Origin of the sequence: Rhodococcoides fascians NBRC 12155 = LMG 3623, assembly GCF_001894785.1 — a bacterium.
Taxonomy (GTDB): Bacteria; Actinomycetota; Actinomycetes; order Mycobacteriales; family Mycobacteriaceae; genus Rhodococcoides; species Rhodococcoides fascians.
On sequence record NZ_BCWW01000011.1, the window covers coordinates 1 to 57,671 of the forward strand.

General features: G+C 64.0%; 50 protein-coding genes and 1 pseudogene (1 of these 51 running past the window's edge). 33 read left to right on the forward strand and 18 right to left on the reverse strand.

The window, feature by feature from the left end; translation table 11 throughout:
- Window positions 1-43: 43 nt before the first annotated feature.
- Complete coding sequence (locus RFA01S_RS21195; RefSeq protein WP_032406892.1) at window positions 44-1,084, reverse strand: SMP-30/gluconolactonase/LRE family protein; 1,041 nt, start codon at window positions 1,082-1,084, stop codon at window positions 44-46.
- An 87-nt stretch (window positions 1,085-1,171) separates the two neighbouring features.
- On the opposite strand from RFA01S_RS21195, the gene RFA01S_RS21200 reads away from it, so the two are divergent.
- Complete coding sequence (locus RFA01S_RS21200) at window positions 1,172-1,825, forward strand: DedA family protein (protein ID WP_032406893.1); 654 nt, start codon at window positions 1,172-1,174, stop codon at window positions 1,823-1,825.
- Window positions 1,826-1,828: 3 nt separating this feature from the next.
- Here the strand turns inward: RFA01S_RS21200 and RFA01S_RS21205 are convergent, their stop codons facing one another.
- Window positions 1,829-2,089, reverse strand: coding sequence for a LuxR C-terminal-related transcriptional regulator (locus RFA01S_RS21205; protein WP_027497717.1), 261 nt, complete (start codon window positions 2,087-2,089; stop codon window positions 1,829-1,831).
- Between the two features lie 173 nt (window positions 2,090-2,262).
- Between RFA01S_RS21205 and RFA01S_RS21210 the strand changes: the two genes are divergently transcribed.
- Window positions 2,263-3,507: a TetR/AcrR family transcriptional regulator gene (locus RFA01S_RS21210; RefSeq protein ID WP_032406980.1), complete on the forward strand. Its 1,245-nt coding sequence runs from the start codon at window positions 2,263-2,265 to the stop codon at window positions 3,505-3,507.
- An 18-nt stretch (window positions 3,508-3,525) separates the two neighbouring features.
- On the opposite strand, the gene RFA01S_RS21215 is transcribed toward RFA01S_RS21210, so the two are convergent.
- Together RFA01S_RS21215 and RFA01S_RS21220 are read right to left on the reverse strand one after the other, a co-directional pair.
- The gene (locus RFA01S_RS21215) at window positions 3,526-4,737 is read right to left on the reverse strand and encodes a Fic family protein (RefSeq protein ID WP_032406894.1); all 1,212 of its coding nucleotides are present in this window, start codon (window positions 4,735-4,737) and stop codon (window positions 3,526-3,528) included.
- Window positions 4,738-4,900: 163 nt separating this feature from the next.
- The gene (locus RFA01S_RS21220) at window positions 4,901-5,404 is read right to left on the reverse strand and encodes a hypothetical protein (protein ID WP_052060609.1); all 504 of its coding nucleotides are present in this window, start codon (window positions 5,402-5,404) and stop codon (window positions 4,901-4,903) included.
- A 115-nt stretch (window positions 5,405-5,519) separates the two neighbouring features.
- On the opposite strand from RFA01S_RS21220, the gene RFA01S_RS21225 reads away from it, so the two are divergent.
- The gene (locus RFA01S_RS21225) at window positions 5,520-7,022 is read left to right on the forward strand and encodes a class I SAM-dependent methyltransferase (RefSeq protein ID WP_032406896.1); all 1,503 of its coding nucleotides are present in this window, start codon (window positions 5,520-5,522) and stop codon (window positions 7,020-7,022) included.
- A gap of 254 nt (window positions 7,023-7,276) precedes the next feature.
- On the opposite strand, the gene RFA01S_RS21230 is transcribed toward RFA01S_RS21225, so the two are convergent.
- Entirely contained in the window at window positions 7,277-7,519 is a 243-nt protein-coding gene (locus RFA01S_RS21230) for an ArsR/SmtB family transcription factor (protein ID WP_241258210.1), read from the reverse strand.
- A 167-nt stretch (window positions 7,520-7,686) separates the two neighbouring features.
- Between RFA01S_RS21230 and RFA01S_RS21235 the strand changes: the two genes are divergently transcribed.
- The 3 genes from RFA01S_RS21235 (at window position 7,687) to RFA01S_RS21245 (ending at window position 10,952) form a co-directional block, all read left to right on the forward strand.
- Window positions 7,687-8,733, forward strand: a complete 1,047-nt coding sequence (locus RFA01S_RS21235) for an SDR family oxidoreductase (RefSeq protein WP_032406897.1) — start codon at window positions 7,687-7,689, stop codon at window positions 8,731-8,733.
- Window positions 8,734-8,816: 83 nt separating this feature from the next.
- Entirely contained in the window at window positions 8,817-10,106 is a 1,290-nt protein-coding gene (locus RFA01S_RS21240) for an MFS transporter (protein ID WP_032406898.1), read from the forward strand.
- Between the two features lie 54 nt (window positions 10,107-10,160).
- The gene (locus tag RFA01S_RS21245; RefSeq protein WP_032375211.1) at window positions 10,161-10,952 is read left to right on the forward strand and encodes an acyl-CoA thioesterase; all 792 of its coding nucleotides are present in this window, start codon (window positions 10,161-10,163) and stop codon (window positions 10,950-10,952) included.
- Here RFA01S_RS21245 and RFA01S_RS21250 read toward each other — a convergent pair.
- From RFA01S_RS21250 to RFA01S_RS21265, 4 genes are all read right to left on the reverse strand, one after another.
- Window positions 10,940-12,418 (reverse strand): mannitol dehydrogenase family protein, encoded by a 1,479-nt coding sequence (locus RFA01S_RS21250; RefSeq protein WP_052060611.1) that lies wholly within the window; start codon window positions 12,416-12,418, stop codon window positions 10,940-10,942. The two genes, RFA01S_RS21245 and RFA01S_RS21250, sit on opposite strands and share 13 nt — an antisense overlap.
- 103 nt (window positions 12,419-12,521) lie before the next feature.
- Window positions 12,522-13,493 carry an ABC transporter substrate-binding protein gene (locus RFA01S_RS21255; RefSeq protein ID WP_032406899.1) on the reverse strand — a complete coding sequence of 324 codons (972 nt, stop codon included), beginning with the start codon at window positions 13,491-13,493 and terminating at the stop codon, window positions 12,522-12,524.
- Between the two features lie 54 nt (window positions 13,494-13,547).
- Window positions 13,548-14,645, reverse strand: a complete 1,098-nt coding sequence (locus RFA01S_RS21260) for an ABC transporter permease (RefSeq protein WP_032364378.1) — start codon at window positions 14,643-14,645, stop codon at window positions 13,548-13,550.
- Entirely contained in the window at window positions 14,642-15,421 is a 780-nt protein-coding gene (locus RFA01S_RS21265; protein WP_032364377.1) for an ATP-binding cassette domain-containing protein, read from the reverse strand. Before RFA01S_RS21265 ends, RFA01S_RS21260 begins: the two co-directional genes overlap by 4 nt.
- A gap of 406 nt (window positions 15,422-15,827) precedes the next feature.
- On the opposite strand from RFA01S_RS21265, the gene RFA01S_RS21270 reads away from it, so the two are divergent.
- Together RFA01S_RS21270 and RFA01S_RS21275 are read left to right on the forward strand one after the other, a co-directional pair.
- Window positions 15,828-16,553 (forward strand): SDR family oxidoreductase, encoded by a 726-nt coding sequence (locus tag RFA01S_RS21270; RefSeq protein WP_027497731.1) that lies wholly within the window; start codon window positions 15,828-15,830, stop codon window positions 16,551-16,553.
- Window positions 16,554-16,583: 30 nt separating this feature from the next.
- On the forward strand, window positions 16,584-17,591 hold the full coding sequence (locus tag RFA01S_RS21275) for a LacI family DNA-binding transcriptional regulator (RefSeq protein WP_032406900.1): 1,008 nt from the start codon (window positions 16,584-16,586) through the stop codon (window positions 17,589-17,591).
- On the opposite strand, the gene RFA01S_RS21280 is transcribed toward RFA01S_RS21275, so the two are convergent.
- On the reverse strand, window positions 17,584-18,156 hold the full coding sequence (locus RFA01S_RS21280; RefSeq protein WP_072692177.1) for a P-loop nucleotide/nucleoside kinase family protein: 573 nt from the start codon (window positions 18,154-18,156) through the stop codon (window positions 17,584-17,586). The two genes, RFA01S_RS21275 and RFA01S_RS21280, sit on opposite strands and share 8 nt — an antisense overlap.
- A 74-nt stretch (window positions 18,157-18,230) precedes the next feature.
- Between RFA01S_RS21280 and RFA01S_RS21285 the strand changes: the two genes are divergently transcribed.
- The 4 genes from RFA01S_RS21285 (at window position 18,231) to RFA01S_RS21300 (ending at window position 22,681) form a co-directional block, all read left to right on the forward strand.
- Window positions 18,231-19,235, forward strand: a complete 1,005-nt coding sequence (locus RFA01S_RS21285) for a LacI family DNA-binding transcriptional regulator (protein WP_032406901.1) — start codon at window positions 18,231-18,233, stop codon at window positions 19,233-19,235.
- A 10-nt stretch (window positions 19,236-19,245) separates the two neighbouring features.
- Window positions 19,246-20,601, forward strand: a complete 1,356-nt coding sequence (locus RFA01S_RS21290) for an FGGY-family carbohydrate kinase (RefSeq protein ID WP_032406983.1) — start codon at window positions 19,246-19,248, stop codon at window positions 20,599-20,601.
- 70 nt (window positions 20,602-20,671) lie between these two features.
- Complete coding sequence (locus tag RFA01S_RS21295; protein ID WP_032406902.1) at window positions 20,672-21,556, forward strand: tagatose-bisphosphate aldolase; 885 nt, start codon at window positions 20,672-20,674, stop codon at window positions 21,554-21,556.
- A 69-nt stretch (window positions 21,557-21,625) separates the two neighbouring features.
- Window positions 21,626-22,681 carry an alpha/beta hydrolase gene (locus RFA01S_RS21300; RefSeq protein WP_052060613.1) on the forward strand — a complete coding sequence of 352 codons (1,056 nt, stop codon included), beginning with the start codon at window positions 21,626-21,628 and terminating at the stop codon, window positions 22,679-22,681.
- Window positions 22,682-22,688: 7 nt separating this feature from the next.
- On the opposite strand, the gene RFA01S_RS21305 is transcribed toward RFA01S_RS21300, so the two are convergent.
- A complete protein-coding gene (locus RFA01S_RS21305) occupies window positions 22,689-23,087 on the reverse strand; it encodes a PPOX class F420-dependent oxidoreductase (RefSeq protein ID WP_032406903.1) in 399 nt (132 codons plus the stop codon).
- 106 nt (window positions 23,088-23,193) lie between these two features.
- Here RFA01S_RS21305 and RFA01S_RS21310 point away from each other — a divergent pair, with 106 nt between their 5' ends.
- The gene (locus RFA01S_RS21310) at window positions 23,194-24,819 is read left to right on the forward strand and encodes a long-chain fatty acid--CoA ligase (protein WP_032406985.1); all 1,626 of its coding nucleotides are present in this window, start codon (window positions 23,194-23,196) and stop codon (window positions 24,817-24,819) included.
- Window positions 24,820-24,852: 33 nt separating this feature from the next.
- Here RFA01S_RS21310 and RFA01S_RS21315 read toward each other — a convergent pair whose 3' ends face one another.
- Window positions 24,853-25,467, reverse strand: a complete 615-nt coding sequence (locus RFA01S_RS21315; RefSeq protein ID WP_032364370.1) for a TetR/AcrR family transcriptional regulator — start codon at window positions 25,465-25,467, stop codon at window positions 24,853-24,855.
- 120 nt (window positions 25,468-25,587) lie between these two features.
- Between RFA01S_RS21315 and RFA01S_RS21320 the strand changes: the two genes are divergently transcribed.
- Window positions 25,588-26,487, forward strand: coding sequence for an NADP-dependent oxidoreductase (locus RFA01S_RS21320; protein WP_032406904.1), 900 nt, complete (start codon window positions 25,588-25,590; stop codon window positions 26,485-26,487).
- Window positions 26,488-26,518: 31 nt separating this feature from the next.
- Entirely contained in the window at window positions 26,519-27,388 is an 870-nt protein-coding gene (locus RFA01S_RS21325; protein ID WP_032406905.1) for a TIGR03619 family F420-dependent LLM class oxidoreductase, read from the forward strand.
- 22 nt (window positions 27,389-27,410) lie between these two features.
- On the opposite strand, the gene RFA01S_RS21330 is transcribed toward RFA01S_RS21325, so the two are convergent.
- From RFA01S_RS21330 to upp, 3 genes are all read right to left on the reverse strand, one after another.
- Window positions 27,411-27,698: a hypothetical protein gene (locus tag RFA01S_RS21330; protein ID WP_032406906.1), complete on the reverse strand. Its 288-nt coding sequence runs from the start codon at window positions 27,696-27,698 to the stop codon at window positions 27,411-27,413.
- Window positions 27,699-28,722: 1,024 nt separating this feature from the next.
- Entirely contained in the window at window positions 28,723-29,100 is a 378-nt protein-coding gene (locus RFA01S_RS21340) for a PH domain-containing protein (protein ID WP_032384880.1), read from the reverse strand.
- 395 nt (window positions 29,101-29,495) lie between these two features.
- A complete protein-coding gene (gene upp, locus RFA01S_RS21350; protein WP_032393066.1) occupies window positions 29,496-30,119 on the reverse strand; it encodes a uracil phosphoribosyltransferase in 624 nt (207 codons plus the stop codon).
- Between the two features lie 203 nt (window positions 30,120-30,322).
- On the opposite strand from upp, the gene RFA01S_RS21355 reads away from it, so the two are divergent.
- The 16 genes from RFA01S_RS21355 (at window position 30,323) to RFA01S_RS21430 (ending at window position 53,400) form a co-directional block, all read left to right on the forward strand.
- Window positions 30,323-31,495 (forward strand): CaiB/BaiF CoA transferase family protein, encoded by a 1,173-nt coding sequence (locus RFA01S_RS21355; RefSeq protein WP_032364454.1) that lies wholly within the window; start codon window positions 30,323-30,325, stop codon window positions 31,493-31,495.
- On the forward strand, window positions 31,492-33,072 hold the full coding sequence (locus RFA01S_RS21360; RefSeq protein WP_032406907.1) for a carboxyl transferase domain-containing protein: 1,581 nt from the start codon (window positions 31,492-31,494) through the stop codon (window positions 33,070-33,072). Before RFA01S_RS21355 ends, RFA01S_RS21360 begins: the two co-directional genes overlap by 4 nt.
- A 78-nt stretch (window positions 33,073-33,150) precedes the next feature.
- A complete protein-coding gene (gene bar, locus RFA01S_RS21365) occupies window positions 33,151-34,257 on the forward strand; it encodes a barbiturase (protein WP_032375321.1) in 1,107 nt (368 codons plus the stop codon).
- A gap of 105 nt (window positions 34,258-34,362) precedes the next feature.
- On the forward strand, window positions 34,363-35,811 hold the full coding sequence (locus RFA01S_RS21370; RefSeq protein ID WP_032393067.1) for an amidase: 1,449 nt from the start codon (window positions 34,363-34,365) through the stop codon (window positions 35,809-35,811).
- 42 nt (window positions 35,812-35,853) lie between these two features.
- Window positions 35,854-37,572: a PucR family transcriptional regulator gene (locus RFA01S_RS21375; protein ID WP_032364364.1), complete on the forward strand. Its 1,719-nt coding sequence runs from the start codon at window positions 35,854-35,856 to the stop codon at window positions 37,570-37,572.
- Between the two features lie 21 nt (window positions 37,573-37,593).
- A complete protein-coding gene (locus tag RFA01S_RS21380) occupies window positions 37,594-38,970 on the forward strand; it encodes an amidase (RefSeq protein WP_032406908.1) in 1,377 nt (458 codons plus the stop codon).
- A gap of 141 nt (window positions 38,971-39,111) precedes the next feature.
- A complete protein-coding gene (locus RFA01S_RS21385; RefSeq protein ID WP_032406909.1) occupies window positions 39,112-40,254 on the forward strand; it encodes an XdhC family protein in 1,143 nt (380 codons plus the stop codon).
- Window positions 40,255-40,310: 56 nt separating this feature from the next.
- Window positions 40,311-41,915 carry a helix-turn-helix domain-containing protein gene (locus RFA01S_RS21390; RefSeq protein WP_238325075.1) on the forward strand — a complete coding sequence of 535 codons (1,605 nt, stop codon included), beginning with the start codon at window positions 40,311-40,313 and terminating at the stop codon, window positions 41,913-41,915.
- 129 nt (window positions 41,916-42,044) lie between these two features.
- The gene (locus RFA01S_RS21395) at window positions 42,045-43,505 is read left to right on the forward strand and encodes a uracil-xanthine permease family protein (protein ID WP_052060614.1); all 1,461 of its coding nucleotides are present in this window, start codon (window positions 42,045-42,047) and stop codon (window positions 43,503-43,505) included.
- An 80-nt stretch (window positions 43,506-43,585) separates the two neighbouring features.
- Window positions 43,586-44,500: an FAD binding domain-containing protein gene (locus RFA01S_RS21400; protein WP_032406910.1), complete on the forward strand. Its 915-nt coding sequence runs from the start codon at window positions 43,586-43,588 to the stop codon at window positions 44,498-44,500.
- The gene (locus RFA01S_RS21405; RefSeq protein ID WP_027497753.1) at window positions 44,500-45,138 is read left to right on the forward strand and encodes a (2Fe-2S)-binding protein; all 639 of its coding nucleotides are present in this window, start codon (window positions 44,500-44,502) and stop codon (window positions 45,136-45,138) included. Before RFA01S_RS21400 ends, RFA01S_RS21405 begins: the two co-directional genes overlap by 1 nt.
- Window positions 45,135-47,615 (forward strand): aerobic carbon-monoxide dehydrogenase large subunit, encoded by a 2,481-nt coding sequence (gene cutA / locus RFA01S_RS21410; RefSeq protein WP_052060615.1) that lies wholly within the window; start codon window positions 45,135-45,137, stop codon window positions 47,613-47,615. Before RFA01S_RS21405 ends, cutA begins: the two co-directional genes overlap by 4 nt.
- Window positions 47,612-48,274, forward strand: coding sequence for an SRPBCC family protein (locus RFA01S_RS21415; protein WP_032384873.1), 663 nt, complete (start codon window positions 47,612-47,614; stop codon window positions 48,272-48,274). The genes cutA and RFA01S_RS21415 overlap by 4 nt, the downstream gene beginning before the upstream one ends.
- A 249-nt stretch (window positions 48,275-48,523) precedes the next feature.
- Complete coding sequence (locus tag RFA01S_RS21420) at window positions 48,524-50,623, forward strand: hydantoinase/oxoprolinase family protein (protein ID WP_032406989.1); 2,100 nt, start codon at window positions 48,524-48,526, stop codon at window positions 50,621-50,623.
- Entirely contained in the window at window positions 50,623-52,554 is a 1,932-nt protein-coding gene (locus RFA01S_RS21425; RefSeq protein ID WP_032406911.1) for a hydantoinase B/oxoprolinase family protein, read from the forward strand. Before RFA01S_RS21420 ends, RFA01S_RS21425 begins: the two co-directional genes overlap by 1 nt.
- A 9-nt stretch (window positions 52,555-52,563) precedes the next feature.
- Window positions 52,564-53,400 carry an SDR family oxidoreductase gene (locus RFA01S_RS21430; protein ID WP_032406912.1) on the forward strand — a complete coding sequence of 279 codons (837 nt, stop codon included), beginning with the start codon at window positions 52,564-52,566 and terminating at the stop codon, window positions 53,398-53,400.
- Between the two features lie 33 nt (window positions 53,401-53,433).
- Here RFA01S_RS21430 and RFA01S_RS21435 read toward each other — a convergent pair whose 3' ends face one another.
- The 3 genes and pseudogenes from RFA01S_RS21435 to RFA01S_RS21445 all read right to left on the reverse strand — a co-directional run bounded on the left by RFA01S_RS21435 (window position 53,434) and on the right by RFA01S_RS21445 (window position 56,220).
- A complete protein-coding gene (locus tag RFA01S_RS21435) occupies window positions 53,434-53,904 on the reverse strand; it encodes a GreA/GreB family elongation factor (protein WP_072692188.1) in 471 nt (156 codons plus the stop codon).
- A gap of 364 nt (window positions 53,905-54,268) precedes the next feature.
- Window positions 54,269-54,607, reverse strand: a pseudogene (locus tag RFA01S_RS21440) (NADP-specific glutamate dehydrogenase); the annotation flags it as partial.
- A gap of 59 nt (window positions 54,608-54,666) precedes the next feature.
- Entirely contained in the window at window positions 54,667-56,220 is a 1,554-nt protein-coding gene (locus tag RFA01S_RS21445) for a helix-turn-helix domain-containing protein (RefSeq protein WP_032406991.1), read from the reverse strand.
- A gap of 144 nt (window positions 56,221-56,364) precedes the next feature.
- On the opposite strand from RFA01S_RS21445, the gene RFA01S_RS21450 reads away from it, so the two are divergent.
- Together RFA01S_RS21450 and codB are read left to right on the forward strand one after the other, a co-directional pair.
- Window positions 56,365-56,829 (forward strand): nucleoside deaminase, encoded by a 465-nt coding sequence (locus tag RFA01S_RS21450; protein WP_032368971.1) that lies wholly within the window; start codon window positions 56,365-56,367, stop codon window positions 56,827-56,829.
- On the forward strand, window positions 56,826-57,671 hold the 5' portion of the coding sequence (gene codB / locus RFA01S_RS21455; RefSeq protein ID WP_032406914.1) for a cytosine permease. It continues 465 nt past the right edge of the window; only the first 846 of its 1,311 coding nucleotides appear in the window; the start codon lies at window positions 56,826-56,828; its stop codon lies off the right edge, out of view. The genes RFA01S_RS21450 and codB overlap by 4 nt, the downstream gene beginning before the upstream one ends.

Genomic DNA, 57,671 nt, shown 5'->3' on the forward strand with positions numbered 1-57,671 from the left:
CGGTCTCTGCTACGAGTTTCCGCGCACATGCGGCGAAGCCGCTCTACTCGGGAACAGAGCTGACGGTGAACGGCTCGACGGGTTCTCCCCCACGCTTGTCGAACTGACTGTTGACCACCAGTAGTCGATCATCCACTGCTGCAACGGTTGTGGGGTAGGCAAACGATGGGTCCGTGATTTCGCCGGTGACCGATCCGCGCCGGCCATCATCGTTGAGGTCGACCTTCGAGATCAGACCGTCGCGATTGCGGACGACATACAACGTGTCGTCGTCCATCTCCATGCCATCGCCGTTCATGAGCGTCGCCCCACCGAGGTCGACCTGGGTGACCTCTTTCGAGGTCTTGTCGATCCGGTACAGATTTCCGGTGCTGGACTGCACAACGATCAGCGCCGATTCGTCGTCGTTCTCGACGATGCCGTTGGCATTGAAGCCCTCCCCGTAGACGAACGGGCTGCCGTCGAAGTTCACGAACGTCTCCATCGGAGCGTCCTGCGTCCCAGCCACGATTTGGTCGAACGGAATGCGGTACAGCGCCGGGCTGCGTGAATCCGTCACAAAGGTATCGCCGTTGTCGGCAATCGCAACGTCGTTGAGGAACGTCGCGTCGGTGCCGAGACCGTTGGTGAACGTGGCTACCAAATCACCGGAGTTGGCGTCGTACACCCACACCTTGCCTGTCGCTCCTCCGGCGATCACCAAGTAGTCGGGCCGATCGTCGTCATCGAGCACGTCGAGTCCGGCAGCACCCGTGCGTCCATCCGCGCCTCCGGGCAGAAACACCGACACGTCCGGCGATCCGACGGTTCCGCGGAACACGGCACCGTCGGAAGTGGAGGTGACGTAGAACGTGTCGTCGGCGGCGGTGATGCCTTCGGGGAAGACTCCTGTGCCCGGCAGGTTGTAGACGCCGGCGTTCGATGGGCCGGACGAAGCCGATACAGACGACGGAGCGGACGACGCCGGAGCTGACGATTCAGTGGGAGCGGAAGCGGGGGTCGGCTCCGGATCGGAGGACCCGCAGGCACCCAGCAGGAGTGTGGCGGCGGCAACAACGGGCAGTACCTGGAGGGCTCGTTTCACCCTCGCGAGTGTTCCATATGTCTCAATTTCTTGGCATTTCTCCTGGTGAGCAGATTTTCGGTCGAGACGTTTCGTACAGTCGTAGTCATGAGTGAGCTCTCCACCCTTGGCGCGACCAGCACTGAACTCGGCGGAATCGCCGGGTGGGCGGTGAGTTTGATGGAGGCGATCGGCGGTCCCGGTGCCGGTATTGCCGTCGCTGCCGAGAACTTCTTCCCGCCGCTACCCAGCGAGATCATCCTGCCGTTGGCCGGCTTCACCGCATCTCAGGGCGGGATGACGCTCTTCGGTGCATTGTTCTGGACGACGGCCGGATCGGTGCTCGGCGCTCTGGTTCTCTACTGGCTGGGCATCAAACTCGGACGTGACCGGATGTACGCCATTGTCGAGAAGATGCCGTTCGACGGAACCGAGGATCTGACGAAGGCCGAGGACTGGTTCACCAGACACGGTCGGTCGGCGGTGTTCTTCGGCCGCATGATCCCGGTGGTTCGCTCGGGCATCTCGATTCCGGCCGGTGTGTCACGGATGCCGGTACTGCAATTCACGTTGTACACCACGCTCGGCAGCCTGATCTGGAACTCCATATTCGTGCTGGCCGGTTACTTCCTCGGCGAGAATTGGCATTACGTGGAGAACTACGCCTCGGTGTTCCAGTACATCGTCATCGGCATCGTTGTGGCGCTGATCGCGTGGTTCGTGGTGAAGAAAATGAAGTCGAGGCGCGTCGAGGTTGAGTGAACCTCACAGATCGTCGATATCGATGAAGCCGTCCTGCAGAGCCCTCGCCAACAATGCCGCTTTGGTGGGTGCCGTGCGCCCCACCGCGGAGTACTTGGCTCGGATCCGGGACAAGTGGGTGTTCACAGTTCCCATCGACAGATAGAGCGCCCGCGACGCCTCCGACTTGGAGTCGGACACCAGCCACGTGGTGAGCACTTCGATTTCACGAGCGCTGAGCCGCGGATCGGAGCCTTCGTGGATGCGGATGTCGAGAATTGTCATGAAAATCCTTGATATCGGGCACCACCGCTGTCCCGGCGGCGCGAACACAGCACATCACACCGCACTCTTTCCGTTGGGTCACTCCGGATGATGACCGAGGTCGCTCTCACCCGAGAGTGAGTACTGTCACCGGCACCGTCACGGTCGGTCTCACCTCGGTAAAGTCCGTCCCCATGAACGAGCTCGACGCGACTGCCACCCATTTCGTCGAGGCGGCCGTCACATTGTTGGTCGCGGATCCTCGACGAATTCTCGACCGCGGTATGCGCATCGAGGACGTCGTCCACGCATCCGACTCGTCGACAGCGACGTTCTTCCGCAAGTTCAGCACCAAGGCCGACTTTCTCGACAAGGTGGTCGAGCAGCTGGCCCGGACCTCGCTGCCCACCGACGTCCACGAAACAGTTCGCAGCCAGGTGACGAACGGCGGTGCATCGATTCGCTCGACGGTGACGGCGCTCGTTGCGCAGTACTTCCCGGCAATCGTCGACCGGCAAAGCATCACCGAGTCTCTTCTGGACCACGTTTTCGGCGGACCGTCGTCCCCGACCCTGTTGAGTGAGTACCGCGTCCGAGACGAAGCCGTACTGGGCGCGTTCGAGGCACTGTTCGACCCCGACGGCGGGGCCTTTCGCCGTCCCTTCACAGCCCGAACGTTCGCAGTGACGGTCAACGCAATCATCGATGGATTTCGCCTCCGCAGTCAGGCGGACGCCGCGTCCGTATCGGCCGAGGTGATGTCCGACGCGGTGCTTGCCTTTCTCGGGGCCGTCGTCGACACGTCCGGACGTCATCAGCACCTCGATGATGTGGGAGAAGTCGATTCACCGGTCGAGGAACGCCTGCTTCCTCGCGATCCTCGCGCTGCGATCGTCACAGCTGCGCGCGACGAGTTCGGAAAGCGTGGCTACTTCATGACGCGAATGGACGACGTCGCCGACATCGCAGGAGTGCCGAGGACGGCCTGCAAGACACTGTTTCCGACCAAGCCGTCCGTCATCGTTGCAGCCCTGCAGAATCGGGTCGATCATCTTCGCGAGTCGGTAGCCGACGACCAGTTGCTGGGCCTCGATGAACTCACGATTCTACGAAATCACATGCTGCGGTGCGCGCAGCTCGCCGCCGACGAAGTCGAATTCATGGACGCGCTCCTCGTCGCCGTCGCACACGACACGTACGGCGAGCCGGAGGGGTTGATCTCGATCAAGGAGAAACTCAACCTGCCGGCAATCATCGGGCCGGTCATCGCGCGGGGCCAGGACAGCGGGGTGTTCCGAAAGAGCTCGAGCCCAGTCGATCTCGCAGCAGGCATCACCAATACGCTGCTGATGCGATGCTTCACACGAAGACAGAACAGCCCGCAGGACAACGCGAACTTCGTCGCTGAACTCCTCCTCGACGGTCTCGGTGTGCACTGAGCATCGACCGAGTGCGTGTTATCGGACCCGCCGGATGCCGTCCGCGAAATCGTCGAGAGCGGCAAGTATCTCCTCGGCCTGCCACACCCTGTTTCGTCGCCCCTTCGACGTCTGGTGCAAAATTCCCACCTCGGTCAGCTTGTCGATTGCCCGCTGAGCCGCAATCTCGCTGACGGCGAAAGTGTTTCGTACGTAGGCGTTGTCGACGACCGGTTGCGCCACCAGCGCGTCGAGTAGTTTCCACACAACCGAGTCGCTGCGTGCGACGACGCGATCGGTGTACTCGGTTCTGACGTCGGACAGCTCGTCTACCAATCGCCGCCCACCTTCGACGGCGTGGAACGTGGCAGCGGTGAGGCTTCGCACGATCGCCTCGACATCCCCGGCGCGGTAGGCATCCAGACTTCGGAAGTAGCCTGCGGTGTCCGTGAGGAGCCCAGCAGACAATGGAACCGTCACTCGCTCCGTCACTTCTGCCCTCCGCAGCATCGCGTGGACTATGGCTCGGCCCGTTCGCCCGTTTCCGTCCGTGAACGGGTGAAGCGTTTCGAATTGCGCATGCGTGACGGCGATATGCGGGATGACGGGCAAGTCCGAACGAGCTGCGAACTCGAACAGGTCGGCAAGTGCACCCGGAAGCCGGTCGTGGTGCGGTGGAACGAAAGCGGCACGGTGCGGGCCTATGTCCGATCCCCCGATCCAGACTTGCTGAGTTCGCCATTGCCCCGGGAACGGATCGCCGTTGGACTCCATCAGCGATCGGTGCATCTGAAGCACGCTTGCTTCTCCGATCGATGATCCGACCTCGAGTGCTGCTTCCATCGCACGGACGTTTGCCGACACGATCGAGGCGTTCCGCGTTGTGGGCGCACCCAATTCGGCGAGTGCAAGTGCCCTGGCTCCCACGGTCAGATTCTCGATCTGCGAGGACGCCGAGCTTTCCGTCCGCAACAGAATCGAACTCATGGGTGCAAGTTCCACTGACGAACCGAGCCGCTCAGAGGCATAGTGGTCGAATCGAACGATCTCACGGAGGGCGTCCTCCGACTCCGCGATCAGCTGCGCAGGCAGGTTCAGCTCTACCTCTGCAATACGCGGCGGTACAGCTGCTCGATAGTCACCCTGATGCAGCCGCCTCTGGGCGCGCGACGTGTACGAATCGGCGACACGCCACGGCCGGCTCTCGAACTCCACCGCAGGCCAGGATGCACCGGCCTCACCGTCTGCCATTATGTGACCATACCAAACCTTATTTGTATATAGTTTGGTATGACCCGCTAAACCGTACGATCGGCACGCTCGAACAGTGTCGAGATGCAGGTCGACTCCGCCGATGGCAGCTACCTTTTACAGTCAGGCTCGAAGCTGGCCATTGTGCAGCCGCTCCCCTGAGTCAGTCGTTCGGAACGCGGTACCGGCCGCCTCTGACGATAAATACCGTGTAACCCAGAACGGCCAACATGTAGAGCCCCGTCGGGACCGCAAGAACCCACACGTTGGCCCCGTCATCCGCCGTCGTACCCGCAACGCCGCCGAACCAGGCCAACAGCAAATTGGTTGAAACACCGATCCAGTCGAGGTCCTCGGGAACTTTTCGATTCAATGCAGGTCGGTTCTCGGCTGCGGTCCAGTAGTCGTGCATGCGTCGAGTCGGGAGATTCACGTACTGAGCCGGCAATTTCGGGAACCACCATCGAACGCTCGCGAACAGCCCGATCAGCAGAAATCCGGTGCCGCCCATCGTGAGGAGGAAAGACAGCTTCGAGTCCATCCGATCCACCTGACCGGATCCGTCGTAATGAGCGGGTATCTCGTCGCCCGCGGTGACGGCGACCCAGACGAGAACACCGATGAAGACGAGACTGGACAGCAGTAGGGCAGCGCGCGAAAGCTTCATCCCAGTCAACATTAGCGCCTGCGGCAGTGGTGTGGTGCTGAGCCTCTGGGTCGCTCCGCAGGCTATGCTCCTGTGCCACAGACGGCACCTATCCGCACCACTGCCGGAGGCACCGATGCCCAACAACGAGTTCGGAGACTTTCAGACTCCGATCGAGTTGGCGTGCGCGTTGGTCAACGCCCTGCCTCGTCGCGAATGGACCCGCGTCCTGGAACCCACCTGCGGTGTCGGGAACTTCCTGTCGGTGATGGCCCGGACTCATCCTGAAACAGAGCGCGTCGGGATCGAGGTGCAGCCCGAGTATGCCTCGTCAGCAGCACAATTCGGCAGGATCATCACAGCGTCGATCTTCGACTTCGATCTGGCCCGAGATATCGAGTGGAGTTCGGGGCCCGGCGCGACCCTCGTGATCGGCAACCCACCGTGGGTCACCAACTCGCAACTGTCGGTGCTCGATTCCGCCAATCGACCCGCACGCACGAACACGAAGAACGCTCGCGGCATCGACGCCATCACCGGCAGCTCCAACTTCGATATCGCAGAGTTCATTTGGATCAAGTTGCTCACCGAATTCGCAGATCGACCCGCAACCATCGCGATGATCTGCAAGACCCAGGTAGCTCGAAACGTTCTGCTGCACTGTGCTCGGCATCAGCTTCCGGTGACCGGTTCGAGCCTACGAATGGTCGATGCCAAAAAGTGGTTCGACGCAGGGGTCGATGCCTGCTGGTTCCTTGTCGAACTCGGGCCGGGCCAGACCGACTACACCGCAGAGACATTTCCGAGCATCGATGCGTCGCAGCCGGACAACAGAATCGGAGTCGTCGACGGCCAACTCGTCGCGAACGTCGATGCGTACCAGCGCAGCAAGCACTTCGACGGTGCCAGCCCTCTGGTGTGGCGGCAAGGCATCAAGCACGACGCCACCGCGGTGATGGAGTTGGCCGAGAATGGCGGCCCGCGAACCAAACTGGGAACCGGCGTGGACATCGAAGCCGACTACCTGTTCCCACTCTTCAAGTGCACCGATGTCTACCGCGACAAGCTGGACTCGGTGTCCAGGTGGATGATCGTGCCGCAGTCGCATACCGGTGACGACACCGAGCAGTTGGCGCACACCGCACCGAAGTTGTGGGCATACCTCAACGCCAACACCGCGGCGCTCGACGGCCGGAAGTCGTCGATCTATCGCAATAGAACCCGGTTCTGCATCTTCGGTGTAGGCCCGTACACGTTCGCGCCGTACAAGATTGCGATTTCCGGGTTCCACAAGATTCCACAATTCAGGATGGTCGGTCCCTACGACGGCAAACCAGCGGTGTTCGACGATGCCACCTATCTGCTCCCTTTCGAGGACCCCGCAGCCTGCTCCGTCGCCCACGCGTTACTGACCGGGCCCGAAGCCACCGATCTCATTGCTGCTCTGGCATTCTGGGACAGCAAGCGGCCCGTGACGAAGAAGCTCTTGCAACGCATCGACCTCGCGGCGATCGCCCGGGCGACCGACCCCGTCGTACTGAGTGAGCGTTCCGCAGCGGCGGCAGCTGCGCACGGTCTGGTATTCGAGGCAGCATTGCTCACTCGCGCGGTGGATCTCGCGAGAGGCAAAAAGCTGTGACTGTCGATCCTCCTCAGCGACCACCCGTTCCAGAGCTGGTCCCTTTTTTATCGGCGGTGGCATGTTCGTGGTGGCTACCGCGGCGAAGTGGAGCGCGTTGATCTTCGTGTCTATCTTCCTCTGCGTATTTGCCGGTTTCGCAGCCCTCATTTCGACATGACTGTCCCGTCAGAGTCGGCGCATGATCGCACTGTCCGGCATCATCAACCTGCTGTCGGGCCACATACAGAAGTCGCGCCGACGCAGTGGAGGCGTCACAGATCGGTCTTGATCGTTTCGGCCAATCGGTCGAGGTACTTGGCGTTGCGTTTGTAGTGCACCCACGGCCCAATTTTGGTGCTGGTCACCAGGTGGGCGCGTTGTAGCACCGCCATGTATTGCGAGGCAGTCGACTGCGAGACGCCCGCTCTGGATTGAATGTGTTTGAGGCACACCCCTACCTGTTCGGCCGGTTCGAGCTGCGGCGGAAAGTCACTCGGGTCCTTGAGCCATTGCATGATCGCCAATCGCGCCGGGTTGCTGAGAGCACCGAACACTGCCGCCAGCTCCGCAGGATTCAGTTCGTCAGCCACCCTCGAAGCGTACCCCAATATCGCAATATCGCGATCTGTGGTCTACTTACTCGGACATCGCAATATCGCGATATTCAGATAAGGAGAAGCCGATGAAGACAGCAGTAGTCGTGGGGGCCAACGGCGTGATCGGCGGAAATTTGGTCGAACACCTGCAGCGGACCGGGGATTGGAAAATCATCGGCCTGTCCCGCCGCGGCGGTATCGACAGCGAACGCGTCCAGCACATTGCGGTGGACCTGCTCGACGGCGACGAGACCCGACGCCGACTCTCGCACCTGACGGACGTCACGCACATCTTCTACGCCGCATATCAGGAACGCCCGACGTGGGCCGAGCTGGTGCCTCCCAATCTGGCGATGCTCGTCAACGTGGTCACCGTGATCGAGGACAGTTCTCCGAACCTGGAACACGTCAGCCTGATGCAGGGTTACAAGGTCTACGGGGCGCATCTCGGACCGTTCAAAACCCCTGCGCGCGAAAGCGACCCACCGCACATGCCGCCCGAGTTCAACGTCGACCAACAACAGTTCCTCGAAAGCCGTCAGGTCGGAAAGAGGTGGTCCTGGTCGGCTATCCGGCCATCGGTGGTGTGCGGTGTAGCGCTGGGAAATCCGATGAATCTGGCCACCGTCATCGCTGTCTACGCCACCATGTGCAAGAAGCTGGGCGTACCCATGCGATTCCCGGGCAAGCCCGGTGCTTTCGAATCTCTGCTGGAAATGACCGACGCATCGTTGCTCGCCGAAGCGACCGTCTGGGCCGCAACCACTCCCGCGTGTGCGAATCAGGCGTTCAACATCACCAACGGAGACCTGTTCCGCTGGAACGACATGTGGCCGCGCATCGCGGACATCTTCGGGTTGGACACCGCCACCCCACTGCCGATGTCGCTGGCCGACGTCATGGCCGACAAAGAGCCACTGTGGAATTCGATTGTGTCCGAACACGAGCTGAAGCCCACTCCTTACCGCGATGTGTCGTCCTGGGCATTCGGTGACTTCGTGTTCTCGTGGGACTACGACGTCATATCCGACGGCTCCAAGGCCCGCCGCATGGGTTTTCATCGTTTCGTCGACACCGAGGCGATGTTCGCCGGCATCGTCACAGATCTTCGGCAGCAACGAATCATTCCCTGAGCGAATCGGGCTCAGTGGTTCCGCACCCCGGGAGCTGTGGAGGCATAGGCTTTTCGACGCACGCCCCCGACAAGGAGATCGCCATGTCAGTGAAGTCCGAATCGACGTCCACTCGGCACGTGATGCCCAAGAAGCAACTACTCGCAGTCAGTATCGGCAATGCCGTCGAGTGGTACGACTGGACGGTCTATGCGACATTCTCGATCTACTTCGCGACCCAGATCTTCTCCGGTGACAACCCGGCTGTGGCTCTGTTGAGCACCTTGGCGACGTACTCGGTGGCGTTCTTCTTCAGGCCGCTCGGGGGCTTGCTGATCGGACGTTTTTCCGATCTGAGAGGGCGACGTCAGGCAATGATCCTGACGATCGCGATGATGTCGGGTGGGTCGTTCGCGATCGCGGTCCTCCCCACGTTTTCCGTAGCAGGGTGGATCGCTCCGATTCTGCTGTTGCTGGCCCGGATCGTCCAGGGCATGTCGATGGGCGGTGAAGTCTCCAATGCGTCGGCCTACCTCGCCGAGATCGCCCCGAACAATCGGCGGGGGCGATACTCGTCCTTCTATTACATCTCCACCGGCACGGCCATTCTCCTTGCCTCACTACTTGGCGCGTATCTGACCTTCGTGCTCGACGACGACCAACTGAGCTCGTGGGGCTGGCGCGTACCGTTCGTCATCGGCGGGCTGCTCGGAGTAGTGGGACTCTGGATGCGACGCGGCATGGCCGAAGCCGACAACCAGGAACGCAACGCAGTGAAGGCGAAGGCCGTGCGAAACCCGTTGTGGGTGACCATGAAGCACCATCCTCGTGCCGTCCTGCAAGTCGTGGGATTCGTTCTCCTCGCCACTCTCGCCTACTACACGTTCTTCTCCGCGATGACGCCCTACGCCGTCAAGCAACGCGGAGCGGAGGCCAACGACGTGTTCGTGGCCTTGTCGATTGCGACAGCGATGTTCGTCGCGTTGCAGTACCCCATGGGCGCTCTCGCGGACCGCATCGGCCGCAAGCCGCAATTGCTCACCTACGCTGCACTGTTCGCGATTCTGATCATCCCGCTCTCCAAGCTGATCGGGCCGTCGTTCGTCAAACTGCTGATCGTCTTCTGCGTCGGCCTGCTGCTGTTCGCGATGTGCTCGGCCATCATTCCTGCCGTTCTGGCCGAAGCCTTCCCGGCAGAGCTTCGAGGTGTAGGTATCGGGGCCTGGTACAACCTCACGGTTGCGTTGTTCGGTGGCACCGCTCCCCTACTGGTCAATGCCTTGTCCGACGCAGGCCACGCCGACTGGTTCTTCTACTATCTCGCTGCAGCAGCTGTGATCTCGTTCTTGACGATGGTGTGGATGCCGGAGAAGCGTGGCCAGGACCTGGACTGATTCTCGGCGACACTACGATCGGATGACACACCGTCCGAGGCCGTAGGAGAGTCAATGCACCCGTTCGACGCAGCAGTCGCACTCGAGAGTGTCGGCGAGGGCACGTACGCCGGACGTACGTCGCCGTCGTACAACAACATGGTCGGCCCGTTCGGCGGAATCACTGCTGCCTCGTTCGTCCGGGCCATCGAGCTCCATCCCGACTGCCAGGGAACACCGGTCTCGTTGACGGTGAACTTCGCCGGTCCTGTCGCCGAGGGTGATTTCGAGATCTCGGCTCGCCCGGTGCGGACCAACCGAAGCAACCAGCACTGGTATCTCGAACTGACTCAGAACGGTGCGGTGGCGACGACCGCGACCGCGGTGTTCGGTTCGCGTCGCGAGACCTGGGACAACATCGAGGCGACGGTCCCTGACGTTCCTTCCCCCGCCGACACGAAGCAGGGCGGTCTTCCCGACGCCATCGCGTGGGCACAGAACTACGAGATGCGTTTCGTGCACGGCGCACTGAGCGATCAGGAGTCCGCTGACTCGACCGAAACTCTGTGGATCCGCGATACACCACCGCGGCCGATGGACTTCGCGGCCCTGACCTCGCTGAGCGATGTGTTCTATCCGCGGATCTTCCAGCGGCTCGGCAAGTATGTTCCGGCGGGGACGATCTCGTTGACTACCCATTACTTCGCTACGCCCGAGGATCTCGAGCAGCATTCCGACGGATACGTCCTCGGCACCGCGCGGGCACGCCGATTTCACCAGGGCTACTTCGACCAGACTGCCGAATTGTGGACCGAGGGCGGGATTTTGCTGGCAACCAGTCACCAGATGGTCTACTACAAGGTGTGACTCACCGACGACTGTTCGAGCAGTCGTCGTACCGCGCCCCTCGCACCGTTGTCCTGCAGCGAACGCTTGGCTCGCTGGTACGCACCTCGTAGTCGCGGGCTAACCGAGAGGTCCCCGAACACTGCGCGATTGGTCAGGAACGCTCCGGGATTGTCGTGGTCTTCCCACGACAGTCGCTGCAGACGCTCCGCATCGGCGTCGATCATGGGAACGTCCCCACGCTCGTACACCCCACACCATCCGGCGAGTATCAACGCGCAATGATCGACGGTCCGATCGTGCGCCAACCGATCTCGCAGTACCGGCAGCACGAACTTGGGAATCCGCGCGGAGGCGTCGACGATCTGACGTTCGAGGGTGTCTCGAACGGCCAGGCTCGAAAATCGTTGCAGCAGTTGCTCGATGTAGGCATCCAGGTCGATCCCCGGCACCGGCGCGAGCGTCGGGGCAGCCTCCGCACGCATGTACGATGCGACGAATTCACGCATGTCCGGATCCGCCATCACCTCGTGAACGTGGGTGTATCCGGCGAGGATGCCGAGGTAGCTCATGGCCTGGTGGGATCCATTGAGCAGCCGAAGTTTCATGTGCTCGTACGGTGCGACATCGGAGACGAGTTGCACTCCTACTTCGTCGAACGGTGGCCGCCCGAACGAGAAGGTGTCTTCGAGTACCCACTGCGAGAACGATTCCGACTGAACGGGCCAGCGGTCGTCGATGCCGAAATCACGTCGCAGGTCGTCGACGACGGTGGGCGTCGTGGCCGGGGTGATGCGGTCGACCATCGAATTGGGGAACGCGGTCGTGGCATCGATCCAGTCGGCCAAGTCGCTGTCGTGGTGGCGCGCGAAGGACGTCAGCGCGGTGCGGGTGACCGCGCCGTTGTGGACGATGTTGTCGCACGACATCACGGTGAACGGCGGGACTCCATGGAATCGACGGGTGGCAAGAGCCACGGTCAGAAAACCGAAGACGCTCTTCGGTATGGAGAGATCCTCGAGATCCGCCAGCACCGACGGGTCGGTGGGCTCGAACGCGCCCGTCAGATCGTCGACGCCGTAACCGCCTTCGGTGATGGTCAGGGACACGATCATCGTGGACGGTGAACTGAGCACATCGATGACGGACTGAGGATCGTCGGGTGCGAAGACGAAATCGGCGACGGAGCCGACGATTCGGGCGTCACGTATGCCGTCGGGGTCGACGGTCACGAGTGTGTAGAGGTAGTCCTGGGCGTCGAGGACCTCTCCGATTCTCTTGTCCTGGGGCAGTACTCCTACCCCGCACAGCGCCCAGTCCAGGTGCCCGGCCGCGAGCAATCGGTCGAAGTAGACCGCCTGATGTGCGCGGTGAAACGCACCGACACCGAAATGAACCACACCGCAGTGCAGTTCGTCCGCGTCGTACTCGGGCCTCGCGACGGTCGCCGGTAGGTGTTCCAACGTGGTGCGACGAAGCTCGGTCATGACTTCGGTCCTCGAGTCGGCTGAAGATGAAACGGACGTGGTGAGCGGTGGCGCTCCCGGGCAGGTTCTGCCACCAGGAGCACCACCGCAGTTCAGGGGTGAATCAGCAGGACGACTTGTAGACGTACTGTGCGCCTTCGCCGTCGATGTTGTCGGCGGTGATGACGTGGAAGCCGGTGGAGATGTCGGCGGTGACCGGCTTGTCATCGATGGCAGCCATGGCCTGCTCGACGCCATCGGTGCCGATGGTGCCGGGCTGCTGAGCGATCAGTGCTTGCACCGTTCCCTCACGAAGCTGCTTGACCTGCGCCGGGCCCGCATCGAAGCCGACGATCTTGACCTGATCCTGCTTGCCCGCCTGCCGAACTCCGGTTGCGGTGCCCTCGGCCGCAAAGGTGTTGGCAGCGAAGATGCCGACGATGTCGGGGTCCTTGGCCAGTGCGGCCGAGACCAGCCGGGCTGCTTCGGCCGGATCGTTGTGGCTGTACTGCACGCCCAGGTAATCGAAGGCCGAGTTCTCTCCGACGGCTTCCTCGAAGCCTTCCACTCGGGCATCGGCGGTGGAGACTCCCGGATCGGTGGAGATCACCAGTACCTTGCCGCCTGCCGGGCTGAGCCGCTCGATGGCGCTGAATGCCTCTGCGCCGCCGCCCTTGTTGTCGGACGAGATGGAAGAGACCGCGATGGACGGATCTTCGAGAGTGGTGTCGACGAGGACGACCTTGATACCGGCCTTGGAGGCTGCCTCGAGGGGTGCCTGCATGGCCGCGACGTCGGTGGGCGCGATGAGAATGGCCGACGGCCGTGATGCCACAACCGAATCCACGATCGGCTTCTGCAGCGTCGGGTCGAACTTCACCGGCCCCTGGGTGTCGACGGTGACGCCTGCGTCCTTGGCCGCGGCCTCGATTCCGCACTGCATGCTGATGTAGAACTCGTCGCCGCTGACGCCCTGGATGAAGGCGATCTTGCCGCTGCCGCCACCGCTTCCGGAGTCGGACGAACAACCCGCCAGGAACATGGCGGAGACCGAAGCGACACTCAGTGCAACGACGGCGGTGCGTGATGTGATCATGGTCGACTTTCTTGTAAGGGGTTGCGAGTGAGGGAGTTCAGGGCCGGTCCGAAGCTAGGGACTTCGAGACCAGAGTCTCTTGAGGGAGCTGGGCGACTGGCCTCGACTTGCGGCGTCGCGTCGACGTTGGTCGAAGTACACCGCGGCGATGAGAACCGCACCGACGGCGACCTGCTGCCAGAAGGGCTGTACTCCGACGATGACGAAGCCGTTCTGCAGTACGGCCGGGATGAACAATCCGACGACGGTGCCGAACATGGTGCCGATGCCGCCGAACAGGCTGGTTCCACCGATGACCACTGCCGCAATGACATTGAGGTTGGTCTGGGACTGGCCGGCGATCGCGGTGGTGCCGTACTGGGACAGCGATAGTATGCCCGCCAATCCGGCGAGGGTGCCGGAGAGTGCGTAGATCTTGACCAGATGCATGTCCACCTTGATGCCGACGCGGCGAGCGGACTGCTCCTTGGAGCCGACGGCGAAGGTGTAGAGGCCGAACTTGGTGCGGTGCAGAACGATTCCGAAGATGACGACCAGCACCAAGGCGATGCTCGAGATCAACGGGATGGTGGTGGCAGGCAGGTTTCCGTAGCCGATCGTGTCGACGAGAACCGGTGGTACGTCGCGGATGTCGACGCCGCCGGTGATGACCTGCGACAGACCGAGCGCCCCGCCCAGTGTGCCGAGTGTGACGATCAGCGGAGGCACTTTCGCCTTACCGATCAGAAATCCGTTCAGCAGGCCCCAGCACAGGCCGCATCCCAGCGCCACCACGATGCCGACGGCCGCCACGCCCCAGCCGTCGCCGCCGATCGCGGCCATCGTCTTCGCCGACACCACGCCGGAGAAGACGAGCACCGAGCCGACCGAGAGGTCGATGCCGCTGGTGACGATCACGAACGTCATGCCGATCCCGAGGACGGCCAGGATGGAGACGTTCTGGATGATCTGCCGGATGTTGCCCCATTCGGGGAAGCTGCCGGGGGCCATGATCGAGAACACCAGGCAGATCGCCGCCAGCACGAGCACGATCTGAAAAACCTGGACTCGCGCCAGTTTTCCGAGCGACTCGACGAGATCGAACGTGTGCCGTGACGGCCTGTCGCCGGGAGGCAACGGCTCGAGCGATGGGGAGATGGTCTGGTTGCTCATCGTGTTGCTCCGGTGGTTGCGCCGGTCATCGCACCGACGAGTTCTTCCATGGTCGTGTTCTTGGCGTCGAGGGTGGCCACGCGCTTGCCCATCCGCAGCACCTGGACGCGGTCGGCTACTTCCATCACGTGCGGCATGGAGTGGCTGATGAACACCACGGCCACTCCCCTGTCCGCCACCCGGCGGATGGTGTCGAGGACGTTGCGCGTCTGCACCACACCGAGGGCGGCGGTCGGTTCGTCGAGAAAGACGACGCCCTTGGCCCAGGCGACGGCACGCGCGATGGCGATGGCCTGTTGCTGGCCGCCGGACATCGATCCCACCGGGACGGTGAGGCTGCGGACGGTGGCACCGAGTTCGTCGAGCGCATCCTGTGATTGCTTGCGCATCGTGGAGACGTCGAGGAAACCGAGGCGGCCGAGCGGCCCTTTGGCCGGTAGTTCGCGTCCGAGAAACATGTTCTGTTGCGCGTTGAGATGCGGAGCGAGCGCGAGATCCTGGAACACCGTCTCGATTCCGAGCTCTGCCGCCACCGTCGGACTGTCGAGATCGACTGCGGTGCCGTCGAACAGGATCTCTCCGGTGTCGACGGCCAGGCTGCCCGAAAGAGCCTTGACCATCGTGGACTTGCCTGCGCCGTTGTCGCCGATGAGGGCGACGACCTCACCCGGGTAGATGTCGAAGTCTGCGTCGTCGAGGGCGCGCACGTTTCCGAAGCTCCTCGACAATCCCCTCGCTTCGAGGATCGGTGTCGCAGCAGGTGCAACGGTGGCCATGGGTACTCCTCGGTCGAATGGAAACGTTCGGGTGTGGGACAGGACGCCCCCGCCGACGCCGGTGCAGCACGGTTCGAGAACTGGGCCTGCGCGGCATGTCGAGCTCCCTGCGGGGCTCGCTGTGTTAACGAGTGTGACCCACACAACTCGCATTGTCACGTGTTTCGCGAAAATTCATGTCACCGGTGACATGGCCTGTCGACCCGGCAGTTGTTCCGCCGCAGTACGAGGCCGATATCCGACCACGGAGTACCGTCTCTGAACTGGACAAATGGACGATCTACACCGTTTTCGCGACGGGAACGACGCGCTGCGGTACCGTCCATGACACCGATGACATACGCGTCCACTCCGGGACGAATGACACCGATGACATGACCACTCGGAACAGTGAAGGTAGACCCCCATGGCGAAGTTCGACGGCCGCAAGATCTTGGTGACAGGTGCCAGCGGAGGCATCGGCTCGGCAACGGTTCGGCGCTTGGTGGCCGACGGTGCCGACGTCGTCGCGGCGGGCCAGTCGGTGGACGCGCTCGACAAGCTGGCCGACGAGACCGGGGCCACGCCCCTGGCGTTCGATCTGACGTCCGAGGACAGTGTTCGCGACGCCGTCGCGGGCCTCGAGCTGTACGGGGTGGTCAACTGCGCCGGTTTCGGCGGCGAGATCGCCACGCCTCAGGACACCGACATCTCGATCTTCGACAAGGTCATCGCCATCAATGCGCGCGGCGCACTGTTGGTCATCAAATACACCGTCCCCGCCATGATCGCCGCGGGCACCGGAGCCATCGTCAACGTCTCGAGCCAGGCCAGTCTCGTCGCTCTGACCGGACACATCTCCTACGGGTCCTCGAAAGCAGCCTTGGACAACATCACTCGGGTCTCCGCACTCGAACTCGGCCGCCACGGCATTCGCGTCAACGGTGTGAACCCGACGGTCGTCATGACGGAGATGTCGGCGTTCTACTGGGGTCGCCCGGAGATCGAGGAGCCGTTCCTGGCGCAGATGCCGCTGGGACGCTGGGCCACCGAGGACGAGATTGCCGCGCCGATTGCCTTCTTGCTGAGCGATGATGCTTCCATGGTGACCGGAGTGTCGTTGCCGGTGGACGGCGGCTACACCAGTCGCTGACGGGACGAGGACGAGCAGACGGGGTAGATCATGACCACCATGCAAGACGTCGCGGCGCTGGCCAAGGTCAGTGCCAAGACCGTCTCACGGGTGTACAACAACGACCCGCACGTCGATCCCGATACTCGTGCCCGCGTTGCCGAAGCGCTCGAGTCGCTCAACTATGTGCCGAACACGATGGCGACCTCCTTTCGCAACGGCCAGACGGCGGCCATCGGTGTCGCCGTCCCGGACATCGACGACCCCTTCTTCTCCTCCATCGCACGCGCCGTGGAGGAACGGGCCCGCCAGGACGACATGGCAGTTCTCGTCACCAGCCTCGGTCACGACGGAGATCAGGAACAGGCTTTGGTGGAGTCACTGCTGCGGAGGCAGTTGAGCGGCTTGATCATTGCGCCGACGGGTGCAGACCACGCATATCTGGAGCGCTGGCTCGACAAGACACCGACGGTGTTCGTCGACCGCGCACCCGACGGCCTCAAAGCCGACAGCTTCGTCGACGACGATCACGGCGGGGCGGTGTTGGCCACCGATCATCTGCTCGATTTGGGTCATACCCGCATCGCCGTGATCGGCGACAGTGCCGGGATCCCGACCAGCCGCAATCGATTGGCCGGATATCGAGAGTCGTTGCAGGCGCGGGGAATCGAGTTCGACGAGGCACTTGTCGCTCTGGGTGTGCTGGACCGCGGGGATGCGCGTGTGGCACTGACCGACTTGACTGCACTCGACAGTCCGCCTACCGCACTGTTTCTGTCGAACGCGCGAGTGGCGATGGCCTGCGTGCCCGTTCTACAGCAGATGAATTTGCTGCATCTGGCGTTCGTCGGATTCGGCGACTTTCCCCTCGCCGATGCAGTGATGCCACCGGTGACGGTGATCGATCAGAACCCGGCTCGGCTCGGCCATCTGGCCATCGAACGACTGTTGGGTCGAATCGAGAATCCTGGGCGTCGTTTCAAACGACGCAACATCCTCGGCGTCGAGCTGATCGAGCGCGAATCCTGCACTCCCGGAACCACTCACACCATCAGCTGAGCCCGAGTTCTCGGGCCACGAGATCGGCTTGCTGCGCGGTCGTCAGTTCGGCGTCGACGCGCAGGTGCGGGATGCGCGGCGTCCGAGCGGGCGGATCCACCGGCCGGTGGGCATCGCGATCCGCCCCACGAGCGGCCCGGCGTCGCGCCAGGAGCTCCGGCGATCCGTCGACGTGGATCACCTTCGTTGCAGCAGGGGACAATTCGTTCACCAGGAGCGTCCATTCGGGCGCGCCCGTCAATTCGCGGGTGAAGGGCGCAACGAGGACGGGTCGTTGACCGAGCTGTACGAGATCCCGGGCAGCGGCGCGCACCACGGCGTAGCGCCCGGCGCGAATCCGCTCCGAATGTGGACCGACACTGTTCCAGTGTGGGCCTTCGATCAGCGAATCCAGTTCGTCCAGTAGCGGATTGGTGAGGGTGTCGAGGTCGAGCAGGGCCGTACCGAGACGGCGCGCCAGCTCTCTACCCAGCGTCGTTTTGCCACTGCCCGCCGCGCCTGCAACCACCAGGACCGGTAGAGATTCCCGTTCGATTCCGAGGACGTCTTGACAGACATGAGGCATAGCGGGAATCATACAAGACAACGTTGTCTCGCATACGTGCTACAGCGACACACTTCCTCCGATCGAGAGTTCACGTGACCGAGCGCGCCAGCATCAAAGACGTCGCCGCATTGGCGGGCGTCAGCTTCAAGACCGTCTCACGCGTCGTCAACGGCGTGGATACGGTCCTGCCGGAGCTACGCGAGCGGGTCGAGGCTGCGGTGCAGACACTGAACTACGTTCCGAACTCCGCCGCCAGGTCCCTGAAATCGGGGTCAGGCAACACCATCGGGATCGTCGTCGACTCCATCGACGACGTCTTCTTCGCATCCTTGGTCAGTGCCGTCGAAGATCGCGCACTCGAACACGGGCTCGCCGTCATCGTCGGCAGCACCGGCTTCGATGCCCAGCGCGAACGGGATCAGCTGGCCCTTCTGGCCGGACAACACGTGCGGGGCATCATCCTCGCGCCGGTCGGCGACCACAGTGACTTCCTCGTACCGCGGCGTCGCACACTGCCCACGGTCACCATCGACCGCTCGATCACTGGTTTCGATTCCGTCATCGTGGACGATTACGGTGCCGCCAAGCGAGCCGTCGAGAAATTGGTGGCAAGCGGGCACACGCGAATTGCCCTGCTCGGCTTCGACGATCGCTTGCAGACCGCGCAGTTGCGCAGGCAGGCATACCTCGACGTTCTCGCCGATCTCGGCCAAGAGCCGGAGGCCGCGCTCGCCCCTCCGGTATCCCACGCCGCAGATTCGGTGCGACCGGTGGTGAAGACGCTACTGGCGCAGCGCAATCCACCGACTGCGTTCTTCGTCGCCAACGCTCGACACGCGACCGCCGTGGTGTCGGTTCTGCACGAGATCGGTCGCACCGACGTCGCCATGGTGTCGTTCGGCAATTTCTCGCTCGCCGATGCCGTCAGCCCATCGGTGACCTGCATCGACCAAGATCCGTATCGCATAGGCACCCTCGCATTCGACCGCCTGGTACAGCGGTTCGACGATCCCTATCTCGAACCCGAGCAGCAGATTGCGCCGACCACTCTGGTGGAACGACTTTCACATGCACTCCCTCTACCCGTACAGAAATGAGACCAACTCCGTGAACCCCAGACTTGTTGCGGGACTGGACCTCGGGAGCACCGGCGTCAAAGTACTCGTCACCGACGATGCCGGCACCGAACTGCTCATCGAGCAGAGTCCCACACCGTGGCGGCACGGCCCGGGCGGAACCACCGACCTCGCCGCCGAGGACTTGCTGACCACCATCGGGCAGTTGCTCGACGCCGTCGCGCGTCGACTGCCCGACGTCACCGGCGATCCGGCCGCCCGCATCGACGCCATCGCGGTGTCCGGGATGGGCGAGACGGGCTTTCTTCTCGATGAAGACAACGTTGTCCGCGCGCCGGCTTTCGCGTGGTTCGATCCGCGCGGTCAGCAGCAGGTCGACAACCTGCCGGCCGAATTGCGCGACCGGTTCGCCGGCAAGACGGGCCTTCCCGTCGGCGTGCAGGTCTCCGTCGTCAAGATCGCACACCTTCGCGACAACGGACTGAGCTTGAACGGGCTTCGCTGGTTCAACCTGCCGGAGTTCGTCGTACTGTCCCTCGGTGGCCGGCCGGTGGCCGATTACTCGCTGAGTTCGCGCACCGGACTACTCGATCAGGACAGCGGCGAGCCGTGGTCGGAGATGTTGGCGCACTTGGGTGTCGGCACCGACTTCATGCCGCCACTGGTCGACGCCGGAACCGATCTCGGAACTGCCGACTCACCAACACTTCCCGAGACGATTGCCGGAGCTCGATTGACCGTGGCCGGTCACGATCATCTCGTCTCCGCGGTGTCGGGCGGAGCTATCCCGCCCGACCGCTACCACGTGTCGATGGGCACCGCCGAGGTGCTGCTGCGGGTACTCGACGCTCCGTTGACCACGGCCGCGCGGAGCAGGCTCGCCGACCATCTCATCAACTCGGTACGCCATGTGGTGCCGGGCCAACATGTACTCGTTGCCGGAGTCAAGACCGGCTTGCTGATGCGACGGGCGTTGCAGCTGTGCGACATCAGCGATCGTGCCGGCCGCGACCTACTGGACCAGCGAGTGTGCGCCCTGCCTCCAGGTGGGCCGTTCACCGACGGTGGTATCGACATCGCCGGTGCCCGCAACGACGACGGCGTTCTGTCCATCACGGTCCGGACCGACGGGATCGATTCGGCGGAGCTGTTCCGTTCGATTCTGTTGCACGGCAACGACGAAGTGGCTCGACTCATCGAGGCACTCGACGCCGAGGTGCCGCCAGCCAGGACGACATTGCTCACCGGCGGCTGGGCCGGGATGGCCAGCGTGCGAGACGCGCGAGCTCAGGTGCTGCCCGGCGTCTCGGTCTCGACCCGATCCCAGGACACCGCCTACGGTGCAGCGCTGTTCGCTGCCCGCCTACTGACGCTCATAGAAATCTGAGCCCATATTTCTGCAGTGAGACAACGTTGTCCCACTCGCGCTCGACCCCAACACCCACCAGGAGAAGAAGATGAACGAACTCACCACCCTCGAACGTCGCGGAATGGCTGCCATTTCCACCGAAGACGGCAACATGCTCATCGTCGCGGGAGATCAGCGCAACGGCATGAAGGCCGTCATGAAGGACGCCGTCGACGGGCCGGGCTCGATCACCGTCGAGCAGCTCGCCGAGGCCAAGGCCGATCTGGTTCGCTACCTCGGCAACCACGCGCCGGCCATCCTGCTGGACCCGGAGGTGGCACTGCCGAAGATCGTCGACGACGGTGTGCTTTCACGGGGCACCGCTTTGGTGGTCGGCATGGATGCGTCGGGCTTCGAGGAGACCGGCGGTCTGCGCTACACCCGTTTCGTCGACGGCGTGACCCCGCGCGTGGTGCGTGACCTCGGCGGCGATGTCGCCAAGATGCTGTTCTACATGCGCCCCGAGCAGCAGGGCGTCGATTCCCGTGTTGCCGAGGAGATCCGCGACCTCGTCAAAGCTTGCTCGGCCGAGGGTCTGCTGCTCATCGTCGAGATCTTGACGTACCAGCTCGAGGGCGAGTCGGACGAGGACTACAAGGCCGGCTTCGGCAAGATCATCGCTGATTCCACGCGCATTTCGGTCGAGTGCGGTGCCAAGGTGCTCAAGCTCCCCTACCCCGGTTCCGCCGAGGCCTGCGCTGCCGTCACCGAAGCGGCACAGGGTGTTCCGTGGGCCGTGCTGTCGGCGGGCGTCGATCACGAGACGTTCATCGAGCAGGTCCGCATCGCCGTCGCCAACGGTGCGCGCGGAGCGATGGCAGGCCGGTCACTGTGGAAGGACAGCATGGCTGTCTCTGCCGAGACCCGCGAGGATCTGCTCACCAACCGCGCACTCCCCCGGCTGCGTGAGCTGAACGCGGCCGTCGACGCCTGATCGGCGTCTTTCAACCGAGCCCGTGGGCGAACACGGGCTCGGTCGACGCCGTCTGGGTAGCGTGAACCCATGACGGAAGACTCGAAGCACATCGATATCGTTGCCGCGCCCGGAGTGTTCGCCGACCTGCAGACCGCGCAAGAGCTGGTCGCGAGGGCGCTGTCCGCCCGCGGTCTGTCGGGCGGAATTGTCGACGCTGCAACCGGTTCCGATGAGGTCGTCGTCGTTCCCGGCGATGGAGCACAGGTCGATACGTCGTTGTACAGCAGCGTCGTTCGCGTCGACTTCGGTCAGTGCGCGCCGGATCGGTCCGAGGGGATTCGCGCCCATATCCGGGGCCGCGGTCTCGACGGCCTCCGGTTCGCGATCGACACTGTCTACTTTCATCGCTTCCACCCCGGCACGATCGTGACGTACGGAGATCACCCCGAGCAACGCGTCGAGTTGCGGGTGCCGGAAGGCGACGGACCCTTTCCCGTCGCCGTACTGATTCACGGCGGGTACTGGCGTTCGCGGTGGGAATTCGACCTGATGGATGCGATGGCGGTCGATCTGACCGCACGCGGCTACGCCACCTGGAATGTCGAATACCGCCGACCCGACGAACACGGGTGGGATGCGACGACCGAAGATGTCGCGGCTGCTCTCGCCGCGCTGGAGACGGCACCCGCCTCGCTGGATCTGTCTCGAATTGTCCTGATGGGTCATTCCGCGGGAGGCCAACTGGCCCTGGGACTTGCGGCCGATTCTGTCGGCGAACGGGTGGCCCCTGCCCTGGCGGTGAGTCTGGCCGGGGTGCTCGACCTGAAAGTCGGCGACGAGCGGTGGCTCGGGGAGGGTGCGGTATCGAACGCCATCGGTGCCCGCTATGCCGAGGCCCAGCGCATCTACGAGGAGTCGTCACCGATGTCTCGACTGCCCCTCGGCGTTCCACAGCTGGTGGTGTCCGCAGTGGCCGACGATCCCAATCTCTTGGAGATCAGCCGCGCGTACTACGCCGCCGCATCCACGACTTCCGATTCCGTTGCTTCGGTCGAAGGACCGGGCGGGCACTTCGCCGTCGTCGATCCCACGTCGGAGATCTGGGTCGACATCGTTGCGGCGGTAGATGCCGCCCTGATGTAACTCGACCTCAGTCGGTGGTGATCGACAGAATCACCCGCGGCTTGCGGCGTCGAGCAATGATCAATTCGACGAGCATGACGATGCGGTACTCGAAGCCGTATTTCTTCTTCAGCACCGAGGTCGGTCTCGAGGCGGCGTCTCCGGTGACGATGGTCGCCGAGCCGGTTACCGCCACGGCGTCATCGGGCACCGCTCCGCGCCGACTGCACGGGCGGAGCTCCACGCGATCGGAGTTCCTGATGCGCTTGACCTTGCCGCTCTCCGCGGGAGTGATGACGACCAGGTTGTCGCCGTCTCGGGCGATCCACACCGGCGTCGATACCGGCGCACCGGATCGACGGAAGGTGGTGAGCGAAACGAATGCCTCGTCGCCGAGGGCACGAGCGTCATCCGAAGTAGTGGCCATGAGTACCAAGTTACGCACCCTCCTCGCGTCGAGTCCGTAGTGTGCATGTTGTGACGCGGAGCACAACGACGTGCAGCCGCGCCGGGACATCGAAAGCGAGATCGTCGTGAAGAGCACCATGCAGGACACCCCACTGTCCATCGGCCAGCTGGTTCGATTCGGGACGTCCATCCACTCCTCGGCCGAGATCACCACGTGGACCGACACCGGCCCCACCACGGTGACATTCGGGGAGTTGGGCAGGCGGGCAGCACAATTGGCTCACGGCCTGAGGTCGATAGGGATCGACGATGATCAGCGAGTCGCGACATTCATGTGGAACAACGCCCCGCATATGGAGGCCTACATGGCGATTCCGGCGATGGGCGCAGTGCTGCACACCCTGAACATCCGACTCTTCCCCGAGCAGCTCACTTACATCGTCAATCATGCCGAGGATCAGGTGATCATCGCCGACGCGAGTCTGCTCCCCCTGCTGACGCCGTTGCTGCCGACGTTCGAGACCGTGCGACACCTCGTGGTCGTTGGGGTCGACCCGGCGCAGGTCACTGCACCCGACGGTATCGAGGTGCTCGGCTACGAGGACCTGCTGGCGGGCAACCCGGAGGAGTTCGATTGGCCCGAACTCGACGAACGGTCAGCTGCCGCAATGTGTTACACCTCGGGCACCACCGGTGATCCCAAGGGGGTCGTGTACTCGCATCGTTCGATCTACCTGCATTCCATGCAGGCGTGCATGACCGACGCAATGGCAATTGCGCAGTCCGACAAGGTGTTGGCCATCGTGCCGATGTTCCACGCGATGTCGTGGGGGCTCCCGTATGCGGCGCTGATGGTCGGTGCGTCCCTGATCATGCCCGACAGGTTTCTGCAGCCGGCTCCGTTGGCAGAGATGATGTCGACGCTTCGTCCGACGGCGGCGGCTGCTGTCCCGACGATCTGGCAGGCCCTGCTCGCTCATCTGGACGAGCATCCGGCGGATCTGTCGAGTCTGCGTGATGTGGTGGTCGGCGGTGCCGCATGCCCACCGAGTCTGATGAAGGCATTCCACGAGAAGTACGGCGTCCACATCTCGCAGGCATGGGGCATGACCGAGACGTCACCGCTCGGCACCTCCGGTAGGCCCGACGCGGGACTATCGCCGGAGGACGAGTTCGACTTGCGTTGCACACAAGGCAGATTCGTTGCCGGCGTTCGGGCACGACTCGTCGACGACGCCGGAACGGTCCTGCCGTGGGACGGGAGGACCGTCGGCGAGCTCGAGGTCCGTGGCCCGTGGATCACCGGCAGCTACTACCGCGCCGACGCGGACGACAAGTTCGACGACGGTTGGCTGCGAACCGGTGACGTGGGCACCATCTCCGAGAACGGCTACCTCCGCCTGACCGATCGCTCCAAGGACATCATCAAGTCCGGCGGTGAATGGATCTCCTCGGTGGAACTAGAGAACCAGGTGATGGGACACCCGGCCGTTCGCGAGGCCGCGGTCATCGGTGTGCCCGATCCGAAGTGGGACGAGCGGCCACTGGTCGCTGTCGTCGTGCGCGAGGGTGCGTCGGTGACGGCCGAAGAATTGAAAGAGTTCCTCGACAGCCGCGTCGCGCATTGGCAGTTGCCGGAACGATGGACCTTCATCGACGAGGTCCCGAAAACGAGCGTCGGCAAGTACGACAAGAAAAGGCTGCGGAGTTCCCACGCCGACGGTGCGTTGGAGGTCATCGAACTGGTCTAGCTCCAGCCGATACGCCTCTCACGATTGGTGCCGTCAGTGCGTTGTCGGCGGGCCCATTCCCAACGAGGCGAGAGTCATGTCCGCAACTCGTTCGAGTTGATCCCGAGTCGACCCGTCTCGGGCACGTTGCGACATGCCCTGGATGACGACGCCGATGAATTCCGCTGTGTCGAGAGGTGCCGACGACTGCGGCAGGATTCCGTCGGCGGCGTTCTCCGAAATGCGTTGTGCCAACAGTGAGACGTTGGCATTGCGTATGTCGCGCAGCCGATCTGCGATGCTCTGGTTGGCCTCGGTGACCCCGACGGCCGAACTGATGATCAGACAGCCCCCCGGACAGGACTCATCGGTGTAGTGCGATGCTGCCTCGTACAGCAGTCTGGAAATGAGTTCGGCAGCGTTGGGCTCCTCGGCAAACGCCCGGCCCATGAAGTCACCGCGGGTCGCGAGGTAACGGTCGATAGCAGCGAAGAACAGCTCTTCCTTGCCACCGAATGCGCTGTAGAGACTTGGCGGGTTGATGCCCATAGCACTGGTGAGCACGGAGACGGAAGTGCCCTCGTACCCGTGCCGCCAGAAGGCCAACATCGCTTTGTCGAGCGCGGCGTCGACGTCGAACTTCCGGCCCTGCCCGCGAACCCCGGCCATTGTTCCCCCTCCCTCTCGCGCATTGCACTGCTCGGTGTGGCCGAGCTTACTCGTATAGCGATCGATACACGAATAGCCTAGCCTCGGACAGGTCGCGCTACGTGAACGAGAGGAAGTCGAATGAAAGCTGTTGTCATCACCGGCAAGGGTGGACCCGAGGTACTCACAGTCGCGGAGATCGACGAGCCCGACGCAGGCTCGGGCGACGTCACCGTGTCGGTGGCTGCGGCAGCCGTCAATCCGGTCGACATCAAGACCCGCTCGGGATTCCTGCCTATCGAACTGACGTACCCCGCGGTCCTCGGTTGGGATCTGTCCGGCACCGTCGTCGCCGTCGGACCATCGGTCACCCGATTTGCACCAGGCGACAACGTGATCGGAATGATCACGCAACCAGCGCACCGCTTCGGCACCTCTGCCGAGCGAGTCGTCGCCGACGAATCACTGTTCGCGCACGCACCTATCGGCATCAGCCTCCAGCACGCCGCAGCAATCCCACTCGCCGCCCTCACCGCCATGCAACTCATCGACAAGATCACCCTCCCTGCGCATTCGACGGTCTTGGTGACGGGTGCGGCCGGTGCGGTGGGCGGCATAGCGTCGGCGCTTCTGTCGATCCGCGGCCACACCGTCGACGCTGTCGCGCGGAAGTCCGATACCGAAAACCTCCTCGCACACGGTATGCGCAGGGTGTTCACGAGTCCCGTCGACCTGCCTGCGGGCGCTTACGACGCCGTGGTCGATACGGCCGGCATCGTCGACGCCATCGACAGCGTGCGCGACGGCGGAGCGTACGTCTCGATCGAGGACGGAAATCAGCCCGAGCCACAGCGCAACATCACGCCGAGTAAGAGCTACGTGAACGAGGACGGGCTGGGGCTCGAGAAATTCGTCTCGCCCGTCTCCGCGGGGACGATCACTGTTCCGGTCGCTCGCGAATGGGAATTCGACCAAGCCCCACAGGCACATTCGCTGCTGGCCGCCGGTGGAACACGAGGAAAGGTGTTGTTGATCCCATGATCGGTGATGCTCGACCCGTCCCCGGTGCGCTATGAAATACGGAATCAATCTTCCCAACTTCGGGCCGCAGATCGACCCGGACGGAATTCTCGCGTGGGCGCGCACTGCCGAATCCGCTGGTTTCGACAACGTGCTGCTTTCCGATCACGTCGTACTGACCGAAGACGCTCACGGCCGCTCGCCGTCACCCTTCTACGAATGCCTGGCGACGCTGTCGTGGCTCGCGGGTCAGACCGAGTCCATTCGCCTCGGCAGCGGGGTACTGATCGGAAGCCATCGCCATCCGGCGCATCTGGCTCACGCGACCGCCACAATCGACCGGCTCAGCGGTGGACGACTCATCGTAGGAGTGGGCGTCGGTTGGACGACCCAGGCATTCGATGTGCTGGGTGTTCCCTTCGACCGGCGAGGTCGAATGACCGATTCGACGCTCGAAACTCTGCGTGCAGCATGGTCTTCCGAAACGTACGGGGCCATGGGAGCAAGCGGCACACCCCGCCGAGTTCACACTGGACCGCTACCGCTGCAGACACCGCATCCGCCACTGTGGATCGGTGGCAACGGTGCAGCCGCACTCGACCGGACGAACGCGTTGGGCACCGGCTGGCATCCCCTACACCCCACCCGGCAGCAATGCATCGATGGATCCCGCGCGCTGAACGATGGTAAGGAGTTCGTCCCGCGGATCTTCTTCCTACCCTCTGACGCTTCGGTGCAATCGCCGAACCGCCCGCTCGGCTACGGGTCCATCGAACAAATTCTTGAAGACGTTCAGTTCCTCGCCGAACTAGGCACCGAGACAATCGTTCTCGACACCGACCCTGGAGACCAGAAGCTTCGAAGTTTCACTGCCCACGATCTCGAACTAGTTCGATACGCAGGCGACGTGTTGGGGATGTGAGTCACACGCTCGACAGTGCGAACTATCCGCTCCAACCCCAGTTGTAGGGGTTCACCACGATTCGATACCAGACATCGGTGTCCGCAACGTTGGTGCAGGGCACCAGGATGTACGACTGTGATGCTTGCTCGAGCGACAACGCCTTGTTGCAGAAGTACTGTGCGCCTTCGCCGGATTGCTCCGCGCGATAGACGGGGCCGTAGTGCCATTCGTCGGCACTTGCGGTCGCAGCCCCCATCGTGGCACCGGCGGCGAGCGGAAGCGCCAGAAGTCCGGTCAATACGGCAATACGTCGGCTGATGCGGTTCATTCGAGGGCCTTTCGTGGCGGCACGTCCTGCACAACGTCGCCGGCCGTGGTCCGGCCACCGACTCGATCCGTTCATTGGTGACGTCGCTCGACGGCCGAGTCGCGTTACCGCTCGCGAGAACGACGGTCCCGCAGCCCTATCGAACTCGGTATACGGCTTGTCGGCGTCGTCGACGACCGGGACCGTCCTGGGCACACACAGCTATTCACATTGCGGGCCAGTGATGTACCCCTGCTCGCAGCCATACTGCGTTTGTATGTCACCGCTGGTGGGTTCTTCTCCGCAGAGGACGCCGCAGCGCTCATACCCGTTGACGACACCATCGCCGTTGCGGTCTTCGGATTCGTTGTACGGATAGCCGGATTCCTGTGACGGCACCGTAGCTGTACACCTCGGATCGTTCACCGCATAGGACCCATCGGTGAAGACCGCGGTACCGCCGTAATCGCAGTATCTGAACTCGGGAGGTGCAGGGGCGACGTATGTGTCGCATTCGGCTTCGTATCCCGTCGTTCCGTCTGAATATAAAGCTGTGCCGGACTGGTACAGGCCCAAGTCTCCACATTGAAAGGTGACCGGTTGGGGCTGAGGAACGGGTGCCTGCGTGGGTGGTGGCGGCGGCTCGACGGTGAGGGTTGGCGGTGCGGATGCCGGACTGGACCCCCTCGACACGGGGGGATTGTCGCTCGGAGGCTCGGTTGCGCCGTCGTTTGAGCAGCTCAGGCATGCTAGAGCGATTGCGATGACTGCAATGGACAATCTTCTCGACATAGCCACTCCGAACGAATCAGATAGCGTGGGCCCGTCCCCGACCACAGGCAATGTCGATCCAGTATGGCAATTGACTGGACGCTGAAGCGCTTGATTCGACACCCGACATCTGGAGATACGCCTTTGATCCCGGACACAGGGGTGGCGACACGGGATGAATGCGGTGCCGCACCTCGGCTGTCCGAGCGCAGTCCGGATGCAACCGCCAAAGATCCTGGCTGCGAGTGCCTGCTCGGATTTACAGCGAGCTAGCTCAGGACACTACGAAGTGCGAGAGGATCGCTTGAACCTCGTAGATGTCGACCTGCTTGGTGAACTGCTTCTGGATAGGAACCGCGTTGCCCGAAATCCAGATTTTCAATTCGGCGTCCAGATCGAAAGTACCGGCAGTTTCGACAGCGAAGTGTGTGATCGAGCGGTAGGGCACGCTGTGGTATTCGACTTTCTTGCCGGTCAGACCTTGTTTGTCGATCATCAGTAGACGACGGTTGGTGAACAGGAAGGCGTCTCGGACCAACTGGTACGCCGCGTGGATTTGCTCGCCACCGCCGAGTAGCCGGCTGTACTCCTGATGCGCTGCGACAGGATCGATCTTTCCTGCGTTGCCGATCAGACCGTCCATGAAGCCCATGTGCTCACGCCTCTTCCGCCCAGTCCGCCGCGTGCGGACACCTGAAATCTAGTCGCTGACGAATCCACTCTCGTTACCGCACACTCACTTGACCAAGATCTGGATTGGTGCGATCACTCCGAAGTACAGACGCTCTCCGTGCCGATCTGTGCAGCTCGACAGCGTGGCCGCGGTCGCGGATGCTCTGGGGTGCGATATCGCACTGCTCACGCGCGCCGGATCGTTTGTGCCACCGCTGGATCCGACATGATTCAAGCACTCGAGCTACGAGAGGTCGATGCAGCCGATGCCTACCAGGGAAGACCCCTTCTTCCCGATTTACTGACCCGCTCGGGAAACGACATGGTGTTTCGATACGACAGCACCTACCTCGACGACTCCTCTGCGTCGGATCGTCACCGAGGCCCGAATTGACGGTCTCCCGCATCCCCCAGTCCTGGCACGATGATGCCCTGATCGTTGAGCTCATCATCGACGGCGGCACACACCACACGGACGGGATGTCCTGACTTCTCCAGCGCGGCAAGGCCTTCAGGTGTGACGACGACGCACACGACGACCACGTCGGTTGCTCCACGTGCGACGAGCAAGTCGATCGTCGCGGTCATGGACCCGCCTGTGGCCAACATCGGGTCGAGAACGAACACCGGCGTGCCGGCGAGATCTGCGGGGAGAGACTCGAGGTACGGCACCGGCTGCAGTGTCTCTTCGTCTCGCGCCATGCCGATGAATCCCACACCGGATCGCGGAATGAGCGCACTCGCCTGCTCCACCATGCCCAGCCCGGCCCGCAGAACCGGCACGAGCAGAGGTGGATTCGCCAACCGAACACCCGTGGTGCGGGCAACCGGGGTGTCGACCTCGAAGGTGTCCACCGGGGCATCACGCAAAGCCTCGTACACCAAGGTGTGTGTCAGCTGCCGCAGCGCCGAACGGAAGGTCGCGTTGTCACTGTGGACGTCGCGCATCGTCGTCAAAAGCGCTGCGGTCAAGGGATGGTCGACTACGTGGGTATCCATGGTCGCAGATTATGGGCCCCTCGTCGGCCATCCGTCCACACGGCTCGCGCTCGCTCGAACTGTCCGAAAGCGACCCCTCAGCGTCGGCAACTTTTGCCCACGACGGAGCCGCGACCGGCACGTTGACTCGGACGCATGACGCTTCGCAACGATCGATTCGAGTTCGACACCGACATCGCTCCCCTGTCTCGGAACGCAATCCGATGACGGTCGGACCGCTCTCCGACTGCCTGGTCGTCGACCTGTCGCGGGCACTCGCCGGACCCCATGCCGCGATGATGCTCGGGGACCTCGGCGCGCGAGTGATCAAGGTCGAATCGCCCAGCGGCGGTGACGACACGCGAAGCTGGGGGCCGCCCTTCGTCGCCGACGACGAGGGCGATCGACACTCGACGTATTTCCTCTCGTGCAATCGCAACAAGGAGTCCATTGCACTGGACCTGAAAGCTGTCGACGGCCGAGAAACGCTCACCGCATTGATCCGCCGCGCCGACGTGCTCGTCGAGAACTTCCGCCCCGGCGTTCTCGCTCGCCTCGGCTACAGCATGGAGGCATTGCACGAGCTGAACCCCCGTCTGGTGATCCTGTCGATCACCGGTTTCGGCCACGACGGGCCAGAAGGCACGCGCCCGGGCTACGACCAGATCGCTCAGGGCGAAGCAGGATTGATGTCCCTGACCGGGCCGTCGAAGGACGAGCCCACTCGGGTCGGCGTTCCCATCGGCGATCTGCTCGCCGGAATGAACGGCGCGTACGGCGTCGTGGCCGCACTGCACGAGCGCAACACCACCGGCCGCGGCCGCGTCGTGCGTACCAGCCTGCTGGCCTCCATCGTCGGAGTGCACGCGTTTCAAGGCACTCGCTACACCGTGGCCGGCGAAGTGCCCCGCCCCACCGGCGGACATCACCCGTCGATCTGCCCGTACGGTCTGTTCCACTCGTCCGAGGGGCTGGTTCAGATTGCCGTGGGCAGCGAGGGATTGTGGCAGCGCTTCGCTCCCGCATTCGGATTGGACCGTCCGGAGTGGGCCACCAACCCCCAACGGGTCGACGACAGAGAGGCCGTCATCGCCGCTGTCGATGCCGTTTTCGCGGACTGGCCGACCGACAAACTTCTCGGACTACTCGGTGAGCTGGGCATACCGGCCGGACGCGTCCGTGATCTGGCCGAGGTCTACACCTGGGAACAGACCCGGTCGCAGGGACTGATGATCGACGTCGACCATTCGGCCCTGGGCACCATCACGTTGCCCGGCCCACCGCTGCGCATGGACGAGGATTGCGAGGGTGCCGCGATGCGCACGACGCACGCAGCCCCGCCGACCCTCGACCAGCACGGCGACTCGATCCGCGCCTGGCTCGAGACGACGCCATGACCCGCACCGGCGCGCCGGCCCGGCTCGGCGCGCTCGAACTCGTCGAGATGGTCGTCGACGCCGGCAGTTTCGTCCGGTGGGACACCGACCCCCTTCCCCCGATCGGGGTGCACGGACCGGCGGAGCAGGGCTATCTCGACGAGCTCGCCGCGGCGCGCGAAACGAGCGGCTGCGACGAGTCGGTGTTGACCGGCGAAGCCACCCTCGCGGGGCGCCGAGTGGCACTCGTCCTGTGCGAGTTCGGGTTTCTCGCCGGCTCCATCGGAACGGCGGCCGCCGAACGATTGGTAAAGGCCGTCGAAAAGGCGACAGCAGAACAGCTTCCGCTGCTCGCGTCGCCGACCTCCGGCGGAACACGGATGCAGGAGGGCACGGTCGCCTTCTTGCAGATGGTCAAGATCTCGGCGGCTATCGCTGCGCACAAGTCGGCGGGTCTCGCCTACGCCGTGTACCTTCGCCATCCCACGACCGGTGGAGCACTTGCCTCGTGGGGCTCACTCGGCCACGTCACTGCGGCCGAACCGGGTGCGCTCCTGGGCTTTCTCGGTCCGCGCGTGTACCAGGCGCTGTACGGCGAAAAGTTTCCCGAGGGAGTGCAGACAGCCGAAAACCTCGCCGCCCGTGGCCTGGTCGACGCGGTGGTCCCTCCCGAGCAACTCCGTGAGGTTGCCATTTCGGCGCTCGCCGTCCTGTGTGCGCCACACGAGCCACCTCCGCCGGTTCCGAACATCCCGTTGGAGCACCTCGACGATGTGCCTGCATGGGAATCCATCCGTCGTTCTCGACGGCCGGAACGGCCGGGAGTACGCCACCTCGTACGATCGGCCGCGAACACGGTGACGACGTTGCAGGGCACCGGAGCCGGTGAGATCGAACCCGGTTTGTTTCTGGCCCTTGCCAAGTTCGGGGCCTCGGCGTGTGTCCTTCTCGGCCAGGACCGCACTTTCGCCGATCAGCCGTTGGGTCCCGCCGGCCTCCGGGAGGCACGACGCGGAATGCGGCTGGCGGAAGAGCTGCAACTACCCCTCGTCACAGTCATCGACACTGCCGGTGCCGCGTTGAGCAAGGAGGCCGAAGAAGGTGGCCTCGCGGGCGAGATCGCCCGCTGTTTGGTCGAACTCACGACACTGAAGGCACCGACGATCTGCCTGCTGCTCGGCCAGGGAGCCGGCGGCGGCGCACTCGCACTGCTCCCCGCCGATCGGGTGCTGTGTGCTCAGCACGGTTGGCTGTCGCCACTGCCGCCGGAGGGTGCATCGGCGATCAAGTTCCACACCACCGACCGCGCAGCCGAGATGGCAGAGGAGCAGGGCGTGCGCAGCCTGGACCTGCTGCGTAACGGTGTCATCGACCGGATCGTGGCCGAACGGCCGGATGCCTCCGACGAGCCTGCGGCGTTCCTGTCTCGCCTCGGGACCGTGCTCGAACACGAGTTGGCCGTCCTCCTTGCTGCCGACCCTGCCGCGCTGGCGACCTCACGGCTGCAGCGCTACCGCTACCTGGGGATGTCCGATAACCAAAAAAGTGCGCTGATTGGGCAAAGCTTGCCAGTGCACCCCCGGTCCCACGGTCGATAACGTTCGTGGGGCGAGCCCCCGCCGCGCGAACGCCGGCCGACTCTGCAGTACCCACAGATCCCGATGAAGGAGATTTCAGTGCCCGACGCAATCGAGGTCCGCAAGGTCCCGCTCCACAACGTGTCCGATGCCAGCGAGCTGGCGAAGCTCATCGACGACGGGGTGCTCGACGCCGACCGGGTCATTGCAGTCATCGGTAAGACCGAAGGCAACGGCGGAGTCAACGACTACACCCGCATCATCGCCGACCGAGCTTTCCGCGAAGTGTTGTCCGCGAAAGGAACTCGCAGCGCACACGATGTCGGCGAGGTTCCGATCGTCTGGTCCGGTGGCACCGACGGAGTCATCAGCCCCCACGCCACCATCTTCGCGACCGTACCGTCGGACAAGGCAGTGCAGACCGAGGAGCCGCGCCTGACGGTCGGCGTCGCGATGAGCGAGCAGTTGATGCCCGAGGACATCGGCCGCACCGCGATGATCACCAAAGTGGCTGCAGCAGTCAAGGATGCGATGGCCAACGCGGGCATCACCGATCCCGCAGACGTGCACTACGTGCAGACCAAGACCCCGCTGCTGACGATTCACACCATCCGTGACGCCAAGAGCCGTGGCAAGACCGTCTGGACCGAGCAGACCCACGAGTCGATGGATCTGTCCAACGGCGGCACCGCTCTCGGTATCGCTGTCGCACTCGGTGAGATCGATATGCCGACCGACGAGGACGTCATGCATAGTCGTGAGCTGTACTCCTCGGTGGCGTCGTGCTCCTCGGGCGTCGAGTTGGACCGTGCGCAGATCGTCGTCGTGGGTAACACTCGCGGAATCGGCGGCCGGTACCGCATCGGACACAGCGTGATGAACGACGCGCTCGATCAGGACGGCATCTGGAACGCGATCAAGGATGCCGGTCTCGAACTCCCCGAACGGCCGCACACGAAGGATCTGGGCGGCAAGCTCGTCAACGTCTTCCTCAAATGCGAAGCAAGCCAGGACGGTACGGTCCGTGGACGGCGCAACGCCATGCTCGACGATTCCGACGTCCATTGGCACCGCCAGATCAAGGCGTGCGTCGGCGGCGTCACCGCAGCAGTGACCGGCGACCCAGCGGTCTTCGTATCGGTCTCGGCAGCGCACCAGGGCCCCGAAGGTGGCGGCCCCGTCGCCGCGATCGTCGACCTCGGATAACGCCGGTTTCGATATCGAACAGCGCCGCGCGAACCCGACAGTCTGGGGTTCGCGCGGCGTCCGGCCCTCCCTGCTTCTGCGTCTCTCTCGAACGAAGGAACCACCATGGCAACCACCGTCGGACCCGCTGCCGAACTTCTGATGTCCGACGCGGTCGAGCTCAGCGGCAAGATCAAGCGCCGCGAAGTCTCGTGCGTCGAGACCATGACGGCGTACCTCGACCACATCGAGGCACACAACCCGACGGTCAATGCCATTGTCGCCCTGCGTGATCGCGACGACCTGCTGGCCGAGGCACGCGAGCGAGATCGGCAGCTCTCGGACGGGCAGTATCTCGGGTGGATGCACGGATTTCCCCATGCGGTCAAGGATCTGTCGGCAGCCCGAGGGCTACCGTTCACATCGGGGTCACCGATCTTCGCCGATCGCATCGCCGAGGCGGACGATCTGTTCGTCGCCCGCGTGAAAGCGGCCGGTGCCATCGTGATCGGCAAGACCAACACACCGGAATTCGGGTTCGGATCTCAGACGTACAACCCGGTGTACGGAACCACGGTCTCGCCCTACGACACCTCGCGCACTGCAGGCGGAAGCAGCGGAGGTGCGGCGGCAGCATTGGCCCTGCGCATGCTGCCCGTCGCCGACGGCACCGACTACATGGGATCGCTGCGCAACCCCGCAGCCTTCAACAATGTGGTCGGCTTTCGCCCGTCGTGGGGACGCATTCCCGAGCCCGGCTTCATCGCCCAGGGCGCGGTCGCCGGACCGATGGGACGATCGGTCACCGACGTCGCACATCTGCTGTCGACGATGGCGGGCCCGGATGCCAACGCGCCCCTCGGGATCGACGAGGACCCGGAGATCTTCACCCGCACTCTCGAACGCAGCTTCCGCGGTGCTCGCATCGCGTGGGTCGGAGACTGGAACGGCCACCTGGCTACCGAACCCGGTGTCCTCGCTCTGTGCGAGTCGTCGTTCACCGTCTTCGAGGACCTCGGCTGCGCAGTGGAAAGTACCGTGCCGTCGTACGACCCGGCGAAAATCTGGGACTCGTTCCTGACGTGGCGGTGGTGGGCGCAGCTCGGGATGGCCGATCTGTACGAGAACCCGCGCACGAGGGAGCTGATGAAGCCCGAAATGCTTTGGGAGATGGAGCATGCCGTCGCATTGACCGCACTCGATGTCACCAAGGCAGCGCAGGCTCGCAACGACTGGCAGAGCGCACTGACGACATTGTTCGAGACCTACGATTTCGTTCTCGCGCCCACCGCTCAGGTGTTCCCGTTCGACAAGGACCAACACTGGCCGCAGTCCATCGCGGGTCGACCCATGGACACCTATCACCGGTGGATGGAAACGGTGGTGCCCTGGACGATGACCGGCGTTCCTGCCGCCGCCGTCCCGGTCGGATTCGACGATCGGGGTCTGCCGATGGGTGTTCAGATCATCGGCAGGCACGGTGCCGACCGGGCGGTTCTGCAGCTCGCCTACGCCTACGAGCAGGCCTCGCGGTGGGTCGAGCGCGTCCTCCCGCCGGCACTGCACGTCGGCTGATCCCCCGCCGTCGCGACATGCCCTACACAGTATTGTTGAACAATGGATGACATGGTCGGTGCGCTTCGGCCACGAGTACGAGACTTCCCGGCGTCGGCGAGTTACGCGCTCACCGTCGCAGAATTGCTTGCGCTCCCCAGCCTCTCGGGGTCCACTCTTGTCGCAGGCGAGCAGGGACTCGAGAATGTGGTTCGACGCGTCAACGTCATCGAAGTTCCCGACATCCTGCCGTGGGTGAAACCGAACGAACTGCTGTTGACAACGGGTTTCCCACTGCGGCATGCAGATTCGGGCCGCCCGTTCGATGCCGGTGCCCTGGTGGAGCTGGTCGAAGGACTTGCCGAACGCGGTGCGGCCGCGCTCGGAGTCAAAGAAGGACGCTACTTCGGAGACGTGCCCGCTGCGATGATCGAGGCAGCAGATCGACTCGGCCTGCCGCTCTTCCTCATTCGCCGAGATGTCGGCTTCGACGAGGTCATCTCCGAGGTGTTCACCCACCTCGTCGACCGGCAGGCGTGGGCGTTGGATATCGCCGATCGCATGCATCGAGCACTGACCTCGATCGTGCTCGAAGGCGGCGATCTACCGCAGATCGCCGACGAGGTCGCCACGCTGTTCGAGGCAACGGTGCTCATCTGCACTCCGGACGGTCGAGTCCAGGCCACAGCAGGAACAGACGCAGATCTCGCGGCTTTGGAAGAGATGCCGCTGTTCGACCCGTCCGGTCGCCTGCTCACCGAACGACTCCACGAGGGCCTGCAACCGGTACCGGGCGACAGCGGGCACCGCATTGCCGTCGCACCGATCATCGCGGGCGGCACCGACCACGGACTGATCGTGGCTGTGGCGGCCGCCGAGCGACTCGGTCCCGTCACGATGCAGTCCCTCGAACGCGCGGCCACCGTCGTGGCGTTGGCGGTCATCAAGAAGCTCGCGGTCTCTGCCGTCGAGTCCAAGTTTCGCGGCGACTTCCTGCGGGACGTCCTCAACGGCGCAACCGAATCCCCCGAACAGATCATCGAGTACTGCGCCCAGCTCGACTGGGACGTGGACCGGAGCATGGTCGTCATCGTTGCCCAATTGGACGAAATCGCCGAGGTTGCCGTGAGCAACTCGGTGAAGCCGGCCGTGTCCGGCCGCCTGCCACAGGAGCGGCTGACCGCGGCGTGGCAGCAGGTGGTGCGCAGGCGCGATCGACGGGCTCCCGTCGTCGGGTTCAGCAACGAGGTCGTCACGCTCATGCCGGCCGAACCCGGCACCGAACGGGACGTCGTCGAGGATCTGATCGCCTCCGTCGCCGGAGACAAGGGCGGCGGACGAAACTCGTTCGGCGCGGGCGTGAGCCGCGTCATCGACTCCGTTGCCGACATTCCGCGCGCCTACGATCAGGCCCGCAAAGCAGTCGTCGTAGGACGGCGCATGCGCGGCAACGGCTCGGTAGCGCATTTCGACGGCCTGGGCGTGCATCGACTGCTGTCACTGGTCACCGACGGAGCCGAGCTGCAGGCCTTCGCTACCGAGGTGTTGGGCTCACTCGCCGGCGACGACGCCGATGCCGTCGACCTGCGCCAGACGTTGCAGGCGCTGCTCGACACCAACTGCAACGTGGCAGAAACCGCCCGCGTCTTGCATTTCCACTACAACACGCTCCGCTACCGCATCGGCAAGCTGGAGTCCATCGTCGGCCCGTTCACCACCGATCCGATTCTGCGCCTGGATGTAGCGCTGGCACTGCGGGTCGCGGAGATGAAGGGGCTGTGACACCACCCGAGGAGACACCCAGTGCCTGAGGGCAATTCGATCGGAACCGACGCCGTCGCACTCGCGGCAGCAGTGCGCGCCGGCGCCGTGTCCGCGCGCGAGGTGACCGAGCAGCACCTCGAACACATCGGCCGAATCAACACCGAGCTGAATGCGATCGTCACCGTCGCAGCCGAATCGGCACTGCTGGCAGCCGACGGAATCGATGCCCGCATCGCCCGCGGCGAGCGGGTCGGCGACCTCGCCGGAGTGCCGTTCACGGTCAAGGACCTGATCGCCACCGCCGGAGTTCGCACCACCGCGGGTTCACATGCGCTCGCGGACAACGTCCCTCGCGTCGACGCTCCCGCCGTTGCTCTGATGCGCGCCGAGGGCGCAATCCTGATCGGTAAGACCAACACACCGGAGTTCGGTGCCAGCGGACTCACGCACAACGACCTGTTCGGCTACACCGTCAACCCGCTCTCTTCCGCCGACACGAAGCTGTCACCGGGCGGGAGCAGTGGCGGTGAGTCGGCGGCCATCGCGTCGGGCATGAGCGTGGTGGGACTGGGCACCGATTTCGGTGGTTCGGTGCGGTGGCCCGCGCACTGCACCGGTCTGTGCTCGATCAGGCCGACACCGGGCCGAATCGACTCCGAGGGGCAGTATCCCGGTGTCATGAGCAACAACCGAGTGCTGACGAATCCGGCGACCATGCACGGCACCGTGCAGACCATCGGACCCATGGCCCGCACTCTCGACGACGTGATCCTGTTGCTGCGCGTGCTGTCGTCGCCGCAATACACCTGGACCGACCCTGCGAGCGTGAACCTCCGCGAGCTCGATATTCGTTGGGCCACAGGAGAAGGCACGATTCCGGTCAATGCGGAGATCCGCGCTGCCGTCGAGGCCGCAGCTCTGCGCACAGAGCCGTTCGTCGGATCGGTGACGCCGTACGAGGGCACCGCACTACGCGAAGCTCATGAGCTGTTCACTCGGATGCGGGGCTGCGAAACCCAAACGGACATCGAGCAATACGGCCCCGCCGAGTTCAGCGCCAACATTCGGGCCATTCTGGCTGCCGTCGGAACCCCCACGGCCGCAGACGTCGAGGCACTGTGGGCTCGCCGCGCCGAGATGCAGCACCAGCTGGTGTCCACGATGGGCGACGTCCTGATACTTCCCGTCGCATCGATTCTCGCTCCGCCGCTCGGTGAGACGAGCTTCGAGGTCGACGGTGCATCTTTGTCGTGGTCGCAGGCGTTGGCGAGCAGCCGAGCGATCAGCATCCTCGGGGTGCCCTCGGTGGTGATTCCCGTTGCCACCTCCAGCAGCGGTCTGCCGATCGGGGTGCAGATCATCGCCAAGCCGTGGCACGAGCATCACGCTCTCGCCGTCGCCGCTGCTCTGACGTAGTCCGCTCGGTCCGTCCATCCGTACCGCGACGGCAGGTTCTTACAACGACCCGCTGTCGATTTGGTCGAAATGTGTTTCATGGTCGGCCCGCGCCAGCAACTAGCGTGATGGGCATCACTCATCCGGTCGAAAGGCGGCGGCATGCGCGACATTCTCGACGACGTGGCCCCGTGGCTGCGCGAACGTGAGCCGTTCGCCCTGGCCACGGTGGTGCGTACGTGGCAGTCGTCGCCGCGCCCCGCGGGTGCGGCCATGGCAGTCGCCGCGTCCGGTCAGGTCATCGGCAGCGTTTCCGGCGGCTGCATCGAAGGTGCCCTGTACGAGCTGGCGAACGACGTCCTCGCCGACGGCATGGCCAGGAGCGAGACCTACCGGGTAGCGGACGACGACGCGATCGGCGTCGGCCTCACGTGCGGCGGCACCATCGAGGTGTTCGTTCGTCTCATCGACAGCGACGCGTGCGCGGCACTCGAAGACGTCGCTCGTCTGGTCTCGAGCGGCGAGCCGGTGGCCGTGCTCACCGATCTCACCACCGGGGCCCCGACGCGGCTGGCGGTTCTGGGAACGGAGGCAACCGTCGATCCCGACGGTCTCACCGACATCGAGTCCGACGGTTCGAGCGTGGGTCTCGCCGTTCTCGACCGACTGCACCGCGGCGAGTCCGGCTTGGACATTCGCATCGCCGACGACGGCGCGCGGTCCGTCCTGGTCGAGTTGTTCGGACCACCGCCCCGGATGTACGTGTTCGGTGCCATCGATTTCGCCGCCGCGATGTGCCGCCTGGGCACGTTCGCCGGCTTCGCCGTCACCGTCGTCGACGCCCGCCCGGTGTTCGCCACCCGAGCACGATTCCCCGACGCGCACGACGTCGTGGTGGCGTGGCCGCACACGTTCCTCGCTACTGCGCCGGTGGACGAGCGCACCGTCATCACCGTTCTCACCCATGACGAGAAGTTCGACATTCCATTGCTCGAGGTCGCGCTGCGCAGTGGTGCCGCCTACGTGGGCGCGCTGGGCAGTCGATCTACCCACCGCCGCCGGGTGGAACTGCTCGGCGAGCGCGGGGTGACCGAGAGCGAGCTGGCTCGGTTGCACTCCCCCATCGGGCTCGATCTGGGTGCCTCCACTCCACCGGAAACGGCGATATCCATCGTGGCCGAGATCCTCAAGGTCTCACGGCAGACGACCGGGCTCGAATTGCGAAGTCTCAGTGGGCCGATCCACCGCGATGCCGCTGCCGAGATCGACGCGACATCACCCGTTCGATCGGCCGTCAGGTGCTGACACTGCACGACGAGCGACGCTCGCCCACCACGGAGGTACCGCATACCGTCGAGACCGTGCTGGGCTCGAACCTGCTGGCGCACGCCACGTTGCTCGCCGGTCGCGCCGGCCTCGGCCGGCCGGTACGCAGAATCAATCATGTCGACGACCCCGCCGGCATTCGGTTCTGGATTCGGCCGGGTGACCTGTTGTCCACGACGAGCGAGGCCCTCACGCACCTGACGGAGCCGACGGCAGCGCTGCTGTCCCGAGCGCATTCCCTCGGCGTTGCCGGGATTCTGGTGCGGGTGGACGACGACATCGCCGTTCCGGACAGCGTCGGCGTGAGTGCCGAGACACTGGGCCTGCCGCTGGTTCAGGTCTGCGGCGAACTCGACCCCGGGCACGATCTCACCGCGGGCCTGCGCGACAACGCAAAGACGCAGGCACGAGCGATGTTTCGGTCCGAACGTCTGCGCCGGGCATTGACCGACATCACGCTCGCCGGCGGCGGGGTGGCACAACTGGCATTCGCAACCTCGGTCGAATGCGATGTGGCAGTGTCGATCACCACGGTGGACGGACGCGAACTTGCCTCGGCAGGCAGTGACGACGAACTGTCCGCCCTCAGCACCAGCACCGCCCTCGATCCCACCGGAAGACTGCGCACCGACTCCGTCGACGGCGGCCTCGGTCTTCGTTCGCAACAGGGCAATTCGATCGCGGTATGCGCCATTACTGCCAACGGAATCGACCACGGACGCATCGTTCTGTTCTCCTCACGTCGGCCTTTGACGGAATCGGACCTGCACACTGCCGACGCGGCCGCAGGCGTGTTGGCGATGGTCGTCACTCGCGATCTCGCGCTGTCAGCAGTCGAGGAGAAACACCGATCGAATTTTCTGCGCGATCTTCTCCTGGGCCGAGGCGGCGAGCACGCACACGCGGTGGCGCATGCTCGACGCTTCGGCTGGGATCTCGGCAGGCCGGTGGTGATCGTCGCGATCGAACCGATCCCACACCTCGACGACGAACCGACGCCCGGCCGCAGGCCACTCGTCGATCGGCAGATGTCGGCTTTCGCAGGGGCTCTGGCACAACGAGATCCGCAGGCCGCCATCGCCGCCCTCGGCACCGAGACCGTCATCATCATGGGCGAACGTCCGACGACGGTCGCGGACGTGCACGAGATCGTCGAACGAGTGCACGGAGACGGCGGCGGTGGTCGGCAACCGTTCACGGTCGGGATTTCGCGTCCGTGCATCACGGTGGCCGACATCCCCAGCAGGTACGGCCAGGCGCGTACCGCGTTGAAGGTCGGCCGGCAGGTATCCGGGGACTGGGCCGTCACCACGTTCGACGAACTCGGCGTGTTCCGACTACTGAGCCTGGTGGACAACGTCGACGAGCTCGAATCGTTCACCCGGGAAACCCTGCACGACCTCGCCGGACACGACGACGAGGCACGCGACATGCGCAGAACGCTGGAGACGTTGCTGGCCACCAACATCAACATCGCCGAAACCGCTCGGGCACTGCACTTTCACTACAACACCTTGCGATACCGAATAACGAAACTCGAAAAGATACTGGGCCCCTTCACCGATCGCGCCGATCTACGCCTGGATCTTTCCCTTGCGCTGAAAATCATGGCCATGCGCGGAACCGACCACCACATGTGACGGACCCGCCATCGAGCGCTTGGCAGATTGCGCTCGTAGCGATTTGGAAATGCGTCAGTAACGTTGCAGGACAATGCTTTACCCATCCCGCGAACCACCCCGGTTCGATACGTTGGAGAAAGGCTCGACATGCCTATCTGGAAGATTCACGGAGACGGAAAGAATGTTCGACCGGGTGACGTCGTCGCGCCGAACGAACGGTTGAACTGGGGCCGCACCATCAGTCTCGGCGGCCAGCATGTGGTGTCGATGTTCGGGGCCACATTCGTCTTCCCCATCATCATGGGACTCAATCCTCAACTCGCCATTCTGATGTCGGGCTTCTGCACCATCTTCTTCCTACTCATGGTCAAGGGCCGCATCCCCAGCTACCTCGGCACGTCCGCGGTGTTCGTCGGCGGTGTCGCGGCCATCCGAGCGCAGGGTGGAACGTCGGCCGAGATCACCGGTGCCATCCTCGTATCGGGCCTCGTCCTGGCTCTCGCCGGGCTCGCCATCCACTTCATGGGCGGCGGCGTCGTGGTGCGGGTGCTGCCCCCTGTCGTCACCGGTGCGGTGGTCATGTTGATCGGCTTCAATCTCGCGCCTGTCGTCGCCAGCACCTACTGGCCACAGGACCAATGGGTCGCTCTCGCAGTGATGTTCGTGCTCATCGTCATGAGCGTAGCGTTACGCGGGTTCCTCGGACGGATCGCGATTCTGCTGTCGCTGGTGTTCGGGTACGCGCTGTCCTGGATCCTCGACCTCGTATCCGGGCCCATCACGTCCTACGACGCCACGGCCGGCGAGGTCACCGAGCACTTCCGCGTCAATTGGTCGGGTGTCGAGGCGTCGCAATGGTTCGGGCTCCCGCCGTTCAGCGACGAGGCGAACGGCATCGTCGGCATTCATGCACCGTCGTTCAGTCTCGCCTTCATCGTTCTCGTCCTCCCCGGTGTCATCGCTCTGATCGCCGAAAATGCAGGACACGTCAAGGCTGTCGCGGAGATGACCGGTGACGATCTCGACCCGATGATGGGCCGGGCACTCGCTGCCGACGGCATCGCAACGGTCATGGCCAGCTCGGTCGGTGGCTCACCGACGACGACCTACGCCGAGAACATCGGCGTCATGGCGGCGACCAAGGTCTATTCGACGGCGGCATACACGGCGGCCGGAATCATCGCCATGATCCTCGGATTCTCGCCGAAGTTCGGCGCGCTGATCTCGGCCACCCCCGGCGGCGTACTCGGCGGTATCACCGTTGTCCTCTACGGCATGATCGGTCTGCTGGGTGCCAAGATCTGGCGCGAGAACGGTGTCGACTTCGGCAACCCGCTCAACATGATGCCGGTTGCCGCGGGGCTGATCATCGCGATCGGCGACACCTCGCTCGTCTTCAGCGATTCGTTCTCGTTGAGCGGTATCTCCCTCGGCACGATCGTCGTCATCGGGCTCTACCACCTGTGCGCTCGCATTGCCCCGGCCCACATGAAGACACCGGTCGACGCGTCGCCTCGGCATCGATCCTCCTCTACCACAGCACGTTCCGACGGCAGCGACGGAGACGGGGTTGCCGGCGAGGTCGACACCCTGAAGCCGTTGCGGTAACGAGCGATTGCAACACTGGGGCGTGACGTTTGTCACCTCTTGACGAAACACTTCCAGGCACAGGCAGGCAGGATCGGGATATGAAACCTTCTCCATTGAAATACCATCGGCCGCGGTCGATCGAGGAGGCGTGCCGCATCCTGGCCGAGGTCGACGGCAAGGTGCTGGCCGGCGGTCAGTCCCTGATTCCGATGCTGTCGATGCGCCTGGCCGCTCCCGGGAACCTGATCGACATCACCGGTATCGACGGTCTCGACGACATCACCGGGTCGACCCAGTCGGGCGTCACGTTCGCGGCCCTGGCCACGCACGCGTCGCTCGCGTCGAACCGGGCTGCCGCTCAGACGCAGCCGTTGCTCGGACGGGCACTGCAGTTGGTGGCCCACGCGACCATCCGGAACCGTGGGACCACCGTCGGATCCATCGTGCATGCCGACCCGTCGGCCGAGATGCCCGCGGTCATCCGGTTGCTCGACGGTTCGGTCACGGTGCAGTCCGTCCACGGCCGCCGAGAGATCGCGGCGAAAGATCTGTTTCTCGGGCCGTTGGAGTCCTCGCTCGAGACGGACGAGATCGCCATCGCGGCAATGGTTCCCGCTGCCCGGGTCGGAGAAGGAACGGCCATCGACGAGGTTGCGCGTCGCCACGGCGACTACGCGCTCGTCGGAGTCGCGGCCCGCGTCACCGTTGCCGAGAACGCGGTACGCACCGCGCACGTCACCTATGTGTCCGCCGGAGAATTCGGCGAGGTCGTCGACTACACCGACGTCATCGGTGGGGCCGCGGTGTCCGACGCACGTGATCCGAAGTGGAACACGTTGTCCGAGGACGCACGTCGACGCGTCGAGACCGAGTCCGACATTCATGCCACCGCGGCATACCGATCCCAACTCGTCGCAGCACTGACCGCACGGGTGGTGATGGCCGCCGCAGTCGACGGCGCGTCGTCGAAGTCCGCTCACCCGCAGCACGCCGATTCCGGAGTGAACCACTGATGAAGACAACAGATATCGAACAGCAGTTGGACGATCTGATGGCGGAGACCGGTGAACAACACGTACAGGTGACGTTCACCCTCAACGCAACCAAGCAGACGATCGTCGTCCCGGCCCGCACTCTCGCGTCGGACGCCATCCGCCACGACCTTCGTCAGACCGGCACCCACGTCGGATGTGAGCACGGCGTGTGCGGCGCATGCACCGTGCTTCTCGACGGCAAGCCCGTCCGGGCCTGCCTGATGCTCGCCGCCAGCCTCGAGGGGCAGACCGTCACCACGGTGGAGGGTCTCGTCGAGCCGGACGGCACTCTGCATCCCGTGCAGCAGGCCTTCAAGGACTGCCACGGTCTGCAGTGCGGTTTCTGCACACCGGGATTCGTCACCACCATCGCCGCGTTCCTCGACGAAAACGATTCACCGACGCAGGAGGAGGCCACCGAGGCCATCGCCGGCAACATCTGCCGGTGTACGGGCTATCAGAACATCAAGGCTTCGGTGCTGCGCGCCGCCGAGATCAAACGCGAACGGGCGGGCGAGTTTCCGCTCGGTCCCGACGACGAGTCGAGTCGTGCCGCACTCGACCGCAAGGTACGCGGATCCACCAGTCCCGTCGGCGGACGGATGGGCCGAGCATGAGCACCACGCGCACCGCACCGCCGCACACTCCCACCAACACCGCTCCCCTGTTCGGCCAGCCGCTGTCACGGTCGGAGGACGAGCGCCTGCTCAGCGGCAAGGGCAAGTATCTCGACGACCTCGGTCACGGCGCGCTGATCGCCGCCTTCGTGCGCTCCCCACACGCACATGCACGCATCACCGCCATCGATATCGACGACGCGCTGGCCATGCCGGGCGTGCACGCGGTGTACACCTACGACGATCTCGAAGCGGACTCCGCCGAGATGGCCGAAGGGCTACCGCTGCTGATTCCCCATCCGGCAATCATCGCTCCGCGCAACGGCTTCCCACTCGCCAAGGACGAGGTCAACCACGTCGGTGAGGCCATCGTCATGGTCATCGCAACGAACCGTTACGTGGCCGAGGATGCCTGCGCGGTCATCGAGGTCCGCTACGACATCCTCGACCCCGTCGTGGGCATCGACACCGCGCGCGTCGCGGCTCGCCGAGTACACGACGACGTGCCGGACAACGTGGCCGCGCACCTGCAGCACGGTTTCGGAGACATCGACGCCGAACTTGCCGCTGCACCACACCGCATCACCCTCGACCTGAACATCGAGCGTTCAGCGGCAATGCCGATGGAGGGCAAAGGCGTCTACGCGCGCTGGGACAGTGACGAGGAGACGCTGACCTTCTGGTCTTCCACGCAGACCTCCACGTCGGTGCGCGCGGCCGTCGCGGCGCGACTCGGCATGGCGATGAACAAGATTCACTGCATCGCCCCGGACGTCGGTGGCGGCTTCGGCGTGAAGATCATGCACCCGTGGCCGGAAGAGGTGATGGTGACGTGGGCAGCCCGACAACTCGGCCGCGCCGGTATCTCCAACGAAGTCAAGTGGGTCGAGGACCGCCGCGAGCACTTCATCTCGAGTGCGCACGAACGTGCACAGGTCCAAGAGGTCACCCTCGGTTTCGACGACGAGGGACGGCTGCTGGCCTTCGACTTCACCGTCTGGCACGACAACGGTGCATACCTGCCGTACGGCATCATCGTGCTGATCAACACCGCGACGCAGGTGCTCGGGCCCTACAAGCCGGTCTCGTTCCGCTGCAACGGTTATTCGCTGTACACCAACACCGTCATCGTCATTCCGTATCGAGGAGCAGGCCGCCCGCAGGGTGTGTTCGCGATGGAACGCTCGATGGACGCCATCGCCCAGTACCTCGGCAAGGACCGGCTCGAGGTCCGCGAGAAGAACCTCATCAGGCCCGAGGAGATGCCCTACGACTTCGGTTTGATGTTCCAGGACGGTCGCCCGTTGATCTACGACACCGGCGACTACCAGGCCGGGATCGACAAGCTCAAGGCCCTGATCGACTGGGACGGCTTCCCCGAATACAAGAAGCAGGCTGCAGCGCAGGGCCGCACCGTCGGTATCGGTGTCGGTGCCTACGTCGAGGGCACCGGCCCGGGGCCGTACGAGGGCGCGCACGTGCTCATCGAGAACTCGGGAAAGATCAAGGGCGCAACGGGCTTGACGACGCAGGGCCAGGGCCATCAGACGACGTTCGCGCAGATCGTCGCCGATGACCTGGGTGTCTCCATCGCCGACGTCGAGATCACCACCGGCGATACTCGTCGATTCGGTTATGCCGTCGGCACATTCGCCTCTCGCGGTGCAGTGATGTCCGGTTCGGCGTTCCACGTGGCCGCGCAGATGGTCGCCGAGAAAGCGAAGGTCATCGCCGGGCGCGCCCTCGATCTCGACCCCGTCGAGCTCGAATTGCGCGGGGGCTACGTCTGCAAGATCGGCACCGAACCCGGAGCAGAGGGCACGTCCATCTCCCTCGGTGTTGTTGCCGTACTGTCCAATCCGCTGCGTTATGCCTTCGACAAGGAGTCGAGGCAGGCCACCGGGTTCGCGAAGATGGACACCGACATGACGATCCCGCCGGTGCCGGAGGGCGAACAGCCGGGCCTCGAAGCCACCGGTTACTACTCTCCCCCGCGCTCGACGTTCGCGTCGGGCATCCACGCGGCGATCGTCGAGACCGATCCGGTGACGGCCGAGATCCACGTCGAGCGGTACGCAGTGGTGCACGACTGCGGCAACGTCATCAACCCTCGGATCGTCGAGGGCCAGATTCACGGCGGCGTCGCCCAGGGAATCGGCGGAGCGTTGTACGAGAAGATCGCCTACGACGAGCACGGGCAACTCCTGAACGCCTCGTTCATGGACTTCCTGATGCCGTTCGTCACCGAAGTTCCCGAGACGATCGAGATGGACCACACCGTCACCCCGTCCGGGCTCAATCCGTTGGGCATGAAGGGTGCCGGCGAAGCCGGCGTCATCCCCACCAGCGCCGTCATCGCGGCCGCTGTCGAAGATGCCGAGGGCTTTTCGATCACCTCGATGCCCATTTCACCGTCCGACCTGTACGAGCTGCGGCTGACCCACGCGGTCGCTCAGACAACCGAGGAGATTTCATGAGAATCGCAGGAACCGCCACGCTGGCCGCACCTCCCGCCGAGGTGTACGACAGCATGCAGGACGGCCGGGTACTGGCCGCAACCATCCCCGGAGTGCAGTCCCTCGAGCAGTTGAGCGACGATCACTACAAGCTCTCGATCACCGCAGGCGTCGCCGCCATCAAGGGCACCTACGACGGTGAAGTTGTCCTCTCGCAACAGAATCGGCCCGAATCGTTCGTCATGACCGCCTCCGGTGCCGGCGCACCGGGCACGGTGCGCGCCGACGTCACCATCAAGCTCGAGCCCACCGAAGGCGGCGGCACGATGCTCAGCTACGACGCCGACGCCGTGGTCGGCGGCATGGTCGGCGGGGTCGGTCAGCGCATGATCACCGGCGTCGCAAAGAAGATGGCCGGAGTGTTCTTCAACGGCCTCGACGGCGTCATCGCCAACGGGGTGCCGGAGGCCGCTGCTGCGCCCGCGGAGGTATCAGCCAGCGATTCCGGCACCACCCCCACTGCCCTGCCTGTCGCGGCCGGACGCGCTGTGAGTGCCGGTGCACCCGTCGCCGCGCAGTCCGTCCGCGGCACCCTGCTGGCCGCCGCAGCCGGCGCAGGCTTCGCACTGGCCGGAGTCGTGTTGGGCGGACTGCTCACTCGCTCGTCCTGTCACCGGTAACTTCGCGCCGTCACGGCTCACGACAAAGGCCGCTCATCCCCAGCCATCGGGGGTGAGCGGCCTTTGTCGTTGCAAGTACTGCCAATTCGACGCCGGTGCAGGGCGCGCGAAGCTCAAATGCTCGGCTGGAGTTTGGCACCTTGTGCCAAAGATACTGAGACGCAGAACGGGTCGAATGTGAGTACACGTCAGGTACCCGCCGATCCGATCAACGGACGCGTGGCCTACGAACCATATCGAGGAGGAAGCGTGGAACCACGAAAGATTCGGGTCGGTATCGACACCGGTGGCACATTCACCGACGTCGTGGCAGTGGACGAGGAGTCTGGAGCCATGGTGACCACCAAGACTCCGTCGACGCCGAGTGATCCGGCCGAGGGATTCCTGACCGGCATCGACAAGGTACTCCGCCAGCTCGGCGTATCCGGCGATTCGCTCAGCGCCGTCAGCCATGGCACCACCGTCGCCACCAACAAGCTGCTCGAAGGCAAGGTGGAGAACCTGGGGTTCATCACCACCGAGGGCTACGAGCACGTACTCGAGATCGCGCGCCAGTCGGTACCCGACGGCTACGGCAACTCGTACTTCTGGGTCAAGCCCGATCGCATCGTGCCCGCACACCGCGTCCGCACCATCCGCGGCCGGCTCTCGTTTGACGGCAACGAGATTCGCCCTCTCAACGACGACGACGTACGCGCGGCAGCAGCATTCTTCAAGGCAGAGGGCGTCAAGACCCTCGGCGTCTGCCTGGTGCACTCCTATGCCAACCCCGATCACGAGCAGCGCGTCCGCGACATCCTTCTCGAGGAATACCCCGAGGCGACGGTCTCCATCTCCACCGAGGTACTGCGTGAGTACCGCGAATTCGAGCGCGCCATCACCACATTGGTCGACGCGGCCGTGAAGCCGAACATTCGCAGCTACGTCAACAACATCGCGAACCGCCTGCGGGAGTTCGCCACCGAATCCGGTGATGCACGCGATGTGCCGTTCTACGTCATGAAGTCCAACGGCGGCGTCCTGTCCGCCAAAGAGGTTGTGCACCAGCCCATCACCACCGTGCTGTCGGGACCGGCCGCCGGCGCGCTGGGTGCGGCCCTGGTGGCCAGCGCTGCAGGTGTCGAACAGGTGTTGACCTGCGACGGCGGCGGCACCTCCACCGACGTGACCGTCGTGGTCCGCGGCGAGCCCGCGCTCACCACCGAGGGACGCGTCGGCAACTACCCGTCGAAGATCCCGATGATCGACGTCGTCACCGTCGGCGCAGGCGGCGGCTCGATCGCCTGGATGACACCCGAGGGCACGCTGCGCGTCGGGCCACATTCGGCCGGTGCCGATCCCGGGCCCATGTGTTACGGAAACGGCGGCTCCGCGCCCACCATCACCGATGCCCACGTCCTGCTCGGCCGCATTCCACCCCACCTGCTCGGCGGCGAGATCCCCCTCGATACCGACCTGGCACGCAAGGGCATCGAAGACCTCGCGCAACAGCTCTCGCTCGAAGTCGAAGCTTGCGGCACCGGCATCCTCGAGGTCTCGGCCTGGAACCAGGCCAACGCGCTGCGGCAGATCTCGGTCAAGCGTGGCCTCGACGTCCGCGACTTCACCCTCGTCACGTTCGGCGGCTCCGGGTCGTTGCTCGCCTGCCGCCTGGTGGACATCCTGGGTCTGAAAGACGTTCTGGTACCGCTGAACCCGGGCAACGTCTCGGCATTCGGTCTGCTGACCGTCGATGTGCGCAACGACTACGTGCAGACGCACGTCAGCCGGCACGACCGTCTGCGCGCGGAGGATCTGGAATCGGAGCTGGCAGTGCTGGCATCTCGGGCCGACGAGGCGCTCGCCGGTGAGGGCTTCGCGGCCGAGGATCGTCGCTACGCACGCTCGGCCGACCTGCGCTACTTCGGTCAGGCCTTCGAGGTGCGCGTACCGATCGCCGACGGCGAGATCACCCAGGCGACCATCGATCAGGCCGCCGAGGCTTTCCACGAAGCGCACCGTGAGCTGTACGGCTACGACTTCCGCGGAGATCAGAGTCAGTTCGTCGAGTGGGTCAACCTGCGGGTCAGCGGTATCGGCCCCATCAAGCGCCCCGTGCTCTCGGAGATCGCCGCCGGCACCGGAGCCGAAAGTGCCCGCACCGGAACGCGTCAGGCGTACTTCGACGGTTGGCACGAGACCGCGATCTACAGCCGTGCGGATCTCGGTGCCGGTGACACGATCACCGGCCCGGCCGTCATCGAAGAATTCAGCTCCACCGTGCCGATCGATCCGGGCTTCTCCGCCCGCATCGACACGTTCGGCAACGTCCGCATCACCCGCACTCTCGACTCGAACGGAGCGAACTGATGACCGTCATCGACATGGTGAACAACAAGCCCTACCGGCTTTCTCCGGTCGACGCGCCTGCGCCTGATCCCGTTCTCGTCGAGATAGTGGCCGGCTACCTCGCAAGCGTCGAAATGGAAGTGGAGACCGCCATTTCACGGACGTCGCGGTCACCGATGATTCGTGACGCCCACGATTTCCGCGCCGGAATTCACGACCGCAATCTGCGCAAGCTGACGGGGCGTTCCTACTCCGCGTTGGTGCATCCGGTGGCTCGCGACTTCCCGCTCGAGACCATGAAGCCGGGCGACGTCTACTTCCACAACGACGTCTATCTCTCCGAGGGTGGCATCGGCCACCTGCCCGATCTCTGTGTCACTGTGCCGGTGTTCGCTACCAAGCCCGGCGACACAGAGCCGTCGGTCGTTGCTTTCGTGCAGGCCTTCGGCCATCACGACGACATCGGCGGCTGCTGCCCCGGCTCCATGCCGTCCGGTGCGACCACCGTGTACGAAGAGGGCCTGATGGTTCCGCCGATCAAGCTGTGGGATCAGGGCGTACCCAACCAGGCTGCGTTGACGATCATGACGCGCAACTCACGCATGCCCGACGCGTTGGCCGCCGATCTCGACGCCGAATGCTCGGCGTGCCTCATGGGTGCCCGGCGAATGACGGAGCTGTACGAGCGCTACGGCATCGACACCGTCGAGGCGTGCTTCGACTCGATGATGGATGCCACCACCGAGATCTACCGTCGCGAGATCCTGAGCAAGATCCCCAAGGGTGAATACACCTGGGAGGACTACGCCGAGCACGACGGCGTCGACGAGCCGATGCTGCACGTTCAGCGGATCACGTTGACCAAAACCGGCCCCGAGGACGAGCGCGGCGAGCGCCTCATCCTCGACTTCACCGGCACCGGGCCGCAGGCCAAGGGCCCGATCAACCACTGTGGTGATTACGCGGACGGCAACTTCCTGGCCAAATGGCTTGCGCCGGTGCTCCGCAACCTCGCGGACTCCCCCGAGCGTATGGCCGAGCTCGACGTCAACGAGGGCGTCATCCCGCTGATCGAGATGAAGTTCCCCGAAAAGGGCACGCTCATCACCCCGATCTTCCCGGCCCCGACCAACGCTCGGACGTTCGTCATCCTGCGTCTGCTCGGTGTGCTCGCCGGCGTCGTGGCAAAAGCTGTGGACGGCAACATGCCTGCCGATCAGGAAACCATCCGCTACACGGGCGTGTACGGCGACGACTTCGACGGCAACTCGTACCTCATGCGTGAGGTGCTCGGCGGCGGCTCTGGTGGACGGCACTACGCGGACGGTGAAGACACCATCCACGTCGTACCCGATTCCCGGAACCTGCCCACCGAGTTCACCGAGAGCCGCTTCCCGTTCATCGTCGAAAAGCTCGGCTTGGCCAAGGATTCCGGCGGTGCCGGACGCTACCGCGGCGGCCTCGGTTACGAGAAGCACATCCGGATGCTCAAGGATGCGCACTTCATGTCCATCGCCGACCGTTCGATTCTCGCGTGCTGGGGCGTCAAGGGCGGTAAGGCCGGCGGATCGTTCTCCGTAACGCTGAATCCGGGCCAGCCCAACGAGCGTGAATTCGACGCGTTGACCGATGCCGAGCCGATCCTGGCGGGCGACACCATCCGTATCCGCACGACGGGTGGCGGCGGCTGGGGCGATCCGTTGGAGCGTCCCATCGAATCCGTCGAGCAGGACGTGCTGTGGGGCAAAGTCTCTCGCGAGTTCGCGGCCACGGACTACGGCGTCGTGATTGCCGAGGGCACAGCGACCGCGGATGTAGAAGCATCGGAGAAGCTCCGCGCAGAGATGCGCAATGCACGCGGCCTCGATGAGCCGTTCTTCGATCGTGGGCCCGGTTACGAACGCCTCTCCGGTGGCGCGAAGTTCGCCGAGTACGACTTCATCGATCGCTGAGATTCACTGATGGCGCTCGATGTTTCCCGTGGCACCGACATCGCGATCGTCGGTGCCACGGGCAAGACCGGACGAGCCGTCGCAGATGCACTCGACGGCGTAGCGGTGGTGCGGCGGCTGAGCCGTTCAGCACCGGACTTTCCGGTGGACCTGGAGACCGGTGAAGGCCTTGCCGAGGCCTTCACCGGGTGCCGTGGGGTGTATTTCATTGCACCCAATGTGCATCCGGACGAGCCGGCTCTAGTGTTGCGGGCGCTGGACGCGGCGGCGTCCGCCGGAGTGGACCACGTCGTCTACCACTCGGTGGCGTGGCCCTACAGCCCGAGGATGCCGCATCACATGGACAAGGCCCGCTGCGAGGACGATCTTCGTGCCTTCTGCAGTGAGCACGGAATGCACTGGACCATCCTGCAACCGTGTGCCTATGCGCAGAACTTCGAGGCGGTTCTGGACGGGAGCAGTACCGATCTTGTTGTGCCCTACAGCCTGGACAGTAAGTTCTCGCTCGTCAGCCTCGACGATGTGGCCGAGGTGGCAGCCCGGGTCCTCATCGAGGGACCTGAGCTGCACCATGGGGCGACGTACGAGCTCGGTGGGCCGGAAGCGCTCAGTGTCCGAGACGTGGTTCGTCTGGTCGAGGTGGCCACCGGCCGTGTGGTCGCTTCCAGGTCCTCGAGTATCGATGAATGGATGAGGCTGCACAGCGACTCGATGTCCGCCGATGAGCAACATCGACTCGGGGCAATGTTCGAGTTCTACGACGACCGAGACTTTCTGGCCGGGAATGCCGTCACCGCAGCCCTGTTGGGCCGGGAGCCGACGCCGGTGCGTGCGCTGATCAGCTAGTCGTTTCTCGACGAGCAGGCCACTGCAACACCCTCACGGCCAGGTGATGCCCAGGATTGCCACTGCGCTTTCGGCACCGGAGGAGAGCGAGTACGTGCGTACGTCACGCACTCGACTCCCGTCCAAGGCAGCGCCCAAAGGTGAAGCGGTCGAGCAGGTTCGGCCGCTGCTCTCCATCGCGTGTTCGACCAGCACGAAGGTGTCCACGTCCTTCTCGTCACCATCGAACATGACGGTGACAGCAGATCCTGGGCCGGCGATATCGCGGTCGATGGTTTTCGATGCGTCCGATTCTGCGATGCGGCTCTTCACTTCTGCGATCGTGCGATCGATGCGCTGCAGCTCGGCGCGAGCGCGGTGGTACGCGTCGTTGTTGTCGAGGTCACCCGAAGCACGTTGCACCAGAACGTTGTTGAAAGCCATCACTCGGCTCTCCAGTAGCTCCGACAGTTGTTGCTCACGGGGTGCGGGTGTGTCGAACGGCAGGTGATCGATAGTGGTCACGGTTTCTCCTGTGTGACTGGGGTTGTGAGAGTTCTCGAGCAGCACGTCGTTGCGCGATGTACGGACGCAGAACTGCGCCCGCCGATTCGAGATGAATATTCGATGACCGCTGTTTCTCGATGAGCCGACGGACAGGCTTTACCGAGCCCGATCAGAACGGCCGGTGGTCGAAAGTGGTGGCGCTGAAATCGGGTCCAGGACGGAGTCGAGGGACCGAGGATCGAACGAGGTGACGAAAGCGCGAACGCTACCGCACCTCTGCTCCATCGGGGATCACAGCGACACACCTTCTTTCGGTTCGAGCTCGTGCAGCCGACTGTAGCCGAAAGAAAACAAAAGGCCAGTCGGTGATGAGGGCGGTGCTTCAGACGATGCCGAGAGCGATCATCGCGTCGGCGACTTTGATGAAACCGGCGATATTCGCGCCGTGGACGTAGTCGCCCGGCTTGCCGTACTCCTCGGCGGTCGCGATGGTTCGGTGATGGATTCCGTGCATGATCACGGCGAGGCGTTCGTCGGTGTACTCGAAACTCCACGAGTCACGAGATGCGTTCTGCTGCATCTCGAGAGCGGAGGTAGCCACTCCCCCGGCATTGGCCGCCTTGCCAGGTGCGAACGCCACTGAGGCGTCGCGGAAGATCTGGACGGCGTCCGGTGTGGTCGGCATGTTGGCCCCTTCGGCCACCACCTTCACGCCGTGAGATGGGCACACAGGTTGGGGCCTCACAGGACTGGGTCCACGACGTTTCCGATCGAGTGCGGTCAGCTTCCGCAGCGCGATGTACGCGCGAATGCGGCCTGCGGGTCAACACCTGTCTGCATACGCCACGCCGTCAGAGCGAGTCCCAGACCGGCCAGGTGCGTCGGATCATCGAGCGAGGTGCCCAGGAGCGTGTCGAGTCGCGACAACCGGGCGTAGAGAGACTGTCGCCTGATGCCCAGTCCGATCGCGGTCTGGGCTTTACTACCGCCGTTCGCCACGAAGGCATCGAGGGTTCGCACGAGATCGGCAGAGTGTTCGGTGTCGAAAGCGATCACGTCACCGAGCTGTTCGGTGACGAACTCCGTGATCATGGCCGGTACGCACGCGCCCAGCAACCGTTGAACACCGACATCGCGAGCGCACAGAACACCGGTGCGAGTTCCGAAGCGCCGCGCGATCTGGACCACCTCACGCGCTCGGCCGATCGCATCGGAGATGTGAGACAACCCGAGGACCGGAGCCGACGCACCGATCGTGCGCAATGCTGAACCACGAGATCCGCCGCGGAGCAGAACCTCGATCTCGTTGAACGCGGCGCGAACTCGCGCAGGGGACGGCTGCACCCAGCCCTGCGCGAGCACGACGACGTGGTTCGCAGCCACCCCGACCAAACACCGCCCGAGGACGGACTCGACCGCCTCTCGAACCGGAATCAACAGCTCGCGCGCCGGAGTTCGTTGATCGACGTCGACGGCGGCCACCAGAACATGGTGGCCGTCGGTGGGTGCCCAACCGGCTGCGCCGAGGCGCTCGACGAGGTCACCGTGTGAGGTCGACGTGCCTCCCACGAGATCGGTGATCACGGCCTGTGCACGGGACTGTCGGGGACCGAGGCCGGGATGTCGACCGAGTTCCAGAGCTACCGCGACGGCCGCGCAGTGACCGATGGCCGAGCGCCGTGCGGTGGTCCGTCCGGCCAGCACGAGCCGACCGAGCGAGCCCGCGGGTCCGCGCACGTCGAGGACCGTTTTTTCATCGGCCGATCGCGGTGCAGCGGTAGCGTTGTGTTCGACGACGCGGCCCTCCGCGTCGAGCAGGTCGACGCCACAGCCGGCCAGCCGTGCGATCGCGTCGAGTAGGGCAGTCATGCCCTGCCCCGCCACGACGAGGTCCATGAGCTGATGCCAGACCGGCTCGCCGGTGCGCTGCATTCCGAGCCGGCGCCTCATCACGAGGTCGTGGAAGTCCTCGACCATCCGCTCGAATGGGACGATCGTGTGCAGCGTCAGGAATGCCACCCCTCGGCGACGCGCGGCCTCGACCAATTCCGGCGGTGCCACGAGAAATGAGCGTCCGACTTCCATTGCGAGAGCGGCACATCCCGCGTCGGCCAGTTGGTCGACGTAGGCGGTCAGCTGCTGGGCCGATCGTCCCTGGAGGCCGAGTCCGGTGGTCAACAACAGCTCTCCGCCCGACAGCAAGCCGCCCATCTCGTAGACCTCGGACGAATGCACCCATCGGACGACCACGGTGTCGGGTGAGCCCGTGAGTACCTCGACAGCAGCCGCTTCGAAAGACGGCAGCGCCAGAACGTTTCGCAGAGTCGGCAGCATTCGTTCATGTTCCGCCGACGGGACACAGTGCTCCAGATCGACTATTGCTCGAGTGACACGTTGTCCCTTGGCAATCTGTGCGAGGCCTGGTCGACTGATGGCACGCATCACCCTCACCGTTCGTAGACGCTTCAGGAGGACCCCTTGACCGATCCCGCGCACACCGACGAGTACTTCCTCGGACTTGCAATCGAACAGGCACAGATCGGCTGGGAGGAGGGCGGCGTTCCCATCGGCGCGGCACTCGTGCACGACGGCGAAGTACTGGCGGTGGGACGGAACCGACGCGTGCAGATGGACAGCGCAATTCGTCATGGCGAAACCGACTGCATCGAGCGAGCGGGGCGACTACCGGCTTCGGTGTACCGCAAATCCGTTCTCTACACCACCCTGTCCCCGTGCTTCATGTGCGCGGGAACCGCATTGCTGTACGAGATTCCGCGAATCGTCATCGGCGAGAACCGCTCGTTCGAGATGTCGGAGAGTCTGTTGCGCGAGCATGGAGTACAGCTCGACGTCGTCGACGACCCCGCCTGTCTGCAGCTCATGGAACGCATGTTGGCGGAGCGCCCAGGCCTGTGGCTCGAAGACATCGGCGAGGAGGCATGAGCAACCGAGCCGATCACGAGTCCACCGCACAGAAGGCCGACGAACCGGTCGACCTGGACTACCCCGTCACGCCCGTGCCCCGCACTGCCCGCAAGCCGTTCTTCTCGTTGGCCATTGTGCTGCTGGGCTTTACCATCTTCACGCCGACAATGCTGGCCGGTGCTGCGCTCGGCACGGCGTTCAGTTTCTGGACCCTCATCCTGGTGATCGTCGCCGGCTCGGCGATTCTGGGCGCGTACGTGGCCATGATGGGATTTGCCGGTGCACGTACAGGTTTGACGACCGTGCTCATGGCGCGTTACAGCTTCGGCACCCGCGGATCCAAGCTCGCGTCGTTGCTCCTCGGTGGTACGCAGATTGGTTGGTATGGCGTCATCATCGGCACCATCGGTGAGCTCACCTCGCAAGCATTGGGCTGGGAGTCCTATGCCGCGCGGGCGGCGGTCATGATCGGTGCGAGCATCCTCATGTGCATCACCGCCTGCTACGGATACCGCGGGATGTACTGGGTCTCGGTCGTGTCGACGCCATTGATTATTGCCTTGGCGTGTTGGGTGGTCTCCCGCTCTCTCGACGAGGTCGGTGGGTTCTCCGGTCTGACGTCGATCGCACCCACGACGACCATGACGGTCACGCTCGCCATCACGACGGTCGTCGGCACTTTCGTCTCCGCGGGGACACAGGCACCCAATTGGACTCGATTCGCACGATCCGGGTCGCAAGCGGCGTGGGCGTGCATCATCGGGTTCCTTCTCGGCAACGGAATGATGATTCTGTTCGGAGCAATCGGAGCAATCACCTTCGGTGAGGGCGATTTCGTTCTGGTTCTCTACAACCTGGGA

Bases quoted from the DNA above. Each gene is read 5' to 3' on its own strand.
- RFA01S_RS21200 (WP_032406893.1), top strand. From the start codon at position 1,172: ATGAGTGAGCTCTCCACCCTTGGCGCGACCAGCACTGAACTCGGCGGA.
- RFA01S_RS21205 (WP_027497717.1), bottom strand. From the start codon at position 2,089: ATGACAATTCTCGACATCCGCATCCACGAAGGCTCCGATCCGCGGCTC.
- RFA01S_RS21210 (WP_032406980.1), top strand. From the start codon at position 2,263: ATGAACGAGCTCGACGCGACTGCCACCCATTTCGTCGAGGCGGCCGTC.
- RFA01S_RS21215 (WP_032406894.1), bottom strand. From the start codon at position 4,737: ATGGCAGACGGTGAGGCCGGTGCATCCTGGCCTGCGGTGGAGTTCGAG.
- RFA01S_RS21220 (WP_052060609.1), bottom strand. From the start codon at position 5,404: ATGAAGCTTTCGCGCGCTGCCCTACTGCTGTCCAGTCTCGTCTTCATC.
- RFA01S_RS21225 (WP_032406896.1), top strand. From the start codon at position 5,520: ATGCCCAACAACGAGTTCGGAGACTTTCAGACTCCGATCGAGTTGGCG.
- RFA01S_RS21230 (WP_241258210.1), bottom strand. From the start codon at position 7,519: ATGCAATGGCTCAAGGACCCGAGTGACTTTCCGCCGCAGCTCGAACCG.
- RFA01S_RS21235 (WP_032406897.1), top strand. From the start codon at position 7,687: ATGAAGACAGCAGTAGTCGTGGGGGCCAACGGCGTGATCGGCGGAAAT.
- RFA01S_RS21240 (WP_032406898.1), top strand. From the start codon at position 8,817: ATGTCAGTGAAGTCCGAATCGACGTCCACTCGGCACGTGATGCCCAAG.
- RFA01S_RS21245 (WP_032375211.1), top strand. From the start codon at position 10,161: ATGCACCCGTTCGACGCAGCAGTCGCACTCGAGAGTGTCGGCGAGGGC.
- RFA01S_RS21250 (WP_052060611.1), bottom strand. From the start codon at position 12,418: ATGACCGAGCTTCGTCGCACCACGTTGGAACACCTACCGGCGACCGTC.
- RFA01S_RS21255 (WP_032406899.1), bottom strand. From the start codon at position 13,493: ATGATCACATCACGCACCGCCGTCGTTGCACTGAGTGTCGCTTCGGTC.
- RFA01S_RS21260 (WP_032364378.1), bottom strand. From the start codon at position 14,645: ATGAGCAACCAGACCATCTCCCCATCGCTCGAGCCGTTGCCTCCCGGC.
- RFA01S_RS21265 (WP_032364377.1), bottom strand. From the start codon at position 15,421: ATGGCCACCGTTGCACCTGCTGCGACACCGATCCTCGAAGCGAGGGGA.
- RFA01S_RS21270 (WP_027497731.1), top strand. From the start codon at position 15,828: ATGGCGAAGTTCGACGGCCGCAAGATCTTGGTGACAGGTGCCAGCGGA.
- RFA01S_RS21275 (WP_032406900.1), top strand. From the start codon at position 16,584: ATGACCACCATGCAAGACGTCGCGGCGCTGGCCAAGGTCAGTGCCAAG.
- RFA01S_RS21280 (WP_072692177.1), bottom strand. From the start codon at position 18,156: ATGCCTCATGTCTGTCAAGACGTCCTCGGAATCGAACGGGAATCTCTA.
- RFA01S_RS21295 (WP_032406902.1), top strand. From the start codon at position 20,672: ATGAACGAACTCACCACCCTCGAACGTCGCGGAATGGCTGCCATTTCC.
- RFA01S_RS21300 (WP_052060613.1), top strand. From the start codon at position 21,626: ATGACGGAAGACTCGAAGCACATCGATATCGTTGCCGCGCCCGGAGTG.
- RFA01S_RS21305 (WP_032406903.1), bottom strand. From the start codon at position 23,087: ATGGCCACTACTTCGGATGACGCTCGTGCCCTCGGCGACGAGGCATTC.
- RFA01S_RS21315 (WP_032364370.1), bottom strand. From the start codon at position 25,467: ATGGCCGGGGTTCGCGGGCAGGGCCGGAAGTTCGACGTCGACGCCGCG.
- RFA01S_RS21320 (WP_032406904.1), top strand. From the start codon at position 25,588: ATGAAAGCTGTTGTCATCACCGGCAAGGGTGGACCCGAGGTACTCACA.
- RFA01S_RS21325 (WP_032406905.1), top strand. From the start codon at position 26,519: ATGAAATACGGAATCAATCTTCCCAACTTCGGGCCGCAGATCGACCCG.
- RFA01S_RS21330 (WP_032406906.1), bottom strand. From the start codon at position 27,698: ATGAACCGCATCAGCCGACGTATTGCCGTATTGACCGGACTTCTGGCG.
- RFA01S_RS21340 (WP_032384880.1), bottom strand. From the start codon at position 29,100: ATGGGCTTCATGGACGGTCTGATCGGCAACGCAGGAAAGATCGATCCT.
- upp (WP_032393066.1), bottom strand. From the start codon at position 30,119: ATGGATACCCACGTAGTCGACCATCCCTTGACCGCAGCGCTTTTGACG.
- RFA01S_RS21355 (WP_032364454.1), top strand. From the start codon at position 30,323: ATGACGGTCGGACCGCTCTCCGACTGCCTGGTCGTCGACCTGTCGCGG.
- RFA01S_RS21360 (WP_032406907.1), top strand. From the start codon at position 31,492: ATGACCCGCACCGGCGCGCCGGCCCGGCTCGGCGCGCTCGAACTCGTC.
- RFA01S_RS21370 (WP_032393067.1), top strand. From the start codon at position 34,363: ATGGCAACCACCGTCGGACCCGCTGCCGAACTTCTGATGTCCGACGCG.
- RFA01S_RS21375 (WP_032364364.1), top strand. From the start codon at position 35,854: ATGGATGACATGGTCGGTGCGCTTCGGCCACGAGTACGAGACTTCCCG.
- RFA01S_RS21385 (WP_032406909.1), top strand. From the start codon at position 39,112: ATGCGCGACATTCTCGACGACGTGGCCCCGTGGCTGCGCGAACGTGAG.
- RFA01S_RS21395 (WP_052060614.1), top strand. From the start codon at position 42,045: ATGCCTATCTGGAAGATTCACGGAGACGGAAAGAATGTTCGACCGGGT.
- RFA01S_RS21400 (WP_032406910.1), top strand. From the start codon at position 43,586: ATGAAACCTTCTCCATTGAAATACCATCGGCCGCGGTCGATCGAGGAG.
- RFA01S_RS21405 (WP_027497753.1), top strand. From the start codon at position 44,500: ATGAAGACAACAGATATCGAACAGCAGTTGGACGATCTGATGGCGGAG.
- cutA (WP_052060615.1), top strand. From the start codon at position 45,135: ATGAGCACCACGCGCACCGCACCGCCGCACACTCCCACCAACACCGCT.
- RFA01S_RS21415 (WP_032384873.1), top strand. From the start codon at position 47,612: ATGAGAATCGCAGGAACCGCCACGCTGGCCGCACCTCCCGCCGAGGTG.
- RFA01S_RS21425 (WP_032406911.1), top strand. From the start codon at position 50,623: ATGACCGTCATCGACATGGTGAACAACAAGCCCTACCGGCTTTCTCCG.
- RFA01S_RS21430 (WP_032406912.1), top strand. From the start codon at position 52,564: ATGGCGCTCGATGTTTCCCGTGGCACCGACATCGCGATCGTCGGTGCC.
- RFA01S_RS21445 (WP_032406991.1), bottom strand. From the start codon at position 56,220: ATGCTGCCGACTCTGCGAAACGTTCTGGCGCTGCCGTCTTTCGAAGCG.